Source organism: Prevotella sp. P5-64, assembly GCF_002251285.1.
Taxonomy (GTDB): domain Bacteria; phylum Bacteroidota; class Bacteroidia; order Bacteroidales; family Bacteroidaceae; genus Prevotella.
Genome location: NZ_NPJK01000029.1, coordinates 1 through 57365, shown reverse-complemented (window position 1 = coordinate 57365; position 57365 = coordinate 1). Strand labels below are relative to the sequence as shown.

Below are 57365 nucleotides of genomic sequence, written 5' to 3'. Positions count from 1 at the left end.
GGCGTTGGCTATGTCCTTGACAGCCACATTGTCGGTCATGAGTCCGATGCGCATACGGTCGTTGACGAGTATGTTCATCGCCTGGGCATGCTCGGCGAAACACTCGGCTACGTAGTGCATCTGTCCGCGGAAGTCCAACCCGGCGCGCTTCATGCTCTCAGCGCTCACGGGGGCTGTCACCAGCACGTCGAAGAGGTGGTCGTTATAGTCTACCATCGCCTTGTCGAGCGCCATCAGCGCAGCATGGCCCGCCTCTTCGCTCGGTGTACCCAGCTCGACCTTGATTTCATCGTTGGTCACTGCCACCAGGTTTACCCTGCCGTCCTTGGCTTCACTGGCATGGCTTATCACGGCATAGCCCGTGGGCTCCAGGCCGAGGGCCTTGCGGTGGAAGGCGGCTGCCTTGGGCGACCCATAGATGATGGGGGTGCAGAGCTCGAGCATCTCTGGCTCTGCAAAGGTTCTAAAAATAAGTTCATATCCGATACCGTTGGTATCGCCGTGGGTGATGGCCACACGGATTCGTCTGTTGTCGTTCATATATATAATATTAATATGTGTCTACTCGTGCCTTATCTCTTCTATCTTCTTCGAGGTGCTCAGCAGTCCGCAGGCGGCATAGATGTCCTGTCCGCGGCTGGCACGGATGGTGGTAAATACGCCGTGACCGGTAAGATAGTCTCTGAACGCCTCCATGCGCGAGTCGTCGACTCCCCGCAGGTTGACCTCGGGTATCTGGTGGAAGCGGATAAGGTTGATGCGGCAGTCGAGCCCCTTGAGCAGCGTGATAATCTGCTGGGCATGCTCGATGCTGTCGTTGACTCCGTCGAAGACGATATACTCGAACGAGAGGCGGCGCTGATGGGAGAAGTCGTAGTTGCGCAGCAGCTCAACGACCTCTTCGATGCCCATACCCCGCTCGGCAGGCATCAGCTGGCTGCGCAACTCGTGGGTAGGCGCATGCAGGCTTATCGCCACATGGCAGTCGCTCTCCTCGATGAAGCGCTTCAGCTTGTTGCGCACTCCCACCGAAGACACCGTGATGCGCTTGGGGCTCCAGGCATAACCGTAGTCGGCGGTGAGCACCTGGGTGGCTCTCAGCACATTGTCGAGATTGTCCATCGGTTCGCCCTGGCCCATAAACACGATGTTGGTCAGCGTGTCGTGCTCGGGCAGCGAGTATATCTGGTTGAGTATATCGGTGGCAGTAAGGCTTCCCTCGAAGCCCTGCTTGCCCGTCTGGCAGAACAGACAGTTCATCTTGCATCCCACCTGTGACGACACGCAGAGCGTGGCGCGGTCGTGGTCGGGAATATATACCGTCTCCACAAACTTGCCTTCGGCTGTGGGGAAGAGATACTTGACTGTGCCGTCGACCGAGCGCTGCTCGTCGATGGGCGCACGGGCTCCTATCTCGTAGGCCTCGGCCAGCTTCTGTCTGTTGGCCTTGGATATATCTGTCATCTCGTCTATGCTTTTCACCTGACGCTGATAGAGCCACTTGGCCATCTGTCCGCCGGCAAAAGCAGGCATCCCCAATGCTCGAGCCACTTCCTTGAGCTCCAAGAGGGTCATGCCGAGAAGAGGTGTCTTGGTCATTTCCATATCTGTAATTAATTAATGATGCAAAGTTACTACAAACCAAAGAGAAAACAAAGCAAGCGCGCTGTTTTTTATCGTCGCTGGCGCCAACGTGATGACTTTGGGGCTGGCGCCAGAGGCAAGGGTCTCACTATCTCGTGCGTTTGCCATAGCTGCAGGACACCGCCCCGCTGCCACGACAAAGGGCGTGCCGCAGACAGATGACTCTCTGTCGCCGGCACGCCCTTGACGCTATCGGTAGTGACGAATGGTTATTCGCCGTAGATTTCCTTGAGTTTGTTCAGCAGTTCCTTGCCACGCAGGTCGGAAGCCACAATCTTGCCCTGGGGGTCAACGAGCACATTGCTCGGAATAGAGCTTACGCCATAGACCTCGTTGGCAGCACACTTCCAGCCCTTGAGGTCTGACATCTGAGGCCAAGCCATACCCAACTGCTTGACGCCGTCCTTCCAACGGTCGAGCTTGTCGTCGAACGAAACTCCTACGACATTGAAGCCCTTGCTGGCATGGTAGCGATTGTAAGCCTCTACCACGGTAGGCATCTCGCGGCGGCATGGACCACACCATGATGCCCAGAAGTCTACCAGTACATACTGGCCCTGACCAACCCACTGGCTCAGTTTGACAGTCTTGCCGTCCATATCCTGCATGGTGAGGTCGTGGAAGGTAAGACCGTTACGGCGCTTCTCGAGTCCAGCCAGCTTGCTCTTGGCCTGCATCATAGCGGGATGGTTGAAATAAGCGGTGGCGGGGTCGCAGAACTCCTTGAGATGGTCGTAGTCGAACGAGTAGAAATACTCCAAGCCGATGACGGCAGGCAGCACATTGTCGCGGTTGTCGCGATAGAACTTATAGATTACCTCATTGCTCTCATTGTCAAGACGCTTCAACTCGGCCTCCAACTCCTTCTGGCGTTCGGGAGTGGCCTTGCCAGCCTTCAGTTCTCTATCCATGCTGTACTGCTTGGACATACAGTCATTCATATAAACCCAGAATGCGGCGACACGCTCGTTGAGGGCAGAGCCCTTGTACTCGTTCTTGGTATAGTCGAGTGCGAGCGGAGTGCCATCGTTGATGAAGAACATCAGGTTGCGGTCGTCCTTGGTGAAGACTGCCACAGCGACGATGGCATCCTTGGGCGCCTTGCCGGCGATGGCGAACTTGCCACCTGCGCATACGCTGTCGGTATAAATCGTCTTGCCACGGCCATACTCGCCGGCCATTGCCTTGACGGTGCCCTGGGGCACTACGCCTGAAACCTTGAACTCTACATCCTGTGCCATAGCTGCTACAGTGCATGCAAAAGCAGCCACGAGGGTGATCATGATTTTTCTCATTGTTGTTTTCCTCCTATTGATTAAAACTAAATAAGGTGCGCCCCTCAGCCTACAGGCGAGAGATACACCTTATTGTATATATACATCTTTACTCGGCGCGGTCATCCACGTTGTCGCCCTCGGTGGGAGCGAGCACGGCCTCGAAATCGGTGATGCCGTTGTTGACGAGGATGTCATACCACTGGATGAGCTTGCGGATATCGCTGTCGTGTACACGCTCCTCATCGTAAGAGGGCAGCACCTCGGCAAAATAGGCACGAAGCTCCTTGCTTGTGGCCTTCTTGTAATGGATAGAGCAAGGCTTGCTCTGCTCCTTCTCGCCTACATTCTTGAGCACCTGCCACAGAGGGATATCCTCGGCATCGGTGTACATGGCTATATCGGCCAGACTGGTCACGCGGTCGGTGGCAAAAGCCGGCATACGACGGTGAGCGTCGTCAAGGGTTTCTACTATCAAGTTCATTTTACCACGCGAAACCAGCTTGTAGAGACCTGGCTTGCCTGAAATCGAAAGAATTGTTTCCATTGTTTTCTTTATAATCTGTTTATATTATTATTAATCTGACTGATTTGAATGTCTATATCCTGCACACCGTCGTTGACGATAACATAGTGGCTCAACTCGACCATACGCTGCTGGGGCATCTGCCGGCGTATCCACTCGAGTGCTCTGTCGCGGCTCACATGGTCGCGCGCCATGATGCGCTCCACTCTCAGGGGCTCTGGAGCGGTGACGCATATCACATGGTCGAACGCTATGCGCCTGTCAAATCCGCTGTCGAAGAGTATGGCGCTCTCGAGCCAGTCGTAGCCCGAAGCCATGAAGTCCTCAGCCACTGCGGGATGAACCACATCATTGACCGCCTGCTTGTTGGCCTCGCTCTGGAGCAGAAACTCTGTCAGCACATCCTTGCGGAGCTGTCCCTGGCTATAGACACCGGGGCCCACCAGAGAGATAAGTCCTTCGCGGATAGCTTGAGACTCTGCCATGAGCCTCTTGGCGGCGCTGTCGCAGTCGTAGACGGCGATGCCACGGGCTCTGAGCCGCTGGCACACATAGGACTTGCCGGCTCCTATACCTCCTATGATAGCTATCTTCATTGCTGTTCGATGAGATAGTCAACCTTCTGGCTGACCAGATGGCATCGTGACACATTGTGAGGATAAGCCTTGAGATGGAGCATGCACTTGTCTTGCGGATGGGCCTGCAGCTCGTTGTAGTCGGCCACCACCTTGAACTGATCGGCCTTGACATTGCGGTACATGCTGGCTCCGATGGAAAATCTCACCCTGACCTTGGAGGGGAATGTGCGCAGCACCTTGCCCTCGGGCATATTGACTGCCGTGATGGGCACCTCTATGGTCTGCTCGGTGAGGATATCGGGATAGAGCACTATCTTGACCGTCGCCGGCACTGTCTTGACTCCCTTGACCTGCTTCAACTCCACCACCCGCTCGACGGTATCATTGAAATTGACGATGTTCAGATCGGCCGTGGTGACATACTTGATGCTGTCGAGCATGTCCTTGCGGGCATACACAGTCACCTTTTCGGGCATCACCTTCTTGCCGGCAAGATAGTAAGCCTTCTCGGGCTCAATCTTTCCTACCAGCTTGACCGGAACAAGTTTGGACTCGCCATAATTGAAGAAATACTCGATGCGGTCGGGCTTCACACCAGTGACGCGCGACGAGCCAAACAGCTGGTTGAATGCAGCCTTGATCATGTCGCCCGAGGTGATGACGCCCTTGCCAGCCACCTTGTTGGCCGACGCCTCGAAATTGAAGTTGATGGGTTTCTGCTTGTTGGTCATATAGGCCAAGAGGGAGAATCCCTTGTCCCTTACCGTTACCGTGATAGAGTCTGTGCTCTGCGACGTGATGATTACGTTCTTGGGTATATTGGTAAGGTACACGGGAATCTTGAGTTCTTTCTCATAGCTCTCGTTGAGCGTCATCAGCAGCCAGAATGTGCCGCTGAGCGCGAGAAAGAACAAAAAAATCAAGAACTCCTTGTTGACGAAGCCGAACAAGAAGTTCTTGACATGTGCCATATTACGGTTCAGGTTCGTCATTTATGCCTGGCGCATGGGAGAATTGGCATCGGCGAATACATAGCTCTTATCGACTACGATGTTCACGCCGCGGGCAATCTCTACCTCTACCGTATTCTTCTCCAGATTGATATTCTTTACTGTGCCATAAATGCCACCACCGGTTACCACGTGGTCGCCGGCCTGCAGCGAGTTCTGGAAGTTGCGTATTTCTTTCTGCTTCTTCTGCTGTGGGCGAATCATAAACAGCCACATGATTACAAACATGGCTATCAGCATAATAATCATTCCCATACCGCCTCCGGCGCCTTGGCCCTGGGCAGCTAAGATAAGTGTACTCATATTAGTCTATTCTTATGTTTTGATTGTTGTTACGATTCTTCTATTATTATTTGCCACCGTTGCGATGGGCAGGCTCGATGGGCTTGAGCAGCTTGCCGGTATTGACCAGATGGCGGGCTATGCCGTCGAGCATACCGTTGATGTAGCTGCCGCTCTTGGGTGTACTGTAGAGCTTTGCCAAATCCACAAATTCGTTGATGGTAACGCTGATGGGGATATTGGGGAAAGTCATCATCTCGGCTATGGCTATCTGCATGATGACCACATCCATGTACGCCAGACGCGAGAAATCCCAGTTGTGACTGGCCTCGCTCATATAGCGCTGATAAGTATCGGCATTGAGGATGGTAGCGCGGAACAGCTTGCGTGCAAACTCGCGGTCTTCCTCGTCCTTGTATTCGGGCAGGAGTTCCTGGTTGCCCTTGTTGGCAGGGTCGAAGCGCTTGATGGTCTTCAGCACGAAGGTATCTACTATCTCTTTGTCGTCATTCCAATAGAGACTCTTCTCTTCCAGAATGGCATCGAGCTCGGCATTGTCCTGAATGAGCATCTTATAGAGCTTGCGCCACACTTCACGGTCAGCCTCATAAGAATCGTCATCGCTGTCCATATATTCCTTATATACTTCACTCTGCTCTATCTGATTACACTTGCCGCGGATAAACTCCTTGTCGTTTTCCCAGGTGAGCTTCTTGTCTTCCAGGAAAGCGTTGAGCATCTTGTTCTCCTCGAGTTGGATGGCGAACTTGTTAAAAGCAAATTTGTTGGATGGTTTGTCTGTGCCTTCACGCTCCGCACGAGCTGTGAGAATATCAAATCGACGTCTTTCCTCTCTTGAAATCTCGACGATTAACAGCAACAGATAGTTGTAAAGGTCATAAGCCTTGGAGAGGCTAAACAACAACTCCTTTTCAGCATTCTCCATGTTCTTGTTGCCGTTTTGGTAGTAGGCGTAGGTTAACTGAACTACCTTAGTTCTAATCAATTCTCTGTTTATCATTCTCTAATAATAATTGGTGTTTCTTTTATTTTCGCTACAAAAATAGTCAAAAAACAAATTCTATGCAATAAAAACGCTGAAAATAAATGTTTTTTTAGAAATTCTTTGCATAATCCGAGGAAAAAGGCTACCTTTGCAGCGCTTTTCGCATCTCAGTGTGATGGCGAATTAATTAATAATTTAGAGTAACACATTATGAAAGAGATTAATGTAACAGGTCAGAAGCGTACAGACCTTGGTAAAAAAGCTTCTAAACATCTTCGTAAGCAGGGCATGGTTCCTTGTAATCTTTATGGTGAGGCAAAAGAGGACAACAAGCCTGTAGCTTTAGCATTTGCTGTAGCTATGAGCGACCTCCGCAAGATTGTTTACACTCCCCATGTTTATGTAATCAACCTCATCATCGACGGCGAGTCTCACACCGCAATCCTGAAGGAACTTCAGTTTGACCCCGTGACAGACGCCGTTATGCACATCGACTTCCTGGAGGTTAACGACCAGAAGCCTATCACTATCGGTATTCCTGTTCGCCTCGTAGGTCTGGCTCAGGGTGTTCGCGATGGTGGTCGTATGAACCTCTCTATGCGCAAGCTCAACGTTACCGCTCCTTATCAGCAGATTCCCGAGCACCTCGACGTTGACGTTACCGCTCTCAAGATTGGTAAGAGCATCAAGGTTGGTGAGCTGAGTTTCGAGGGCCTTGAGATTGCCAATGCTAAGGAAGTTATCGTTTGCTCTATTAAGATGACCCGTCAGGCTGCTGCCGCCGCTGCTGCCGCCGCTCAGGCTTAATTGATAGCGAATGGACAAATTTTTGATTTGTGGTCTGGGTAACCCCGGTGCTGAGTATCAGGACACCCGACACAATACAGGTTTTATGGTATTGGACGCTTTTGCTAAGGCGTCCAATATTGTTTTTGAGGATAAGCGTTATGGTTTCGTGGCAGAGACATCGATTAAGGGACGCAAGGTTTTTCTGCTCAAGCCCACCACCTTCATGAACCTCAGCGGCAACGCAGTGCGCTACTGGCTGAACAAGGAGAACATCGACCAGAAGCGGTTGCTCGTCATCTCCGACGACGTCGCCCTGCCCGTAGGCGCCTTCCGTCTGAAGGCCAACGGCAGCAACGGCGGCCACAACGGACTGGGGCATATCCAGCAGCTCATTGGCCAGGACTATCCCCGCTTGCGCATGGGAATCGGCGGAGACTATCCCCGTGGCGCCCAGGTCGATTGGGTACTGGGCCGATTCTCCGATGACGACCTGCTCAAGCTCAAGCCCAGCATCGACATTGCCGTCGACATCATCAAGAGCTTTGTGCTGGCTGGTATCGACATCACCATGAACCAATACAACAAACTGGGAAAGAAATGAAAACCGAGGCACGTATAGACAAGTGGCTGTGGGCTGCGCGCATATACAAGACACGCAGCATAGCCGTCGACGCCATCAAGAACGGACGCGTCACCATCGATGGCATCAATGTCAAGCCGGCACGCATGGTCAAGGCTGGCGATGTGGTGTCGGTGCGCAAACCGCCCATCACCTATTCGTTCAAGATACTCCAGCCCATCGAGCAGCGCGTGGGAGCCAAGCTCATTCCCGAGATTTACGAGAATGTCACCGACCCCAAGCAGTACGAGCTGCTGGAGATGAGCCGCATCAGCGGATTTGTCGACAGAGCGCGCGGAACCGGACGCCCCACCAAGAAAGACCGACGTGCCATGGACGCCTTTGTCGACCCGGCATTGTTGGACTTCGACGATATTGATGACGACGTTGATTGGGGCAACGACGATGAAGCATAATCTTGCCATCTTTGTATCTGGCAGTGGTACCAACTGCGAGAACATCATCCGACATTTCGCCCACCATCCCGAGGTCAACGTGGCGCTGGTGGTGAGCAGCAGTGCCAAGGCCGGAGCTTTGGCGCGTGTAGAGCCTTATAGCATCCCTACCCTCGTGGTCAACAGAGAAGAACTGGCAAGTCCGCAGTTTGTCCGTATGTTGCGGACCGACTATCACGTCACCTTCATTGTCCTCGCCGGATTTCTCTCGCTCATTCCCGAGACGCTCACTACCGCTTACGCCCACCGCATGATTAACATCCATCCTGCCCTTCTGCCCCGTTATGGTGGCAAAGGCATGTATGGACGCCATGTCCACGAGGCTGTGAAGGCTGCCGGAGACACCGAGACCGGCATGACCATCCACTGGGTGAGTGACGAGATAGACGGCGGAGCCATCATCAGCCAGTTTTCCACCCCGCTCCTGCCCACCGACACCGTCGACGACATCGCCCGCAAGGAACACGAGCTCGAGATGCAGCACTTCCCAGCCGAGATAGAGCGCATCCTGGGCACCCTCGACACCTTATTATAATATATATAGGTGATGGCCGACACTCTCGAACTGCTGCTACTCGCCGTAGCCCTCGCCATGGACTGCTTCACGGTCTCCACCGTGTGTGGCGTCATCCTGCGCCGCCGCCAGTGGCGCACCATACTCCTTACCGCTTTCTTCTTCGGCGCTTTCCAGGCGTTTATGCCTTACATCGGATGGCTCGGCACCTCGCTCTTTGCCCGCCAGTTAGAGGCTTACGACCACTGGATAGCCTTCTCACTGTTGCTGTTTCTCGGCGGCAAGATGATACACGAGTCCTTTCTGCCCGAAGAGCGCCAGAGCTTCTGCCCCACATCGCTGCGCACCCAGCTGGTACTGGCGGTAGCCACCAGCATCGACGCCCTTGCCATAGGCATCTCGTTTGCCTGTACCGGCTATCGCTCGTCGGTCGATCTGGCAGAACCTCTGACCATCATCGGACTCGTCTCCGCGCTTTTCTCGGTCATCGGCTATCTGCTCGGCATCCGTTTCGGTTCGACCGTCACGCGGCGCATCAAGCCCGAGCTCTTGGGCGGCCTCATCCTGATAGCCATAGGCGTCAAGGTGCTCATCAGCCATCTCTACGGGCTGTAGGCGGTCATCCCTCATCCACCAACCAAAATGGGCTGCAACTCTACAAGACGTGAGTTGCAGCCCATTTTGGTTGTCGGCCATCAGGTCAGATGCCCATGCCTGGCCCGCGGGGAGGCATACCGCCGGGAGGCGGACCACCATAGCCGCGACCACCCTGCGGACGACCCGGGGGCATATCGCCAGGAGCCATGTCGCCTCGTCTGCGCATACCCTGACGGGCGTTCTTGCCGCCAAACATATTGAAGCGATAGACCACATGGAGCATGGCATAGCTGTTGATGCTGTTATACCATGTATCGCTACGCTGGAAGGCGTCGATGGTACGGCTGAAGTTGCTCTGCTGGTGCAGCAGGTCGTAGAACTGGAGCAGCACGGTGAGGGGCTTGCCCTTGAGGAAGCCCTGCGATACCTGAGCGTTCCATATCAGCTCGTTGGTGTTCATCGAGTTGTCGTTATATCCACGGCGGCTGCTTTCGGAGATATTGGTAGAGAGTGCCGTACCCCAGGGGGTATTGAGGCTGAACGTGGCTCCATAGCTGAACTGCCATGTATCGAGGTTGCTCTGGCTCTGCAACTGGTTGCGGCCGTGCATATAGTTGACCGACCCGTTGAGTTCTATCGAAGCCCATCCCTTACGATAACCCACATTGAGCTGTTCGCGCAGATTGAGCGTGCGGGTGCGGTTTTTCTGCACACCGCTTGTACGGTCCAGGGTGAGGTAGCTCACGTTGTTGGTAAATCTGGCATCGGTGTTGGTATTGGTATACCACGTACCGGTCGAGTCGATAGAGGTGTTGTAGAGCAGTCCTCCGCCGATGCTCCAGTTGCCGTTGATGTTCTCCGGACGGCTAGTGCGCCCGCCAGTCACCTCGTCATAGGTCACCATATTGCTTATTGAGTTGCGCGTAGTCTGAAACGACAGATTGGCATTGACAAACTGCGAACGCTTGGTGATGAAGTTGTTGTAGAAGAGATTGAAGTCATTGGTAAACGAGGGCTTCAGTCCGGGGTTACCCTTCGAGATGTCGAGCGGGTTGCTGTCGTCGGTGATGTCGAGCAGCTGGCTCATGCTGGGCTGGCTCGTGGTGCCGCGATAGCGTATGCGCAACTGGTGCTGGCGATTGAAGCGGTAGCGCAAATCAAATGTAGGAGACAGATTGGTTACCGTGCGCACCGTGTCGACATGCACTCCCTGATAGTCCTGGATATACTTCGAACGCTGGGGCTGCACCATAAATCCGGCGTTGAGCTGATACTTGCTCTTGATGAGCCTGAAGGTCAGGTTCATCTCGTGGATATAGTTGTTGTATTCCGAGTAGCGGCTCAGCGTCTGGTCGAGATAGTCGGGCAGCGTGCCGGGCAGCAGGTTGAGATAGTCGCCCCAACCGCGGTACTCGGGGTTGACGCCGTCAAAGACGCTGCTGCTCAGTCTGCTGAAGTCGTAGGTAGAGCGGTCGCTCTTGCTGTGGTTGTATCTGAAGTTGTAGCGCAGCTGCAGGAAGGCGCCCTTGAAGAGGGGTTCGGTGTAGGTCGCCGACAGCCGGTAGTTGTAGTTGTCGGTGGGCATCAGATTGTAGCGGTGGGTCTGATAGGTCGAGTCCAGACCCTCTGCGGTCTGCTTGAGCCACAGTCGGGTGGCATTGAGCGACATGCTCTCGCTGTCGCTTTCGCCGTAGCCTCCGCCCGCACCGAATGTGATGCTGCGTCCACGCGTGTTGAGCTTGCGGTTCACCTGCAGCATACCGCTCAGGTTCTTGCTGTTGCTGTAGTTTATCGAGTTGCTCTTCTGCGAGTTGACCACGATGCCCTCACGGCTTATCTCTTCCAGTTCGCTGTCGTCAAGCGGACTCTCTGAGTAGAGATAGGGGTCGGCATTAAACGATGCCGAGGTCGAGGTGGTCAGTCCGTCGCTCTTCGACCACGACAATGTGGGCCTGAACATGATGTTGGTCATCGTGTCGGGCTGCCACTCCAGTCTTCCCTGTACATTCCAGCTATCGCTGCGCGAGTAGTTCTGCCGTATACTGTTGGAGAAGGCACCAGTGGTATTGACGAAGTTCTCTGCCGAACTGCGTGTGAAGGCATCGCCGTCATTGTGGCGCCAGAATGCACTCAGGTCTATCTTTATCTTCTTGACTTTCTCGTAGTTATAGTTGAACCCCAGCATCTTGGCGGCGTTCAGACCCTGACGGCCGGCCCCGAAGCGGCCTCTGCCACCACCGGGGAAACCCATATCGTTCACGTTGTTGGCACTGCCAAACATCATGAACCTGTTTTTGTCGTCAAAGTATGCGCCCATGCCTCTCTCGGCATAGCGGCTGTGGTTGCCCAAACCCAGGTCTACATTGGCAAAGGTGCCGCGGTTCATGCCCTTCTTCAGTCCGAAGTCGAGCACGGTGGTCTCTTCGCCGTCGTCGACGCCGGTGATGCGCGCCAGGTCGCTCTTTTCGTCATAGGCCTTGATTTTCTCCACGATAGAGGTGGGCAGATTCTTCATGGCTATCTTGGTGTCGCCAGTCATAAACTCCTTGCCGTCTACCAGTATCTTCTTCACCTCCTTGCCGTTGTGGGTTATCTTGCCGTTTTCGTCGACCTCCACGCCCGGCAGCTGCTTCACCAGTTCCTCGATGGTCGAGCCTTCGGGTGTGCGATAGGCGGCGCTATTATATATAAAGGTGTCTTCCTTGACCGTCACCTTGAGTGCCTGCCCTACCACCTGGGTCTCCTTGAGCACCACGGCGTCGGTCTTCATCTCCATCTTGCCGAGGGCCAGGTTCTTGCCGTCGCTTATCACGATGCGCTTCACGATGGTCTGATAACCTATACTTGATATACGCAGACGGTATTTGCCGTCTTTCTTGATGCGCAGTTTGAATACGCCCTGTTCGTTGCTCAGCGTACCTCCGGCATAGGTGCTGTCGGCATTGAGCAGCTGCACCGAGGCTTGCTCGATGGGCTCCTTGCTCTCGGGGTCAAAGAGTTGGCCCGTGACGAGCCGCTCTTGGGCCATCGTCATCGCCGACGATAGCAGCAGTAGCAGCAGTAGTAGCAGTGTCTTGTTCTTCATTGTTGTTTCGTATGTGTTGCTTTGTTAGTTTTTTGACGCCTCCACGGGCCAAAGGTTTAATCGTGAGCCTCATCATTTTTATGCACACTGTCAGCGGGATGTGCGCAAACGGCGACACTTTTATCTTAAAAACTCTTAATTGTTATCACTGTGTTAGATACTTTCTCCGTAGTTTTGCCTACTTTTGTCCTTGCTATACAAAAAGAGCATTATGTTATGAAACCAACCGATACACTATCCAATAAGCATCAGCAGGTAATCCTTACCACCGACCTTGAGCGCGACCTCACCATGGCGATAGCCGAGTGTGAGCACGACCGCATCTTTGTCATCGCCGACCGCAACACCCATGCCCACTGCATGGGCAGGCTCAGCACCTTCCGCTGTCTGCGCGATGTCATCACCATCACCATCGAGCCCAGCGACACCCACAAGGACCTCACTACCCTCACCGCCGTATGGCAACAGCTTCAGGAGCATGGTGCCACGCGCCACTCGCTGGTCATCTGCCTGGGCGGAGGCGTGGTGACCGACCTCGGCGGCATGGCGGCAGCCACCTTCAAGCGGGGCATCAACTTCATCAATATCCCCACCTCGCTGCTGGGCATGGTCGACGCCTCAGTGGGCGGAAAGACCGGCGTCAACTTCGGCGGACTGAAAAACGAGATTGGCGTCTTTGCCGAGGCACACTTCGTGCTGCTGTGCGCCGACTTCCTTGCCACGCTCGACGACGAGAACCTGCGCTCGGGCTATGCCGAGATGCTCAAGCACGGCCTCATCTCTACCACCGCCCAATGGGCCAGTCTGCTGCAGTTCGACCTCGCCACGCCCGACTATAGCCTTCTGGGCAGGCTCGTTGCCGACTCGGTCAAGGTCAAGGAAGACATCGTGGCCCAAGACCCGCTGGAGCAGGGGCTGCGCAAGGCGCTCAACCTGGGCCATACCGTGGGCCACGCCATAGAGAGCCTGCTGCTGCAGCGCACCCCCATCCTGCATGGCTATGCCGTGGCCTACGGCATCGTGGCCGAGCTCTATCTCAGCGCAACCAGGCTGGGCTTCCCCGCCGACAAGTTGCGCCAGACGCTACATTACATCCGCCAGTATTATGGTACCCCCGCCATCACCTGCGATGACTATCCGCAGCTGCTCGCCCTGATGCACCACGACAAGAAGAACACGGGCACCGACATCAATGTCACCCTGCTCAGCGATGTGGGCGAGATACACATCAACCAGATAGTCGGCGAAGAGGAGATAAGCGAGGCGCTTGACTTCCTGAGAGAGGGCTGAGCCGTCATTGCCGCCGGCATCTCCATGACAAGCCCTCATACCTTATACTTTCATCCCAGGATGAAACGACACTGCAGCCGCACCCACAGGTGCGGCTGTTGTTTTTCCGGCAGTTACGTTGCCGGCCGTCACAGCCCATACTGCATAGCAGCCAGCATATCTCCGCACATCCCTCACGTGCTCCACGCCGTTACTGATGGTCACTGACGGCTCGTATCATTTGATACGTGAGTCCGTATCATACGTCACGTGACCGCGCGTCATACGTTACGAGACCACGTGACTTATGATACGAGCCAGCCCACGCACCTTGCAGACCTCCATCTGCCCTCTCCCGCCTCGCTCTCTGCCGTCACAAGAGAGGGAGGGGAGCCAAATATGCAACCCGGTTGCAAGAAAATGTGCGTATCTTTGCACTATAATCATTACATATATGTTGAAAACAGGTTTATATTACTTATCGCTGCTATCCATGGCAGCATGTATAGCGGCCTGCGGCCATCACGCCCATGCCGACGAAGAAGGAAGTCACGACCACGAGACCGAAGAGGCTGGCCATGAGGGTCACGGCCATGCAGACCAGGACCACGGCGACGAGATAATACTCGAGCCCGAGAAGGCACGCGCTGCCGGCGTGAAGGTCGAGACCATCAAGCCAGGCAACTTCCATGGCGTCATCCACACCAGCGGCAAGGTCATGGCTGCCTCGTGCGACGAGACCACCGTGGTGGCCACCATCAGCGGCCGCGTGGCCCACATGGGTCATGTGAGCGAAGGTCTGAAGGTGGCAGGCGGCACTACCCTCTTCTCCATTACCTCGGCAGGCATGCAAGTGGCCGACGGCGACCCTGTGCAGCGTGCCAAGATAGACTTTGAGCGTGCCGAGCGCGACTACGCCCGTGCCCAGGCGCTGATTAAGGACAAGATTATCAGCGTGAAAGACTTCGCTGTGGCCAAAGCCGAATATGAAGCTGCCAAACTCACCTATACCAGCATGCAGAAGACCCGCAGTGCCGGCGGCGTGGTGGTCGCAGCTCCGCGTGGCGGATATATCAAGCAGTGTCTGGTCAACGGCGGCGACTACGTCGAAGCGGGCCAGCCTCTGGCCATCATCACCCAGAACAAGCATCTCTATCTGCGTGCCGAGGTGCCCGAGCGCCGCTTCAACGAGCTCAACAACATCCGAAGCGCCAAGTTCAGCACCAGCTACAGCAACCGCCTCTACGACATCAGCCAGATGGGCGGACACATCCAGTCGTATGGCCGCTCTGCCGAGGTCAACAACTCTTACATACCCGTAATCTTCGAGTTCAACAATACCGGCGACGTGGTCCAGGGCTCCTATGCCGACATCTACCTCATCACCCATGAGCGCCAACAGGTCATCACGCTGCCCCTGACAGCCATCACCGAGGAACAGGGCTTACACTATATCTATATACAGAAAGACGCCGAAGGCTATCAGAAGCAGGAGGTGACTCTCGGCGAAAGCGACGGCGAGCGCATCGAAATCAAGAGCGGTGTGAAGGCCGGCGACCGCGTGGTGACGCGTGGCGCCATACAGGTCAAGCTGGCCTCGGCTTCCAACGCTATCCCCGCCCACAACCATAACCATTAAGCCCACCTCTATACTGTAACATCATGCTGAACAGGATCATCAAGTTCTCGCTCGAGAACAGAATATTAATACTGGTCTTGGCTGTACTGCTGGTTATCGCCGGCCTCTATTCTACCGCCAAGACCGAGGTCGACGTCTTCCCCGACCTCAACGCTCCTACAGTGGTCATCATGACCGAAGCTGGCGGCATGGCCAGCGAGGAAGTCGAACAGCTGGTGACCTTCCCTATCGAGTCGGCGGTCAACGGCAGCACCGGCGTGCGTCGCGTGCGCTCTCAGTCTACCCACGGCTTCTCTGTCGTCTGGGTAGAGTTTGACTGGGGCACCGACATCTACCTGGCGCGCCAGATCGTGAGCGAGAAGCTCTCTGCCATTGGCGAGCAGATGCCTGCCGGTGTGAGTGCTCCCGTGCTGGGCCCTCAGTCGTCTATCCTGGGCGAAGTGCTCATCGTGAGCCTTACCAGCGACAAGACCTCCATGCAAGACCTGCGCACCTACGCCGACTGGGTCATCCGCCCACGGCTGCTCTCTACCGGTGGCGTGGCCCAGGTGAGCGTCCACGGTGGCGACATCAAAGAGTACCAGATACTCATCAACCCCGGCAAGATGAAGCACTTCGGCGTAAGCCTCGCCGACGTGATGGCCTGCACCCGCGGCATGAACACCAATACCAACGGCGGCGTGTGCTACAAGTACGGCAACGAGTACATCATACGCGGCATCACCTCGACCAACGATATCGACAAGCTCGAGGCCAGTGCGGTGAAGAAGAGCGGTGAGAGCGTCATCACCCTTGCCGATGTGGCCGACATACGCGTGGGCAGCCAGTCGCCCAAGCTGGGCGTGGCCAGCGAACGGGCTCACCCCGCCGTGCTGCTTACCGTGACCAAGCAGCCCAACACCAGTACGCTCGACCTAACGGCCCATCTGGACCATGCGCTCGACGACCTCAAAGGCAATCTGCCCGCCGACGTGCATATCTCTACCAACATCTTCCGCCAGGCCGACTTCATCAGCAGCAGCATCGACAATGTGAAGAAGTCACTCATCGAGGGAGCCATCTTTGTGGTCATCATCCTGATGATATTCCTTGCCAATGTGCGCACCACCATCATCTCGCTGGTCACCATCCCCCTGTCGTTTCTCGTGGCGATGATAGTGCTCAACGCCCTCGGCATAAGCATCAACACCATGACTCTGGGCGGTCTGGCGATAGCCATCGGGTCGCTGGTCGACGACGCCATAGTCGATGTGGAGAATGTCTACAAGCACATCAGGCTGAACCGGCAGTTGCCCGAGGCCGAGCGCGTGCCCATGATCCGGCTGGTCTATGAGGCCTCGCGCAAGGTGCGTATGCCCATCCTCAACTCTACCCTCATCATCATCGTGAGCTTTGCGCCGCTGTTCTTCCTCAGTGGCATGGAGGGCCGCATGCTCATCCCGCTGGGCATCGCCTTTGTGACGGCGCTCATGGCGTCGACGCTGGTGGCGCTCACGCTTACGCCCGTGCTCTGCAGCTATCTGCTCGGCAAGAGCAATGGCGAGATGGGCAAGGAGGCCTTTGTGGCAGTATGGCTCAAGGGGTATTACCAGCGGGCGCTGACATGGGTATTGGGCCACACCCGATGGGTGATAGGCTCTACCGCCGTGCTGCTGGTGGCGGCTCTTGCCACATTCTTCTCTTTAGGCAGCAGCTTCCTGCCCAAGTTCAATGAGGGCTCGTTTACCATCAACATATCTTCGCTCCCGGGCATCTCGCTCGAAGAGAGCGACTCCATAGGCGCACGGGCGGAGAGGCTCCTGCTGCAGGTGCCCGAGATAACCACCGTGGCACGCAAGACAGGCCGCGCCGAGCTCGACGAGCATGCGCTGGGCGTCAACGTGAGCGAGATAGAAGCTCCGTTCAAGCTCAAAGACCGCGGGCACGAAGAGGTGCAGAACGACGTGAGGCAGCGCCTGTCGGTGCTGGCGGGCGCCAACATCGAGATAGGTCAGCCCATATCCCACCGCATCGACGCCATGCTGTCGGGCACGCAGGCAAGCATAGCCATCAAGCTCTTTGGCAGCGACCTGAACAAGATGTACACCATAGGCAACCAGATCAAGAAGGCCTGCAAGGACATCGACGGCATCACCGACCTCAACGTGGAACAGCAGATAGAGCGTCCGGAACTCAAGATAGTGCCACGGCGCGAACTGCTGGCACGCAACGGCATCACGCTGCCCGAGTTCAACGAGTTTCTGGCTGTCAATCTGGCGGGCGAGACCGTATCGCAGGTGTACGAGGCGGGCAGAGCGTTCAACCTGGTGGTCAAGGCCGCCAACTACAACGAAATAAGCGACCTGATCATCGACACGCAGGACGGACGCAAGGTGCCTTTGTCCGATGTGGCCGACATCATATCGAGCGCCGGCCCCAACACCATCAACCGCGAGAACACCCAGCGCAAGATAGTCATCTCTGCCAACACCACCGGCAGGGCACTGAGCGACGTGGTGGCCGACATCAAGACTGCGGTAGACAACAATATCCAGTTGCCCGAGGGCTATCATATAGAGTATGGTGGACAGTTTGAGAGCCAGGAGCATGCTTCACGGGTGCTCTATCTCACCTGCACGATAGCCATCGCCATCATCTTCCTGCTGCTGTTCATGCAGTTCCGCAGCACGATGGAGGCCGGTGTGATACTGCTCAATCTGCCACTGGCGCTCATCGGCGGCATCTTTGCCATCGTCTTCACCACCGGCGAGGTGAGCATTCCCGCCATCATCGGCTTCATCTCGCTCTTCGGCATCGCCACGCGCAACGGCATGCTGCTCATCACCGAGTACAAGCGGCTGCGCACCGAAGAGGGCAAGACCGTGAAGGAAGCCATCATCGAAGGCTCACTCTCACGACTCAACCCCATACTCATGACAGCCCTCACCTCGGCGCTGGCTCTGGTGCCGCTGGCACTCGGCGGCGACCTGCCCGGCAACGAGATACAGTCGCCCATGGCCAAGGTGATACTGGGCGGACTCATCAGTTCGACATTACTCAACGCATTTATCATACCTATCATTTATGAAAAGATATCTCATCGCAATTAGCGCCATGCTCGCTACGCTGACGGCAGCAGCCACCGGCACAGACAGCATCGGCGACATACTCAGGCAGATAGCCGCCAACAACCTGACGCTCAAGGCACAGGCACACAAAAGCGAGGCCGACGTGCTGGACATCAAGGCCGACAACGCGCTGGGCGGCCCATCGGTCGAATACAGTCCTTTCTTCAAAAAGGGATATTCGGGCGTGGTCGAGAGCGAGCTCGTGGTCAGCCAGGAAATCAAGTTTCCTACCAAGTACAAGGATTGCAGCCGGCTCGCAGGCATGCAGAGGAACGCCGGCCAGCAGCAGCTGCTCAAGCAGAGAAGGGACATGCTGCTCGAGGCCGAGCTGATTTGCCTGGACATCATACGCCTCAACCAGACGCTCAGTATGCTCAACCAGCGTCTCACGGGCAGTGAGCAACTGCGCAGTATGTACGAGCAGCGTATGGAGGTGGGCGACGCCAACATCCTGGAACTCAACAAGGTGAAACTCGATGTCATGGAGGTGAAAGCCCTGGTGACCGAAGCGCGCAACGAGCGCATACTGCTGCTCCAGCAGCTCCAGCAGCTCAACGGTGGACAGGCCATAGAGGTCAACATGACCACCATGCCCGAGTTTGCAGCCATCACAGACTACAAATCGTTTGAAGCGCTGGCGCTGGCCAACGACGCCGACATCAAGACAGCCGAAGCCTCGCTCAAGACAGCCGAGATGGACATGAAGATACAGAAGAGCGAGTGGCTGCCCAACCTCACGGTGGGCTACCGCAGGAACACCGAGGAGGGAGAGCCTGTCAACGGAATGATGGTGGGCATGAGCTTCCCGCTCTACAGCAACAGCAAGAAAATCAAGGCTGCCCGTGAGCGCAAGCAGAGTGCCGAGATACAGGTGATGCAGTCGCGCCAGGAAGCCGAGGCCTCTATCAGGTCGCGCTACCAGCAGCTCAAGGGGCTGCAGCAGGTGCTCGACCACAGCGACGTCAAGATGATGAACGAGAGTATCGCCCTCTTTGCCAAAGCGCTGAAGCAGGGAGAAATCACCGCGCTGGTCTACTACGAGGAAATCAACAATATCTATCAGAAACTGCAACGCCACATCGACCTGCACTGCCAGAGCACCAAACTCCTGGCCGAACTGCACAAGAACGAGTTGTAACACGCCAGACACCACTATCGCCACAGCGGCTGCCGTCATCTGTAGAGTAGAGACGGCAGCCGCTGTTTGGTTTACTGGGGTGCAGGGGCCAATGATACAGGTCAATAAGACACCATGAAAACGAAGAAAGACACCGCGCCAGCACCGATGTGTGGACAAAAGATGATACCTTTGCAGTCGTTTTTAAGGACACTTACATTATTACCGTTTTAGCAACAACACTTATGCAAGTATTTACGTACAAACCCAAACTGGTTTCTACCCTGAAACACTATAACCGTAGTAAATTTATGCAAGACCTCATGGCCGGCATCATCGTGGGCATCGTAGCCCTGCCGTTGGCCATCGCCTTTGGCATCGCTTCGGGCGTAACGCCCGAGAAGGGCATCATCACCGCCATCGTGGCAGGCTTCATGGTGTCGGTATTCGGCGGAAGCCGCGTGCAGATAGGCGGACCTACAGGTGCTTTCATTATCATCATCTACGGCATCATACAGCAATACGGCATACAGGGACTCACCATCGCTACACTCATGGCAGGCGTGTTCCTGATACTCTTCGGTGTGTTGCGTCTGGGTACAATCATCAAGTATATACCCTATCCTATCGTGGTGGGATTTACGAGCGGTATCGCCGTAACCATCTTTACCACACAGATCAAGGACTTGTTGGGGCTGACTATGGCGACGGTGCCCTCGGACTTCACCGAGAAGTGGATAGCCTACTTCCACGACATCAGCACGATAGACTGGTGGACGGCGATGGTGGGCATAGTGAGCATCGTGATTATCACGCTCACGCCCCGATTCAGCAAGAAGATTCCCGGCTCGCTGGTGGCTATCATCGTGATGACCCTGGCGACTCTGATACTCAAGCAGTTTTATGGCGTGACAAGCATAGAGACCATAGGCGACCGCTTCTCCATCAACAGCGAACTGCCCAACGCCACCGTGCCCGCCCTATCGTGGGATATCATCAAGAGCCTGGTGTCGCCGGCGCTTACCATTGCCATCCTCGGCGCCATAGAGAGCCTGCTCTCTGCCACGGTGGCCGACGGTGTGATAGGCCATCACCATGACTCCAATACCGAGCTCATCGGACAGGGTCTGGCCAACCTCGCCTCGCCCCTCTTCGGCGGCATCCCTGCCACCGGAGCCATAGCCCGCACCATGACCAATATCAACAACGGCGGCCGCACCCCTGTAGCCGGTATCATCCATGCGGTGGTGTTGCTGCTCATCTTCCTCTTCCTCATGCCGCTGGCGCAGTATATCCCCATGGCGTGTCTGGCAGGCGTGCTGGTGGTGGTGTCGTACGGCATGAGCGGCTGGCGTTCGTTTGCCATGCTGATGAAGAACCCCAAGAGCGATGTCAGCGTGCTGCTTATCACCTTTATCCTGACCATACTCTTCGACCTGACCATAGCCATCGAGGTGGGCCTCATCATCGCCTGTCTGCTCTTCATGAAGCGTATGGCTGAGACCAGCGATGTCAAGGTAATCATGGACGAGATAGACCTGACCGACGAGACCGACGTGAGACTGGAGAACAACGAGCACCTCACCATCCCCACCGGCGTGGAGGTGTACGAAATCAACGGCCCCTACTTCTTCGGTGCCGGCAACAAGTTTGAGGAAATCATGGCCAACTTCGGCGACCGCCCCAAGGTGCGCATCATCCGTATGCGTAAGGTGCCGTTTGTCGACTCTACCGGCATACACAACCTTACCAATCTGTGTATGATGAGCCGCAAGGAGGGCATACAGATTGTGCTGTCGGGAGTGACTCCCAAGGTAGAACAGGTGCTCGAGCACGCAGGCTTCTACCAGATTGTGGGCAAAGAGAACATCTGCAGCCACATCAACCTGGCTCTGGAGCGTGCCAAGGAAATCATAAGATAAACCGCCATCGCCCCCTGCTGGCGGGCGACCCACGCGCGTATATATAATAAGGTAAGGACTTGGAGTGTGACTGCTCCAAGTCCTTACCTTAATTATATATATAGACACCAGAAGGCTGCCGCAGGATAAAGGACTAAGGCTTCAGCCACTCGTCCTTGTACTGCTTGGGCGTCTTGTTCATGCTCTTTCTGAATACCATGATGAAGTAGGCGGTATCGCTGTAGCCGCACGCCTCTGCCACCTGAGCCACCGTCATGTCGGCGGTCTGCAGGAGTTCGCAAGCCTTCCGGATGCGGCGCGAGGTGATATATGCCGCCGAGGTGAGACCCGTATGTTGCTTGACCTTACGCGTGAAGGTGGCACGGGTGACCCCGAAGCGAGCCGCCAGATCGGCGAGGTCTATGTCGCCTTCGCCGATACGGCTGTCTACATACTGCTGCACCTCGTCGATGAAGTCGGGAGTGCGGTCGGTGGTCTCTGCTTGCCCGTCGGCATCGTTGACAACCGGCACGGAGCCAGCATACTTGTCGCGCAGCATACGCCGCTGCCGGAGCAGTAGACTTACGCGCATCAGGAGTTCGTCGGCACGGAACGGCTTGAGCAGATAGGCGTCGGCACCAGCCTGAAAACCCTTCATGCGACCACGCACCGAAGAGTCTGACGACACCATGACGATGGGGATATGACAGGTGGCAGCCTGCGCACGCACACCCTCGCAGAGCTGATAGCCATCCATGACGGGCAACACGCCGTCGGTGATAATCAGGTCGGGCGCAGCAATTCTGATTTTATGCAGACCGTCTTCACCATTGGAGGCAAAGAACACCTTGTAATGGTCTTTCAGCTGGTCGGCAACGTAGCGGGCCACCTGTGCCGACTCTTCGACGATGAGTATGCGTGGCTTGTTGTCAGCTTCGGCTTCGACGACAGGGGGCATGTCGGCATCGGCAGGAGATAGAGCGGCAGGAGTGTGGAGGGTCTTCTGCTCGGTGAGGCGAGGATAGTCGTGGTCGCCATGACGCAGGGGGATGGTGATGATGAACTGGGCATACTCGCCCAGCTTGCTCTTCAACTTGATATCGCCACCCATAGCTCGTATGGCAGCCTGCACCGCCTGGATATTCAGCCCCACATGCATATAGATTTCAGAGGTATTCTTGCTGTCATAGGGCTTGAGCAGGTCTTTGACTACCTCGGGCGACATACCCTGGCCGCGGTCTTTGAGTTCGAGCCTGAGCATGCGCCTCTCGATAGACATGCTGATATAGAGGTCGGACTGGTTGTAGGCATGGTGCAACATATCAGTCAGCAGATTGCCAAGAATCTTGTCGACATAATCGGGCACGAAGTCGGCCTCTATCTTGTTGCGCTTGGAGGTCACCACAAGACGTATCTGGCGCTTCGCGGCCTCATGGCGATAGGCTTCGACCAGCATGCGTACATATCCCACGATGTCGTCGTGACACCACTGTGCCTCGTCGACGGGTCTGATGCTGATATTGGTGATATCCACCACACTGTCTACCAGATGGAGCAGACGACGAGAGGCTGCCTGAAGCTGCGACACCTCGTCGCGTATCTGCTGGTTGTCGGTCTGCGACTCTATGGAGTTGCCCGCCGACTGGATGATGGTCACCGGTGTGCGCAGTTCGTGCGAGATATTGGCGAAGAAGCGCACACGGGCGTCGCGGAACTCCCTGTAGGCGGCAAGCGTGCGGGTGCGGATGCGCAGGAGGTAATAGGAGAACGCCAAGAGGACTATCATACCTACCATGATGAGCGTAAACACGAGCCATCCACTCTCCTGCTGCTTGCGCATACGGTCCATATCCTTGCGCACATAGTTGAGCTTGCGCGTATTGTCGGCCATGAGCTCGTCTATCTGCACATTCTGGATATCACCCAGTTTCTCCAGGTTCATCACCGTGTCGTTCCAGTTCTTGTAGTCGACATAGGCAGCGAGGGCTTTGGCTGTATTGCCCGACTTGCGATAAATCTGATAATAGAGCAGGGCTATCTGAGAGCGGTCGCCAGGCGAGTTGATTTCGTCGGCGGTCATCTTGGCCTCCTGCAGATACTCGATGGCGGTGGCGGTCATCTGTCGCTTGATGTAGACACGCGCAAGGCTTATGCAGGACCGCAGGCGGAGATAGCGGTCGGAGTGGGCCATCAGGGTAATATAAGCCTTGTCGTACTCGGCAGTGGCCTTGGCATAGTCGCCCCTATCCTCGTAGAGGCCGCCATACTCGATACGAATGAGCGCCATACCCACCTCGTCGTTAATGAGCTGTTTCTGCTCCATGGATTTCTGGAAATAGAACTGGGCAGAGTCGAGGTTGTTCTGGGCTCTGAACACTCTGCCTATATCAGAATAGTTGAGCGCCATACCAAAAGCGCTGCCCAACTTGATTTCGCCGGCAAGCGAGCGCCTGAAGTAGTCGAGGGCTGCCTTGTAGTTGCGGATGGTATAATAGATTTTTCCCAGACCGTTGAGTATCTTCAGCTGACTCTTGAAGGCCGCGGCAGTGGTGTCGCTCCACTGCTGGCAGTAGCCCAGACCAAGAGTCATGCTGCTGGTGGCAAGGTACATGGCACCCAGACGGCGGTAGTTGGTACCCAGTTCGTTGAGGGTATTGACGATTTCCATCGTGTCGCAGATACTATCGGCTACAGCCAGGCCCTGCTTGTGGGCAAGGATGGCGCGACCGAACTGGTTGTCTACACGATATGCCCTACCCAACCGCCGCAGCACGATAGACTCGCCCATACGGTTGCCCGACTGGCGGTAGACTTGGAGCCAATGCTTCAGGTCGGTGGTGTCGGCCACCGCGTTCAACTTGCGTTCTATCTGTTTGTACTCAGGGGTATTGTATATAGGTACCGTCTTCTTGTCGCTACAGCCAGCAAGAAGCAGCAGTCCCAGAACCACCGAGAGGTAATAGATGGGAAGATATGGATGCTTGATGGGTCTCATACTTTGCCGTGTTCTGTTCTCATTAATGCTAAGATGCCACAAAATTAATGAAAACCAAGAACAAGGCAAAGCAAAAGAAATATTATTTTAGGTTTTGGCCGTCTATTGGGGGCTTTATCGGCGGTTTATATCGACTCTGACGCCCATGCTGAGACCAAACTCGAAGGGCTTGTCGCTGTAGATGGTGCTGACGCCGCTGCCATTGTCGAAGTGGTAGGACACGCCGGGCTCGATATAGAGGCTCACGGCGCGGGTGGCACGATACTCGGCGCCGGCAGACAGCTGTACAGACAGCTGGGGACGGCTCATCTTGACATCTTCGTTGCGCTGCTGACCGGTATAGCTCACCGTGCGACGGCCCTTGACCAGTTTCTCTACCTCGCCGCCAGCGGTGAGATAGACATTGACATGGCGGTTGCCCCATACATTGTAGCCCACAGCCACAGGCACGCCGATGAAGTGGAGATGCTGGTCGATGTCCTCGCCGCCCATCTCTATCTCTGACGAGTGATAGCTGTAGTTGACGCCGGTCTGCACGCTCCAACGGTCGTCGAGCGAGTAGCGCAGAGAGAGGCCTCCCTTGACGGGCAGCTTGTGATGGGTGCGGCCACCGCTCCTGCCCATAGGAAGCATGGGCACACGGCTGGGGTGGATCATATCGCCGCTGCCATAGACGTCATTGTCCGCTAAAAAGCCACTGCCGGCAGGCAGTTCGGAAGGGATGACAGAGTTGCCAGACTGGGCGCCGCGCACGTAGGCGCCAATCGACATGGGATGGGAGCGGCGGGTGGATGGATAATGTATCACTCTGCGCTCGGTCTTTCTGACGGTAGAGCCCGACGGGGAGACAGGCTTCGAGGTGGCAGCAGGCTTGGTGGCAGTCTGGCTGTCGGCATCGGTCGGGCGCGGCTCCATCACCTCACATTCGGGCTCGGGCTCTATATTATATATAGGTGTAGAGACGGCGGGCGTAGTATTGTCGGCGAGCATCACCTCCCTGACGGCGGTGGGGCTGAGGGTTGCCTTCCATCGGCGCACGGCAGAGACCAGTGAACTGGGATCGCCAGCAGTCTGGACGTCGGTGGCAGTGGCTACGGCAGAGGGCTGCACCGCATGGGTGGTGGGCAATGAGGCTGTCGGCGCCATCTCGGGAGCCGAGGGGGTAAGCACAAATACGGCTACGACAACGGCTGCTGCCACCGCTGCCAGAGCTGCTATACGCTGGGTCCACAGAGGCACTACAGGGGCTTTGCGCGAGGTGGCTTCCAGGGGCTTCAGCCCGCGGCGCTGCATCTCGGCCACGATGTCATCATACAGTCCCTCAGGAACATCAGCCTCATAATGCTCCATCTTCTGCTGTATGCGATTAATCCATTTGTCGTTGGTTGTCATATCTGTCTTTTATAGTCTTTTATCATTTGTGCGAGCATTGTGCGTGCCCGCTTGTACTGCGACGCCGAGGTGTCGGGCTTGATGCCGAGCGCTGCGGCTATCTCCTTGTGGCTCTTGCCCTCGATGGCATAGAGGTTGAAGACGGTGCGATAGCCTACGGGCAGTCGTCTTATCATGTCCAGGATTTCGCCCTCGCTGAGTCCGGCGACATCGGGTTCGTCGGTGGTGTCATCGGCTATGTTCTCGACCTCGCCCATCATGGTTGTCGACGCTTGGGCACGCAGAAACATCAGCGCCTGGTTGATGGTGATGCGCGCCATCCATGCCTGGAGCGAGCCCCGACCCTGATAGGTGAAGGAAGAGATATGGGTATAAATCTGGATGAGCGACTCCTGCAGCACATCTTTCTGGTCGTCGGCGTCGGTGATGTATCGGGCGCAGATACCGGCAAGCACGCCTGCATAGGAGTCGTACAGACGACGCATGGCCGAGGCATCGCCCCGGCCAAACAGTTGTATTATCTGTTGTTCGATATCTGCTTGATACAATCGCATAGGATAGCACGTCGCCCGTGGGGCCACACCCGCTACGGGGCATGGCCTCGGGACTCAAAACACTGTTATTTGCGGGTACAATACTTGAACTGCGCCTTCTTTTCGCCAGTGAACGACTGCCACTTGACGGTGAGCAGCACGGTCTTGCCTTCGGTGTCGGGCAGCTGGTTGAGACGGAAAGCTATCAGTCCGTCGGCAGGATAGCCAGAGACATCGCCGTGGGCATTGTGACGAATTTCCACCGTGTAGGGTTCGTTGCACTTCACGAGGTTGAGCTCGTGGGGCTTGTTGCTGCCAAAGAGGGTGCGGAAGCGCAGGGTGAAATATCCGTCTTCGACCACCGTGGCCCAGCTGTTGACTACCTCTATCGGGTCTTTGCCGTAAGTCTGGTCGTCGTCAGCGCTGTGGAGCACCATAGGTTTGGTGCGTATGGTGTCAATCCAGTTGACATAGACCGAGCGTGAATTGTGTCCGGTGGATTTCTGATCTTCCTTGAAGTTGACGAGGGCTCTCACCTCCTTGCCGCCATAAGGGGCTGTCTTGATATTGGTAGGTACGAGCGTGGTGGCATCGTCGAGCTGCATATAGAAGGCACCTGTCTCGGCATTGGTCTTCAGTGTGACCAGTGCATTGGGGAAGTAGGTGCTTCCGTTATCATCGTCATCGTTGCAGGACTGCAGGGTGAAAGAAGAGACTGCCAACACGAGGCAGAGGGTAAGGAATTTCAATTTGTTCATATCTGTCTTTTGCTTTTTGTTTCGTCTATTAAATGCAGCCGCAGCCATTTCCTTGCACGTATTTACCTTTTTTAACCATTAGGAATGGCTTCCCTGCACCACGGTCATCACGCCAAGGAGCGCGGAAACGCACGCGCTGAAGCGGGAGCAGACGGGCTGCATCGCGATAACTGCCACAAAAATAATACAAACCACGCGGAGAAAGAAATAAATTCTCCGTTTTCTTGTCGGTTGCCATCGTTTTCGTGTCGGCTGCCATCGTTTTCTTGTCAGCTGCCATCGTTTTCTTAATCAGTTGTCATCGTTTACTTGACAGCAGCTATTGTTATCGTGCGTCCACAACCACCGGCGGCATCAGAGCGAAGGGACAGTCCGACGGCCATCGGGCGCATCGGGCAAGGGCGGCACGCATTTTCGACAGTGATGGCATAGAAGTTAATTTCGGGGTTTGAAACCGTCATTGCAAACCCTGCAATCAGCGTTTCTGAACTTGAAACCATCATTTCAAACCCCAAAATCAGGTTTAAGGAGGTCGGCGGAAGTTTGGGGGATATATATAAATAAGGTGGGGATGTATTTGCTTCGGTTTGCACTATTTACGGCTCCCGCCGTGAAGGTAGGCGGCACCTCAAGAATAAAAATAAACGAGTTTATTTTGTATTCTCTTCGGTTTGCACTACCTTTGGATAAGGTAGGCTGCGTCTCAACAATGCAAAATGAAAAAACATTGGTTTTTTCTTTGCATTGTCTTCGACTTGCACTACCTTTGCAGATATGGAAATAAATCTTCTTACTACGGCGGAAGCCGAAAAGCTGAACGAGCTTATTGACAACGCCCAACAGATAGTAGTGACTTGCCACAAGTCGCCCGACGGCGACGCTATGGGTGCAAGCCTGGCGTGGACAGACTATCTCTCTGCCCAGCGTGATAAAAAAGTGACAATGGTAGTGCCCGACGCCTATCCCGACTTTCTGCATTGGCTGCCGGGAACAGAACGCGTGGTGCGCTATGACAAGCATAAGGACCAGGTGGCTGAAATCATGACTCACGCCGACCTGATATTCTGCATCGACTTCAATGCTATGTCGCGCGTAGACGAAATGACAACGGTGCTCACCGAAGCCACAGGCCACAAGGTGATGATGGACCATCACCTGAACCCCGAAAAGGAGGGCATGGAGCTGATGGTGTCGCATCCCGAGCTGAGCAGCGCCTCTGAGGTGGTGTTCCGCGTGGTATGGCAGTTGGGTGGTTTTGACATGATGACCCGCCGCTGCGCCACACAGATTTACTGCGGCATGATGACCGACACGGGAGGGTTTACCTACAACTCCACCCGTCCGGAGATATATTATATAATAGGTCAGCTGCTCACCAAGGGCATCGACAAAGACCGCATCTACCGCAATGTGTACAACAACTACAGTTGCTGGGCCATGAGGCTGAGGGGATATATCATCTCGCAGAAGTTCAATTACTTTGAAGACTATCATGCCTCTTACTTCACCATCACCCGCAGCGATATGGCGCGCTTTCACTTCATCAAGGGCGACGCCGAAGGGCTGGTCAACGAGCCGCTGCGCATCAAGGGCATGAAGCTCTCTATCTCGCTGCGCGAAGACGACCGCCACGACAATCTGATATGGGTGAGTCTGCGCTCGGTCGATGACTTCCCCTGCAACGAGATGGCTGCCAGACACTTCAACGGCGGCGGACACCTCAACGCCAGCGGCGGCAAGCTCTGCTGCACGATGGACGAGGCAGAGAAGGCTGTGAGAGAAGCCATCATAGACTTCTCCGACAAGCTGAAATAAACTTAATTCGAGATAAAATGAAAACAAGAAAATGGCTCATGATAGCCGCCATGGGACTGATGCTGACTGCCTGTCAGGAGAAGAAGCAGCCCTACAACATCATCGTAAAGAAGGAGCAGGCACCCAAGCCTACCAAGACTCTGGCCATAGGCGACTATGTGCAGAAGTATCACGTAGAGTGGCTGGGCAAGGACTATACGATAACGGTAGCGGCAAAGGCTGACTCGACGCTGGACAAGGTGAGCGACGGCACACGCAAATACTACGACAACCGCATCGCGCTCACCATCGACCGCGAAGACGGCACACAGTTTCTGCACCGCGAGTTTACCAAAAACGATTTTTCCGCCCATGTCGATGCCGGCTACCTGGACAACAGTGCGCTGGTGGGTATCGTGTACGACAAAATCGATGGCGACAACCTCACCTTTGCTGTCAGCGTGGGCTCGCCCGACAAATCGAGCGACGACTACGTGCCCCTGCTCATCAAGATAGGACGCACGGGCAGTGTCTCCGTGAGCAAAGACACACGCCTGGACACCAGCTCGGCTGACGAAGCGGCAGATGAAGTATTCTAACCCTAAAAAACATAATCATGAAGAATGTAATCACAGCGCTCCTGCTCTGCATCTCGATAGAAGCATCGGCACAGACCATGGGCAATCCTATGCCCAACGTTTCGGCGGAAGAAAATCCGCTGCAGACCATCAACAACACGCCCGGCCTCTGCGCCATCTTCCGCACATGGGGTTTCATAGGCGACAGCCTGTGTAGCGGCGAGATGGAGAGTCGCGACGAGAATGGCAAGCTGGGTCATCACGACATGTACGAATACTCGTGGGGCCAGTTCCTGTGCCGTGCCTGTGGCGCCGAGGGCGAGAACTTCAGCCGCGGAGGTCAGACCGCCAAGGGATGGATAGCCGACGACACCAAGCGCGGATGGGCATACTGCAAGATGAACCCCAAGCAGGCTTACATCGTGGCTATGGGTGTAAACGACTATACACGCCGCAAGCGCAACAACCTGAAGTGTGGCAGTCTGGACACCGACGTAGACCTCAAGGACTACAACAACAATGCCCCGACCTATGCCGGCTATATGGCTGGCATCATACAGCGACTGCAAAGCATACAGCCCAAGGCAAAGATATTTGTGGTGACACGCCCGCAGACCGACAAGGGCAACAACGCCTATGACGAGTTCAACGAGGTGGTGCGCGGGCTGGCACGTATGTTCAGCAACGTATATGTCATCGACCTCTTCAAGCACGCCCCACTCTATGACGCCGATTTCCAGGACCGTTATTACGTAGGAGGCCACCTCAATGCGATGGGCTACGAGTACACGGCACGTGTATTCATGACCTACATAGACTGGATTATCCGCAACAACTATAAAGAATTCAAGGAAGTGGCCTTCATTGGTACCAAACTCCACTATACGCCTGATAATGAGTTGAAAAAGAAGAAATAGCATCATCCCGGGCATGCCAAAGATACCCATAAATGACCCATGGGGATAAAAAACATGCCCAAAAATTTGCAAGACTCAGAAAAAAGCACTACCTTTGCACTCGCAAATGAGAAATATCGCGGAGTGGAGCAGTTGGTAGCTCGCCAGGCTCATAACCTGGAGGTCGCATGTTCGAGTCCTGCCTCCGCAACTACAACGTCCGAAAAGCAAATAACCAAGGCTTTTCGGACGTTTTTCGTATATACACCCGTACAGGGGTCGGACAGTAAGGCCCAGATATATATCGGGTGAGCCATAATATAGCAACAGTTCTATTATCGGTCATCCCGAAACATCCCGAAACAAAAAGGCGCTATCCGTACTGCCTCTTTCGCGCTGTGGAGAGCGCTGTGGGCCATGCGGATAGCGCAGATGTTGACGGCTTGATGGCTGCGGTAGCAGGCAAGCCGATGATGGGTTCTTTAGAACAGGTGTGAGGGATAAACGCCCTCGTCAATGAGGCTCTGGATGCGGGCTACCACACTATCGCGGTCGGCAGCATAGGTCACGCCAAACCACTTGCTGGTGGTATCGAGCACCTTGACGGTAGCGGTCTTCTCGTTGATGAGCTTGTTGACCATCAATGGGATGAAGAACTCTGCCTTCAGGTTTTCCATATTCTTCTTGTCGCTGAGGAACTCCTTGAAGTAAGCCTCGCTATAGTCGAAGTAATCGGGAGTGAAACCCCACATATTCATACTTACGGGCGTGTTGTCCTCGACAGCTACCCACTGGCCCTGCTCGTCCTTGTAGCATACGGGGCCATTGACGCGCATAATCTCGGTGCGCTCAACCACGGTGGTAAGGTGACCAGCCTCGTCCTTAGAGCAGATACCGCGAGCCACGGTACCGTTCTCGCTCAGCGTATTGCCTACACGGAAGCCCACCATAGCATAATCGTTCTTGGCGCCCTCGGGCAGCTCTGACAGGAACTTGCCAATCACCATGAAGGCATCACGGTTGTAGAAGTCGTCGCAGTTGATGACGCAGAAAGGCTCCTTGATGATATCCTTGGCCATGAGCACGGCGTGGTTGGTACCCCAAGGCTTCTGACGGCCTTCGGGCACGCTGAAGCCCTCGGGCAGCGCGTCGATAGACTGGAAGCATATCTCGGCGGGGATATGTCCCTCATATTTGGAAAGAACCTTATCGCGGAAATCCTGCTCAAAGTCCTTACGGATTACGAAGACGATTTTGCCAAAACCAGCCTGGATGGCGTCGTAGATAGAGTAGTCCATAATGGTCTCACCATTGGGACCCAGACCGTCGAGCTGCTTGAGCCCACCGTAGCGGCTTCCCATACCAGCCGCAAGAAGTAACAATGTAGGTTTCATATTATATAATAATGTGTTAAGTTATAGTCACCATGCAAAAGTAATCAAAAAAAATCGGAATACACAGCACCTTTACTGATAATTTATGCCATCGTCCTATTTTTGTCTGTAATGTCCGAAATCTTGCCAACCACCACGCTGCGGCTTGCATCGATTTCGGTCATCACGGCGATTACGACAAAGACAGGCGGCGCCTCAACCATGCAAATTGAAAAAACATTCGCTGTATTGTCTTCGGCTTGCACTACTCTATGGCTCACCATGAAGGTAGGCGGCGCCTCAACAATACAAATTGAAAAAACATTCGTTTTTCCTTTGTATTGTCTTCGGCTTGCACTACCTTTGCAATATGATTGACATAAACGAGATAAAGGACAAGCGGATAGCCGTGCTGCTCTCGGGCGGCGTCGACAGTTCGGTGGTGGTATACGAGCTGGCCCGCATGGGGCTCAAGCCCGACTGCTTCTACATCAAGATAGGGCCAGAGGAACAGGAGGAATGGGACTGCACCTCTGAGGAAGACCTGGAGATGGCCACGGCTGTGGCCGGAAGGTTCGGATGCCGCCTGCAGGTGATAGACTGCCACCGCGAATACTGGGACCAGGTGACGCGATACACCATGGAGAAAGTCAAGGCGGGCTATACGCCCAACCCCGACGTGATGTGCAACAGGCTCATCAAGTTTGGCGCCTTCGACGAGAAGATGGGGCACAACTACGACCTGATTGCCACCGGCCACTACGCCCAGACGGAAATCATAGACGGACGCAAATGGCTCTGCACCAGCCCCGACCCGGTCAAAGACCAGACCGACTTTCTTGCCCAAATCTACGACTGGCAGCTGCGCAAGGCGCTCTTCCCCATAGGTCACTATGAGAAAGACGAGGTACGCCAGATAGCCGAACGCGAGCATCTGATCAACGCCCGACGTCGCGACAGCCAGGGTATCTGCTTCCTGGGGCAGATAGACTACAACGAATATATACGCCGATACCTGGGTGAGAACCCCGGAGACGTGATAGAATGGGAAACCGGCAAGCGCATTGGCGGCCATCGTGGACTCTGGTTCCACACCATCGGCCAGCGCAAGGGCCTCGGGCTGGGCGGCGGTCCCTGGTTTGTCATCAAGAAGGATGTGGAAAAGAATATCCTGTACGTCAGTCACGGTTACGACCCTGAGACTGCGTACAAGCAAGAATTCAAGATACATGATTTTCATTTCCTCACAGTCGGTTTCGACAAAGATGAAACCGACGTGACGTTCAAGATTCGCCATACTCCCGACTACCATCACGCCACCATCCGACAATGTGGGGATGGCTGTTATATGGTCTATTCGGCTGAGAAGATACATGGCGTGGCGCCGGGTCAGTTCTGCGTCATCTACGACCACGAGCACCACCGCTGTTATGGTTCAGGAGAGATTACTTTGTAGTAGTCTCTTCTTTTTTTTCACCCTTGTCTTTCACCGTGGCTTCATAGGCGCGCTTCACGGGGTCCTTCTCGTCCATCTTCTGCAGAGCCTGCTTGACTTTGCGCGTACGTCGGCGACGGGACCGGCCTTTGAAGTCAAAGATTTTCACGAGATCAAAATCGACCACACTCGTCTTGGGATTGAGCAGCTGGCGTTCCTTTGGGTCGGTGACACCCCACTGCTCCACATTCTCACGCAGACGCTTGGACAAGTCCTCGCCCACCACCTCGACTTCGCCCAGGGTGCGGGTGCGGGGAATCAGACCGATAGAGTCGCCCACTTCCTTGAAGCCCATCGAGTGGGTGAGATACTTGGGATGACTCACCGTGATGGTATCAAACTTCTCGGGCAGAACGAGTTGGCCCGTATAGGGCGTGGTGTAGGTTCTGGACTTGTCGACCCTTACCCTCACCTGACGGATGGGCACCCGGGTCTCCAGGTCATAAATCACCACTTTCTTCTGGGCGTAGGCCGACACGGAGAACAGGCATAGCAGCGAAAAGAGTACACGATAGTTCATGACAAGTATCTTACTATTGAGTTTGTAATTCTGCAAAAGGCGGCCCATGCGGAACTCGCACTGCCGCCTTTTAGGTATGTATCAGGCTCTATTCGAGTCCCATTTCCTTCATCGCCTTTGCCGCTGCTTTGCCTACAGCCTCGTGGGCCTTCTGTCCAGCCTCATTGGCTTTCTCATTGATTTTGGCGTTGGCTTTGGCAGCAGCCTCGTTGACCTTGGCTTTGGCGTCAGACTTGGCAGCCTCGACAGCCTCTTTGGCTTTGGCATCTACCTTCTTGGCAGCCTCTTCGGCAGCATTCTGCGCGGCTTCGGGCATACTTGTTACGCTGTTTACCAGATTGCTCACCTCACTGTCTTCGCCAGCGATGGCAGTAATCTGTGCCGCATGCTCCTTCAGATATGTCTGGGCCTTGGCCATATATACCTTGGCTTCTTCGAGCTTGCCCGCCTTGACCAGCTGGGCATATTTCTCCTTGATGGCAGCGAGGGTCTTCATCAGCGCATTGGGGTCCTTGCTCTTGAGCTGGGCATCGAGCATACTTACTACATCATCGTCTACAGGGGCAGCCACCTCTATGGTTTCGCCTTCGGCAGGGGCTTTCTGCTTGTTGCCGCAACTTGCCAAGGCGGTCATGGCGAGGATGCCGGCAAAGAAAAACAATTTCTTCATATTCTTATCTTTATTGTTTATAGACCTGAGTCTCTTGTCTGCAAAGATAGTATATTGCAGCTTTAGCCCAATGGGTTATTAAGATGATTTAACCCACTACCCTACCAATTTATAATTAATTTGGCAAGGCGCAGCAGTTTATCCCCTTTTGGCCGGGCCATACGCCATCAGCTGCTGCCAGTCATCGGCCAGCCTGCGGATGCTGGGCAGAATGACATTGGCGCCCTCGCGGGCCAAGGCCTCATCGGGCAGCGGACCGCTATTGACGCCGATGGTGAATATCTGGGCTGCCACGCCTGCTCTTACGCCCATCGGCGCATTCTCTACCACTATACCCTCCCAGGGTTTCATGTTGCCTGCCAGTTCCAGACCTTTCAGATAGGGGTCGGGGGCGGGCTTTCCGTGGCTCACATTGTATGCCGACACGATGTGCTGTTCGTCGACAAAGTCTCCGAAGTCGTTGACAAGGCGCTGGATGAGGGGTTTCTGTCCGCTCCCGGTAACCACACAGATGGTCAGTCCAGCCTCACGTATCTGCTTCATCAGGTCTACGACGCCATCGAATATCCCGGCTTCGGGCATCTGGTGAAACAGACGCGCCTTTTCGTCGTAGATGGCTTGGGCCTCAGCCTCGGTGAGTTTCTTTCCCGTCTGGCGCTCGGCATAGATGCGTATGGTGTCGACACCCTTCATGCCCTCGGTGGCATAGGAGTCTTCGGCGGTGAAGTGGAGCCCATTGGCGCTCATAGCCTGCTGCCATGCCACGGCATGATTGGGCATGGAGTTGTAGAGCACGCCATCCATATCGAAGAGCACGCAGCGAAATCCCTTCCACTCGTCCTTGCTGGCGAGCTGATGGCCATCGACCATACGGTCCAGGTATCTGTTAATCTCTCTCTCGTACATTATTATAATAATAAAGGGAGGAAGTTACTCCCCCCTTGTTATTGTATCAAGCCCAGAGGCGTTGCGATTACTTCTCGTTCTGCAGACGCTCCTGGATAGCCTTGCTCTCAGCCTCATAGCCAGGCTTGTTGAGCAGGGCAAACATATTCTTCTTGTAAGCCTCAACACCGGGCTGGTTGAACGGATTGACACCAAGGATGTTGCCGCTGATACCACAACCTATCTCAAAGAAGTAGATAAGCTGACCGATGTAATACTCGTTGAGCACGGGCACGCTGATGCGGATATTGGGTACGCCGCCATCCACGTGGGCGAGACGTGTACCGAGTTCAGCCATCTTGTTGACCTCATCCACACGCTTTCCGGCGAGGAAGTTGAGACCGTCGAGGTTCTCATCGTCATGAGGGAAGTCGAGTTCGCGGTTGGGAGTCTCTACCGAGATGACCGTCTCGTAGATAGAGCGCTCGCCATCCTGAATCCACTGGCCCATAGAGTGCAGGTCGGTGGTGAAGTCGCAAGATGCGGGGAAGATACCCTTGCCATCCTTGCCTTCGCTCTCACCGTAGAGCTGCTTCCACCACTCAGCGATGAAGTGGAGCTTGGGCTGGTAGTTGACCATAATCTCAATCTTCTTGCCACCCTCATTGTAGAGAGCGTTGCGCACGGCAGCATACTGTGCAGCGATATTCTCGCCGAAAGGCACATTCACGCCAGTAGCCTTCTCCATATCAGTAGCACCAGCCACGAGAGCCTTGATGTCGAAACCAGCACAGGCTATAGGCAGCAGACCCACGGGAGTGAGCACAGAGAAGCGGCCACCCACGTTGTCGGGAATGATGAAGCTCTTGTAGCCTTCCTTGTCGGCACAGGTGCGTGCGGCACCGCGCTTGGCATCGGTAACAGCCACTATCACCTCACGAGCCACGTCCTTGCCCATCTGGGCCTCACACTGCTTCTTGAGCAGACGGAAAGTGAGGGCGGTCTCGGTGGTGGTACCCGACTTGGAGATATTGATGACGCCGAAGCGCTTGCCCTTCAGATAGTCGGTGAGCTCAGCCAGATAGTCCTCGCTGATGTTGTTGCCGGCAAAGAGAATCTGCGGGTTCTTCTTGTCCTGAATGAGCCAGGCAAACGAGTTGCTAAGGGCTTCGATGACAGCGCGCGCGCCGAGGTAGCTGCCGCCGATACCGGCTACCACTACTACCTCACACTTCTCTCTGAGGGTGTTGGCAACAGCCTGGACTTCATCGAGGAAATCAGGAGTAATACTTGATGGCAAGTGAAGCCATCCTAAGAAGTCGTTGCCGGGGCAAGTATTGTTCTCCAATGCCTCGAGAGCGGCTTTAGCTTTGGGTTCATACGCCTCTACCGCGCCCTCACCAAGGAAGGAAGCGGCTTTGGTAAAGTCTAAAGAAATACTTTTCATTTTAGTCTATCTAAAACTGTCTGTTAATAATTTGATTTCAATCTGGGGATTGATGCGTTCGTAGAGAATGTTGTACACCGCGTCGAGGATAGGCATATTGACATGCATGTGGCGGTTGATTTCCTTCATGCACTTCGTACCGAAGTATCCCTCGGCTATCATCTCCATCTCTATCTGTGCGCTCTTCACGCTGTAGCCCTTGCCAATCATCGAACCGAAGGTGCGGTTGCGCGAGAAGTTGGAGTAGCCCGTGACCAGCAGGTCACCCAGGTAGACGCTGTCATAGACATTGCGCTCTATGGGATTGACGGCGGTCATGAACCGGTTCATCTCCTGCACGGCGTTGGATATGAGTACCGCCTGGAAGTTGTCGCCATACTTCAGGCCCGAGCAGATGCCCGCGGCGATGGCATAGACGTTTTTCAGCACCGACGAATACTCTATGCCAAGCACATCCGACGCCACCTTGGTCTTGATAAACTCCGACGAGAGTACCTCGGTAAAGGCCTGGGCCTTTTCCTGGTCGGCACATCCCACAGTGAGATAAGAGAGGCGTTGCAGCGCCACTTCTTCGGCGTGCGACGGACCGCCGATGACGGCAAGATTGTCGTAAGGCACGTCGTAGACCCTATGGAAGTATTCAGAGCACACCAGGTTCTCATCGGGCACGATACCCTTGATGGCGGTAATGATAAACTTGTCCTTGATACGGGTCTTGAGTTTCTTCAGATGACTCTTGAGATAGGGCGAGGGAGTGACAAACACGAGCGTGTCGTAAGCCTCAACTATCTTGTTGATGTCTGAAGAGAAGAAGATTTCGTCCACATCGAAGTGCACACTTGTGAGATAGGCGGGGTTGTGACCCAGTCTTCTGAAGTCTTCGATGCGGTCGTCGCGGCGCATGTACCACCCCAGGTGGTGGGTGTGGTCTATCACTATCTTGGCGATAGCTGTAGCCCACGAGCCTCCACCGATGATGGCTGTTTTTCCTACGCTAAACATAAATCTTGTTTTGGGGTTATTTTATGCTGTTCTCAGGCCTGTGCGCTGTCTATCCACTGCTGGATAGCATCGACACCGGGCTTTTCAAACTCGAGCTTGTACTTCTTGTGTATCTCGCCCAACTTCTGCTGCAGTCCCTGAGCCTTCTGGTCCTTGATGTCGCTGATGAGGTTGAAGCCTGCCTTGCGCAGCACATACACCTCGTCCTCAGGCACACCAATGGCAGCCCACTCCTTGATGCTGCTCTGAGGTATCTTGGCCTCGGGCTTCATCTGGGGGAAGAGCATAACTTCCTGGATGTACTCCTTGCCGGTCATGAGCATCACCAGACGGTCGATGCCGATACCGATACCACTTGTGGGGGGCATGCCGTACTGCAGCGCACGCAGGAAGTCCTGGTCGATGACCATTGCCTCGTCGTCGCCCTTGTCGGCCAGTCTCATCTGCTCCTTGAAGCGCTCTTCCTGGTCGATGGGGTCATTGAGCTCAGAGTAGGCATTGGCCAGCTCCTTACCGTTGACCATCAGCTCGAAGCGCTCGGTCAGTCCGGGTTTGCTGCGGTGCATCTTGGTGAGCGGGCTCATCTCTACGGGATAGTCGATGATGAAGGTAGGCTGGATGTAGGTACCCTCGCAGTACTCGCCGAAGATTTCGTCGATGAGCTTGCCCTTGCCGAAGCTCGCGTCGATGCCTTCCATCTTGAGTTCGTCTACAGCTATGTGGCGTATCTCGTCCTCGCTCTTGCCGTAGAGGTCATATCCGGTCTTCTCCTTGATGGCATCGAGGATGGGCAGACGACGGAAGGGAGCCTTGAAGCTGATAGTCTTGTCGCCCATCTGCACTTCGGGCTTGCCGTTGACAGCCACACAGATGGTCTCGAGCAGCTGCTCGGTGAAGGACATCATCCAGTTATAGTCCTTGTACTGCACATAGAGCTCCATGCAGGTAAACTCAGGGTTGTGGAAGCGATCCATACCCTCGTTGCGGAAGTTCTTGCCTATCTCGTAGACGCCTTCAAATCCGCCCACGATGAGTCGCTTCAGATAGAGCTCGGTGGCGATACGCATGTACATATCTATATTGAGCGCATTGAAGTGGGTGATAAACGGACGGGCGCTGGCACCGCCGGCAATGCTCTGCAGCGTGGGGGTCTCTACCTCAGTATAGCCAGCCTCGTCGAAGAAGCGGCGCATGGTGCGCAGCACGGTGGCACGCTTGAGGAAGGTATCCTTCACACCGTCGTTGACCACGAGGTCTACATAGCGCTGACGATAGCGCAGCTCGGGGTCCTCAAACTTGTCGTAAGCCACACCGTCCTTATACTTCACGATAGGCAGAGGCTTGAGGCTCTTGCTCAGCAGCGTCAGCTCTTTGGCGTGAACGCTGATTTCGCCGGTCTGGGTACGGAAGACGAAACCCTTGATACCGATGAAGTCACCAATATCCATCAGTTTCTTGAACACCTTGTTGTACAAGTCTTTGTCGTCGCCAGGGCACACGTCATCACGGGTGATATACACCTGGATACGACCCTTGGAGTCTTGCAGCTCGGCAAAACTGGCCTTACCCATCACGCGGCGGCCCATCAGACGGCCGGCGATAACTACCTCGCGCTCTTCGCCATCTACAAAGTTGTCGCGGATATCGGTCGAATAAGCATTTACGGGAAATTCGTCTGCGGGATAGGGATTGATACCCATCTGTCGCAACTCTTCAAGACACTGGCGGCGTACAATCTCTTGTTCGCTAAGTTCTAATACGTTCATATATATTGTTTTTATTTACTTTCCATTCATACTGGCATGCGCCTTTGCCCCGCCCGCCTCTGCAGTAACGGGACATACGCACATTATCATCTGCAAAAGTACTCAAAAAAAACGAAATTGCATTGGTTTTTACCTTTTAATTACATCGCGAGCGCATATATTTATATAATGTGCAGGCATTCGTATTGCCTGTACGTATCGTTGTACTCTGCAGTCAGGACATGGAAAACGGAAAAAACAGTAAAAAAGAGAAAAATGAATAAAATGACGGTTACCCATTTTACTTTTCCCACTTCTCGGGGTTATATATATGAACGGCGTTCATACAACGGACCCAATTTCAACCTCAAACGACAACGAATATGAGACATTACAAAACAACCATCGTATCGATGACAGCACTAATGGCCATGCTGCTATGCTTGCCGGCTTCGGGCCATCGCCGCCCAGGCTGCCATCATCGCCTGTGGACTCCGAGACCCATGGTCGTAGTACGCACGGTGCCGACAACGGCCACCCGTGTGAGCAACCACCTCACCCAGAACCAGCGTCTGCACATGGCCCTGGCCTATCTGCAGAACAACAGATACCTCACCATCAAGCACTACGCCCGTATGACGGGACTCAGCAAGCAGATGGCCGAAGCCGAGCTCGACTCCTTCTGCTCCAGAGCCAACGGCATGCTGAAATGCCAGACCGCAGGTAGCAAAAAGGTATATAGCAAGATATAATCACCCAAACCTCACAACGAGAGAAGACGACCATGTCCATCGACGACACTTACATAGTAAAGCAGCTGAAGGCAGACACTGCCAAGGGGTTCGCCCTGCTGGTAAAGCGCTACACCGAGCCTATCTACTGGCACATACGCCGCATGGTGGTGAGCCACGACGATGCCCAGGACGCCATGCAGGAGACCTTCATACGCATCTACCGCTCAGTGGGAAACTACGATGAAATCCGCTCGCTGTCGGCGTGGATATACAAGATTGCCACCCACGAGGCGCTGCGCATCATCGGCCAACGGAAGCAGGATGAGGTTTCGGCCGACGACAGGATGGCGCTGCTCGACGAGCGCGCAGCCGACAGCTATATCGACTACAGCGACGCCGAAGCCGTCAGACTGCAACGTGCCATCCTCGCGTTGCCCGACAAGCAGCAGCTGGCCTTCAACCTGCGCTACTACGATAACATGAGTTTTGCCGAGATTGCCGACGTGACAGACTCCACGCCCGCCTCGGCCAAGACCAACTATCACATCGCCAAGGAGAAAATCATCAGATATATGAACAATCATGACTAAAGATATGGAACATCAATTCGATTTCGACAACATTGGCAAACGCATGCCTTACAGCGTGCCCGAAGGTTTCTTCGACGACATGGAACGCCAGATACTTGCCCGCAACCTATCACAATCGCGCCCCAGGCGCCACCGCTCAATGACCCTGCGCCGCTCGATAGCCGGTCTGCTGGCAGCTGCAGCCGTGACGGGCATAGTAGTGATGATAGGCGGCAGATGGTCTACCCTATCCACGACAGACTATGCCCATGTGGAGCAGGCGTTCGACAATCTGAGCAACGACGACCAGACCTACATCCTCTCGGTGTATCAGGAAGACATATTTATCAACGAATAAAAAACATAACAAGATGAAGACCATTATGAAGTTATGGCTCGTAGCAGCCTTGATGCTGATGGGCACAACCACTATCAGCGCACAGAACAACCAGCGCCAGCGTCTGACGCGCGAAGAACTGGCCGACAAGCAGGCACGGCACATCGCCCAGACCATGGCTTTCGACGAAGCCACCACCAAGCAGTTTGTCGAGACCTATACTGCCTGCCAGAAAGAAATCTGGGCTTTGGGCACTCGCATGAAGGGCGCTCGCAAACAGGCCAACGCACAGCAGCAGACCGAAGCCGAGGCCAAACAGGACATCGCCCGGCAGTTTGAGCGTAGCGAAAAGCTGCTGCAGATTCGCCAGAAGTATTATGCCGAATACAGCAAGTTTCTCACCCAAAACCAGATCAAGCGTGTCTACGTTCTCGAACGACGGATGATGAAGCGTCTGGCCAACCATCGCCCGGCGCGCAAGCCCGGGCAGAGACAGGCATTACAGATGCGATGACCGCGAGACCACAGCCCGACATACCGGGCGCAGATGTCTGCCCATAGGATTATATTTATATACGTGTGTATCGACCGAGATTGTCCCGAATTTACGGGCGGTCTCGGTTTCTTTATTTATATTCCTGGCAGTCATGGCTTTCAGAACCGTGCCAACCACCTTTGGCGGCTCGTATCGTATGTTACGTGGACACGTATCGTAAGGCACGAGCCCACGTAACAAATGATACGAGCCTTCGTGCCTTACGTTACGAGCCGCCAGATGAGGTTACGGCGGATGCGATGACGACCATAATGACGCCAAGCCACCCTCCCACGCTTCCCTCTGGGCCTTGCGATGCAGCAGTGACGACCACCGTCATCGGGAGGGCAGTAGGCACGGTCGGAAAAATAATTGAAAAAAAGTTGGAAAAATGCTTGGAAGTTATCACGCAAGTCGCTATCTTTGCAATATCAAATTAATATCACTTTCTAAACAGCTATAATTATGAAGAATCAAGAGTTTGACTTCAAGGGATTTACCCTGAATGGTTTCGTGATGTTGTTTGCCATTGTGGCTGCACTGGTAATTTCCGGCCTGCTGCTCGGCTTCGGCATCGAGTATGAGAATGCGTTCAAGATTGTCACTGGCTGCGTACTGCTGCTGGCTGCCATCGTCGCCATGTGCGGCTTCATCATGATAGAGCCCAACGAGGCCCGCGTGATGCTGTTCTTCGGCAAGTACCACGGCACCTTCAAGAAGGTGGGATACTCGTGGGTGAACCCCTTCTACAGTGTAAAGAAGCTGTCGCTGCGCGCCCGCAACATCGACGCCGAACCCATCAAGGTCAATGACAAGCAGGGCAACCCCGTGATGATTGGCATGGTGCTGGTGTGGAAACTCAAAGACACCTACAAGGCCATGTTTGAAATCGACGCCCAGACCATGGCGAGCAACGCTGCCTCGGTAGGTGTCAACGTAAACAGCATGATGCGCGCCTTCGAGAATTTTGTCAAGATACAGGGCGACGCCGCCCTCCGACAGATGGCCGGACAGTATGCCTATGACAATACCGACAACAAGGACGAACTGACACTGCGCAGCGGTGGCGACGAAATCAACGAGGTGCTCAAGAGCGAGCTGGAAGAGCGGCTCACCATGGCTGGCATCGAGGTGGTAGAGGCCCGCATCAACTATCTGGCCTATGCACCCGAAATCGCTGCCGTGATGCTGCGCCGCCAGCAGGCCGACGCCATCATCGCCGCCCGCGAGAAGATAGTGGAAGGTGCGGTGAGCATGGTCAAGATGGCGCTCGACAAACTGGCAGAAGGCGGCGTGATAGAGCTCGACGACGACAAGAAGGCTGCCATGATTAGCAACCTGATGGTAGTGCTCTGCGGCGACGATACGGCGCAGCCAGTAGTCAACACAGGCACGCTCAACATGTAATAGGCAGACATGGCAAAAGAGAAAACCAAACCCTTTGTACTGCGACTCGACAGCGCCACGATGGCGGCTGTCGAGAAGTGGGCTGCCGACGAGTTTCGCAGCACCAACGGACAACTGCAATGGATTGTCAACGAGGCGCTGCGCAAGGCCAGGAGGCTGCCCAAGCACAAGAACGGGGGCAACGGTGAACTATCGAATACTACCAACGATGAAAAGAACGACAACATCTGACGGCCCGTTCTTCACGGTCAACCGCACCCTGACAGGCACTCTCTCAGAGGCTGCCACCATCGTCATGCTGGTTGTGGCATGGGGTCTCATCCTGACGGCACTGGTCTGCCCCGCTTCGCTCAGCACCGGCCCCGAGACATGGCTCGACACCAGCCTCTCCTTCCGCGACAGGGCTGGCGCCGTAACCTTCGGCGGCATAGACACCTATCTGGCGCTTTATGCCCTGTGGGCAGCCTATCACCCGCTCTCACGCATAGAGATGCCCATGACCATCACGGCGGCAGAGCAGCTGCGGGTGATGGTCACCTACACCCGCGCGATGGGCGTATGCCTGGCGGCAGCAATGGTGAGCGGCGTGCTGGCAGCCTTCTACATCCCCTGCAGACCAGCCGCCGAGACGGCTATCATCATCTGTCTGGCTGCCATGGCCACCAATGCGGCAGCAGCCGTAGTCTGCGTGTACAGACGGCGCGACCGCAGCAAGACCACCCGACTGAGAATACTCAACTTCAGACCCAAGATATAAACCATACATATATGCAGACACTAAGCAACGACATTCTCTCTGTCACCATCGCCGAGCGTGGTGCAGAGATGCAGAGCATACGCGACGCGCAGGGACACGAGTATCTGTGGCAGGCCGACCCTAAATACTGGGCCAAGCACTCGCCCACCCTCTTCCCCATCGTCTGTGGACTCTGGAACGACACCTATCATCTCGACGGCAAGGAGTATCACATGCTGCGCCATGGATTTGCCAGCAAGAGCGACTTCACTCTCGTAGCCAAAACCGACCACCGCGTCACCTTTGCCCTCACCGAGAGCGAAGAGACACTCAAGGTCTATCCCTTCCACTTCAATCTGAGCGTGACCTACCGGCTCGACGGCAACACCATCCACGTGATCTGGCACGTGGAGAACACCGACCGCCGCGAACTGCTGTTCTCTATCGGTGGCCATCCCGCATTCAACGTGCCCGGAATGAAAGACGGTGACCCGCTGGACGGCTATCTGCGCTTCGACAACCCCGATGCCGAGCGTCTCTATGGCAACACCCACGGCTGCATCACCCCTGGTCATCATCCGCTGGAGATGGATGGCAACGTGTGGCACTTCACCTGCGCCGACTTCGACGACGACGCTCTCATCTTCGACGAGTCGCAGTTGCACGAGGTGGCTCTGCTCGACCGCGAGCGCCGTCCGGTGGTGACCGTAGGCTTCCGCTCGCCGGCAGTAGGCATCTGGAGCCCCACCGCCAAGAACGCGCCCTTCGTGTGCATAGAGCCCTGGTACGGCATACACGACTGGGCTGAGTTTACGGGCGACCTGAGCGAGAAATACCTCATCAACCGCCTGCAGCCCGGTGCCAGCTTCATGAGCGAATACACCATCCGCATCGGATAACACAACCACACAAACAGCAAAAGCCGCAATAGCCATCCCTGCACAAGCAGGAGCTATTGCGGCTTTCTATTGTCTGCCGGTAGAAGCAATGTCAGAGCGAAAGGGCCAAACGGAGGCCTACGTTGGAAGCCCTCTTGTCGGGCGCTATACCAAAGCGGGCTGAGATACGACAGTTGATAGGCTCATCGCCAAAGCTGCCGCCACGCATCACACGCTCGCTGCCTGCAGCCGGTCCAACAGGACACACCTGCTCCTCGGCAGAGTAGTCGCCCATATAGTCGCTGCACAGTTCATTGACGCTGCCACTCATGTCATACAGCCCCAACTCGTTGGGCTTTCGGCTTGCCCAGGCTGGCCAAGAGCCATGGTAGAAACTGCCCACCTCGCCGAGATTGTTGCTGCCGCTGTAACGGTAACCTTTGGCATACTTGCCGCCACGAGCGGCATACTCCCACTCGGCCTCGGTGGGCAGTCGGAACTGCTTGCCGGTAATCGCATTGAGCTTCTGGATGAACTCCTGACAATCATTCCAGCTGACACTCTCAACAGGACAATACGCGGACTTGGTAGAAGACGGATTGGTGCCCATTACTGCCTGCCAGAGTTCCTGCGTCACTTCAAAGACGCCTATGGCAAAACTTTCAACATATACCTTATGCACGGGCTTCTCTTCTGCCAGACTAAAGCCGACCGTATCCATCTCTGCCGTGGCGCCCATGTCGAAAGAGCCTCCCTCTATATAGCGCATAGTAAAATTCACGTCACCGACAAAGAACATCTCCGAGTCTTTGGTAATCTTCTTGGCTACAAAGGCAGGCTTGTCCTGAGTCTCGGTCGCCGTCTCTCCGGATGGCCATGCCTGGGAAATGGCTACAACGATGCCACCCACAACGAGGACTGCCGCCAAGACAGCGGCTGCCACCATCATCGTCTTCCGGCTGACCACGGGGCGTGCGGGAGACTTGGGCTGGGGAGCGGGAATTTTCTTCTTGAGAGTGGTATCGCCGTCGCCCGAACCCGACGCCTCATGCGAGGTATCGGTACGGGGCTTGGGGTTGGCTGCCTGCCCGGCCACGCCATCAAACTCGGCCAGGAACTCGGCAACGGTCTTGGGGCGGTCGCGCCGGCGACCCTCCATGGCATGGGTGATGGCGGTGATGACCTGAGGGGTGACTCCACGAGACTTCAGCGGCTCGAGGGGAAGACCGTCCTCATTGACAGACGAAGCACTGGGCGGCGTCTGTCCGGTGAGCAGTTTATAGTATGTAGCTCCGAGGGCATAGACATCGGTCTCGGGCGAGAACTCGCCCACTCCGCCCTGCATATACTGCTCCAGCGGAGCATAGCCCTCACTGATACCCACTGGGGTGCTGCTGGTCTGGTGGCCCGTGGCAGAGTCGTACTGCTTGGCGAGACCGAAGTCGATGAGCACGACCTCGTCTTTATCGGTGAGCATGATGTTGGCTGGCTTGACGTCGAGATGGGTCATGCGCTGGGTATGAATATAGGTCAGGGCGTCGGCCACCTGACGGATATAGCGCGTGGCCTCGGACTCAGAGAGGGCTCCCTGGCGCCCAACCCTATCGGACAGCGAACCACCGGCGACATACTCCATCACATAGTAGGCTGTGCCGTTTTCCTCAAACACATCGATGATGCGCACGATGTGTGGGTGGTTGAGCCGGGCTATGCTGCGGGCTTCCTTGAGAAACTTCTGGCGATAGCGGTCTACCGTCTCGCGGTTGCCCTCGGTGCCAAGGGTCACGCCACGACTGTCACTGGCGCGACAACAGGCTTCGCGCATGAAGAACTCCTTGATAGCCACCGTACGTTCCAGCCCGCCCTGAATGGCGAGGTAAGTAATGCCGAAGCCACCCTGACCCAGCACTTTCTCTATGCGGTATTTGCCACCCTGAAGATTGTCGCCAGGGTGCAGCGTGAATGTCATATCCATATAGGTAAACTGTTTATTGCCTTGCAAATGTAATAATAATTGACGAAAACGGCTTGCAATCTGCCTGTTTTTTATCTTCTTCGCGAAAAAAACTATCCCGACGGAGGCAAATGATAGAATGATGTGCTATATTTGCATGACAAAAACCATGTAAGCAATGAAAGACTTTGCAGCAATAGATTTTGAGACAGCCAACTCGGAGCCCACAAGCGTATGCTCGGTGGGCGTGGTCATCGTGCGCGACGGCGTGGTGGCAGACACCTTCTACTCGCTCATCAAGCCTGTGCCTGAGTACTACGACTTCTGGTGCAGCCAGGTGCACGGGCTCACGGAGAGCGACACGCGCAGGGCTCCCGTTTTCCCTGAGGTCTGGGCAGAGATAGCGCCACGCTTGGAGGGGCTCACGCTGGTGGCGCACAACAAGGCGTTTGACGAGAACTGTCTGAAGGCGGTCTTCCGCTGCTATGGGATGAACTATCCCGACTACCCCTTCTGCTGCACGCTCGTCAAGTCGCGACGCGTATGGCCCACAGGGCGTCACAACCTCGATGTCATAGCCGAGAGGTGTGGCTACAACCTGTCGCGCCATCACCATGCACTGGCCGACGCCGAAGCCTGTGCTGCCATCGCCATCAAGCTCTTCGGCGACGGCGACGACCCTTACTATATGGAAGCGGCAGATATAGTCTATGCCCGTATGCGCCAACTGGACAGCCCCATCAAGGCTGCCGACCTGGCCCAGCTCATGGGCGAAGAGCGCAAGACGATAGATGCCGCGCTGCGACGGCTGAAGGCCGAGGGAAGAGTGGCGTCGCCCAAGCGTGGATATTATCAGGCTGAATGAAGGGTGCTGGACGCGCAGGACGCACATCATCAGAACGGGGAGAAAAACACTGTCCGCAATGCCAAAGGTATCGGCACTGCGGACAGTATGGAATGGCTGTCGTGACAGACAGCGGTCTTATCAGATAAATGTGAACTCAATAGCCCGAGCGATACTTGCCCTCGTCCTTGTCTTCAAGCATGGAGAGATAGGACTGGTAGCGCGACGCGGCTATATAGTGATTTTCTACCGCATCAAGCACAGCACAACCGGGTTCGTGGGTGTGGGTGCAGTTGGAGAACCTGCAATCCTTGGAGAAGCGGAAGATTTCCTTGAAGTAGCTGGATATTTCTTCGGGCTCCATATCGAAGGTGCCAAAGCCGCGTATGCCGGGCGTGTCGATGATATATCCGCCATCGGCCAGCTGCAACATCTCGCTGAAGGTGGTGGTGTGCATGCCGGCGTCGTGGGCATCGGAAATCTCGGCGGTACGCAACTGAGCGCCAGGCACGAGAGTATTGATAAGCGTGGATTTGCCTACACCGCTGTTGCCGCTGAGCACGGTCACCTTGCCCTGAAGCAGGTCGACGAGCGGAGCCACTCCTTCGCCTGTGGCAGCCGAAATCTGGCGGCACTCATATCCCACCGTCTCATAGAGGCTCACCATCATCGCCTGATAGTGCAACTCTTCGGGAGAGAGCAGGTCGGTCTTGTTGAAGACCAGTACCACCGGCACACTGTAAGCCTCAGCTGAGGCAAGAAAGCGGTCGATGAAGGTGGTGGAGGTCTGCGGATGGCTCACGGTGACGATAAGGAACGCCTGGTCGACATTGGCGGCAATGATGTGGCTCTGCTTGGAGAGGTTCTGCGACTTGCGCACGATGTAGTTGCGTCGGTCTTCGATGGCGGTGATGAATGCCGTTCCCTCCTGATTGAGCGCTATCTCGACCCTGTCGCCCACAGCCACAGGATTGGTGCTGCGTATGCCCTTGAGACGGAAATTGCCCTTAATCTTGCTTTCGACCGTCTCGCCATTGTCGGTGCGCACGGTGTACCAGCTGCCGGTGTTCTTGATGACGAGTCCCTTCACTATACGGTCATTATCTCTTTCTGCTTGGCATCGAGCAGTTCGTCTATCTTCTTGATATACTTGTCGTGAACCTTCTGCAAATCGTTCTCAGCGTCCTTCTCAAGGTCTTCAGACAGACCGTCCTTGATGGCCTTCTTGAGTTTGTCCTTGATTTCTCCACGCACGTTGCGCACCTCTACCTTGGCGCGTTCACCTATCTTGTTGCACTGCTTTACCAACTCTTGACGGCGCTCGCCTGTGGGCTGTGGAAGATTGAGGCGAACCACCTCGCCATTGTTCTCGGGAGTGATGCCTACATCGCTGTCCATGATACCCTTCTCGATATCCTTGATGGCCTTCTTGTCCCAGGGACGGATGGCTATGGTACGGGCGTCGGGCACGGTGACGGTAGCTACCTGGTTGAGGGGAACCATAGAGCCATAAGAGTTAACTCTCACTCCATCGAGGAGAGCCACATTGGCTCTGCCGGCACGGATGCGTACCAACTGCTCTTCGAGATACATCGCTGCCATCTCCATACGCTCTTCGGCGTCGCTTAAAGTCTGCTTTACGTCTATCATAATCTTAGTGTTTTTGTTCTTTACGACAAATTTAGGTATTTCCGCCTAATTACGCAATATTTTTACCAACAAATTTGCTGACAGGCAACAAAAAAGGGCCACACCCCTACTCGTCTGCAAGTAGGAGGTGTGGCCCTTCGGTCTCTTTCTATATATTGCTACTCGGTGTAGAGATAACGCTTGATACTCTTCTTGGGAGTCTTCTCAAACTCCTCTTCCTGGATGCGGACAGCCGAAAGACGGGCGTAGGCGGGCATCACTGCATTGAAGTCCTGGCGGTTCTGCTCCATGATGCTCTCGATGTCTGATGGCTTGAGACCCATAACCTTGGCCTCATCATAGTCGGGATGGAGAAGGCCAATCAGCTTGTCGCCCTTCTGGATGACTACGCTCTCGGCGACAAGTGGCATCGAAGAGAGCTTGTCTTCGAGCTCCTCGGGATAGATGTTCTGTCCGTTGGAACCGAGCAGCATGTTCTTGGAGCGACCCTTGATGAACACGTTGCCCTCGGCATCCATCGTACCGAGGTCGCCGGTGTGGAACCAGCCGTCCTCGTCGATAGCGGCGCGGGTGGCATCCTCGTTCTTGTAGTAGCCCAGAAGCACATTAGGGCCCTTGGTCAGTATCTCGCCAGGCACATTCTCAGGGTCGGGGCTCACAATGCGCACCTCCTGGTGGAGGGCTGCACGACCACAACTGCCCTTGGCGAAAGACGCATAGTCGGAGTAGCAGATGATGGGTCCGCACTCGGTAGCGCCATAGCCCACCGTGTAGCGGAAGCCGATACGGTTGAGGAAGTTCTCTACCTCCTGGTTGAAGGCGGCTCCGCCGATGATAATCTCATAGAAGTTGCCTCCAAAGGCAGCGGTAACCTGCTCGCAAATCTTCTCGTTGACCTTCTTGTTAATGACGGGCATATTGAGCAGCAGTCGCATCTTGTTGGTCTGCAGCTTGGGGAACACCTTCTTGCGGATAATCTTCTCGATGATGAGCGGCACGGCAATAATGATGCGTGGACGCACGTCGGCAAAGGCCTGGGCGATGATGGCGGGGCTGGGAATACGGGTGAGATAATAGACATGGCAGCCAGAGAGGAACTCGAAGAGGAACTCAAAGGCCATACCATACATATGGGCCATGGGCAGGATGCTTATCACCTTGTCGCCCACTGCAATGTGCTTGCCGATTACCGTACGGGCAAAGTCGGCATTGCTCCAAAGCGAACGGTAAGGCAGCATCACTCCCTTGGAGAAGCCTGTAGTGCCACTGGTGTAGTTGATAAGCGCCAGTTCTTCAGGACTCTGCTCCTTGTAATAAGACACATGTTCCTTGCGGAAGTACTTGGGATACTTGTGACCGAACATCTCGTTGAGATGCTCACGTGCATAGGTCAACTTGTCGGTACGCGAGAGCACCAGCGAATAGTCGGGGAGATAGACAATGCCCTCAAGAGCGGGCATCTTGGTGCCATCTATCTGGGTGGCGACGACATCGCCCACGAAGAGCAGCTTGGCATCGCTGTGATTGACAATGTTGTATATCTGGTCTGGGGTAAACTCGTGCAGGATGGGTACGGCTACAGCACCATAGGTGAGCGTGGCCAGGAAGGCACAGGCCCAGGCCGAACTGTTGCGGCCACAGAGGGCTATCTTGTCACCCTTCTGCACACCGCTATTCTCAAATAGGATGTGCAGTTTCTCTATCTTGCGCGCCACGTCATGATACTGCAGCGTTATTCCCTTGTAATCGGTCAGTGCATCACTGTCCCAATGGTCGATGATGCTCTTCTCAATGAGAGCATTGAAGCTTGGAATTTCCATCATAATGCTTCTTATTAATTGGTTATATAGATTGTTGGTATTTATATCTCTTGATACTCTTCTTGGGTGTCTTCTCAAACTCGGTAGCATGGAGCTGTATGGCAGCAATCTTGCAGAAATGGGGCAGCTTGCTGTTGAGCTCGATGCGGTTCTGCTCCATGACGCCGCGCAGGTCGGCATCGTCGAAGCCCATGCTCTTGACCTCCTCGACATCGGGGTGGACCAAAGCCACGAGCTGGTCGCCACGCTGCACCACAAGGCTCTCGCCGACGAGGGCCATAGAGTTGAGCTTGTCTTCTATCTCTTCGGGATAGACATTCTGGCCGTTGGCTCCGAGCAGCATGTTCTTGATGCGGCCGCGGATGAAGACATGGCCGTCGGCACTCTTGGTGGCGAGGTCGCCGGTATGGAACCATCCGTCGGCGTCGATGACAGCGCGGGTGGCTTCCTCGTTCTTATAATAGCCGAGCATCACGTTCAAGCCGCGGGTAATGATTTCTCCGGGCACATGCTCGGGGTCTTCGCTGGCGATGCGCACCTCCATGTGGGTGGCAGGGGTGCCGCAAGAGCCGGGCACGAAGTCGTCCCAGTTGCTCATGGTAATCATCGGGGCGGTCTCGGTGGTGCCATAGCCCACAGTGATGGGGAACCCGATGCTGACAAAAAACTCTTCGACCTCACGGCTAAGACTGGCGCCACCAACCATAACCTGGTAGAGGTTGCCGCCGAACACCTCGCGCACACGCTCGCAGATACGCTCCTTGACCTTGTCGCGCAGGAGGGGCATATTCATGAGCAGGCGCACCATGCTGGTCTGGAATTCGGGGAAGATCTTCTTGCGCACAATCTTCTCGACCACAAGGGGAACCGAGCAGATGAGGCGCGGACGTATCTCGGCCAAAGCCTCGGCCACGAGCGTGGGAGTGGGCATGCGGGTAAGGAAGAAGATATGGCTGCCCAAACAGAACTGGAAGAGCACATCGTCCATGAGTCCATACATATGGGCCATGGGCAGGATGCACACGCAGTTGCTGCCACGGGGGATATGCTTGCCCATCATACCATTGAGAAAGTCGAAGTTGCTCCACAGCGCACGATAAGGCAGCACCACGCCCTTGGAGAAGCCGGTGGTACCGCTGGTATAGTTGATGAGCGCCACGTCTTCGGCATCGCCGTGGTGATAGGCCACATGCTCGCGACGGAAGAACTTGGGGAACTTGCTGCCAAACATCTCGTTGAGATGCTCACGTGCATAGGTGAGCTGCTCGGAACGCGAGAGCGTGAGCGAGAAGTCGGGCAGATAGAACACGCCTTCCAATGCGGGCATCTGCGAAGCGTCTATCTGCGTAGCCACCACGTCGCCCACAAAGAGCAGTCTGGCTTCGCTATGATTGACGATGTTGTAAATCTGGTCGGGAGTAAATTCATTCTGTATAGGAACGGCTACAGCGCCATAGGCAAGTGTAGCCAAAAACGCCACAGCCCAATTGGAACTGTTGCGACCACACAGGGCTATTTTGTCGCCCTTCTCTATACCGCTATTGGCAAAGAGAATGTGCAGTTTTTCGATTTTGCGGGCTACATCGTGGTACTGTAAAGTGGTTCCTTTATAGTCTGTGAGGGCGTCTCTATCCCAGTTCTCCACGACAGCCTTTTCAATATATTCAATAAAGCTCGGTGTCAAATCCATTGCACATAAGAGTAATTTATGTGCAAAGATACTATCTTATTTGCACACTGCAAAACATATTGTGCAGTATTTTACACAAATCACGATAATTTGTACTTTTCTCTACCTTATTACGGGTGGATTGGTGGCTATTTCGGGCACGCTACTCGTAACGCATGCTCTTGGCGGGATGGATGTGGGAGACAAAGTAGCTGGGGGCGATGAGCACGAAGACGCTCACCACGAGGGTTACCACATTGAGGGCGATGATGATGGGAACATTGATTTCGACGGGAGCCGTCTCGACATAATAGGTCGTGGGGTCGAGCTTGACCACGCCGGTATAGCGCTGCAGCAGAAGCAGCCCCAGGGCGATGGCGTCGCCCAACAGCAGTCCGCGACCGATGATGAACACGGCAAACCAAAGGAACATGTGGCGGATGGTCTTGTTGCGCGCACCGAGGGCTTTGAGCACGCCTATCATGGTGGTGCGCTCCAATATTATAATAAGGAGGCCCGACACCATGGTGACTCCTGCCACCGCCAGCATCAGCGCGAGGATAATCCAGACATTGAGGTCGAGCAGATTGAGCCACTGGAAAATCTGCGGATTAATCTCCTGGATGGTCTTGGAGGAATAGGTAGCTCCATAGCTGTCCATGGAGCGGTTGATGCGGTCGATGAAGAGCGACTCGGTATCATCGATGCGACTGAAATCGGCGACGGTGACCTCGGCACCCGATGCCTGGTCGGACTCCCAGCCGTTGAGCTTCACGGCGGTATAAAGGTCTATGAAGCAGGTGGTGCGGTCGTATTGGGTAAGATTGGTCTGATAGATGCCCTGGATGGTAAACCGGCGGGCGCGCACCCCTTGCTGGTCGATGAAATAGGCAAAAATCTTGTCGCCACACTTGACCTGAAGCATATCGGCCATCTTGCGCGAGACGAGGATATGGTTGCTGCTCTTCTGGTCGGAGAAGCGGGGGATGGTGCCTTCCACGAGGTTCTTGTGGAGGAAGGTGGTATCGTAGTCGGGACCTACGCCCTTGAACATGACGCCCAGGAAGTCCTTGTCGGTCTTGAGTATGCCCTGCTTCATGGCATAGCGCTGCACGTGGGCCACTCCGGGGATGTCGCGGATGACGCGCACCATGGAGTCGTTCATCTGGATGGGATACTGTTCCTGGTTCTGCAGCGTCATGAAGTCGGCCACCTGGATGTGGGAGCCGAATCCGATGACCTTGTCCTGGATGGTATGCTTGAAGCCGAAGACTACACTCACGGAGATAATCATGACCGCCAGACCAATGGCCACACCGGCTATGGCTATACGCACGGCAGGCTTGGAGACCTTCTGTCTGTCGCCGGTATAGCTGTATATCTTGCGGGCTATGTAGAGTGGGAAATTCATGGGCGTAAGTGTGGCGCGTGGGGTTATTCGTCGCTGTCGTCGCGACCGGGATAGAGTTCAAGGGCCTTGCGCAGCACCACGAGGGCACGCTCCAGGTCGTCCTTTTTCAGCACGTAGGCGATACGCACCTGGTTGCGGCCGGCACCGGGGGTGGTATAGAAGCCTTGGGCAGGAGCCATCATCACGGTCTCACCCTCGTAGCTGAACTCTTCGAGGCACCAGCGGCAGAACTTCTCGCTGTCGTCGACAGGGAGCTTGGCCACAGTGTAGAAGGCACCCATAGGGATGGGCGAATAGACGCCGGGGATGCGGTTGAGGCCGTCGATGAGACACTTGCGGCGCTCCACATACTCGTCGTAGACATCGCGGTAATACTCCTCGGGAGCATCGAGCGACGCCTCGGCCACAATCTGTCCGATAAGGGGTGGAGAGAGGCGGGCCTGACAGAACTTCATCACCGCGCGACGCACCTCGGCGTTCTTGGTGACCAGGGCTCCGATGCGTATTCCGCACTCGCTGTAGCGCTTGGACACTGAGTCGATGAGGATAGTGTTCTGCTCGATGCCCTCGAGGTGCATGGCGCTGATGTAGGGCGAACCGGTGTAGATGTACTCACGATAGACCTCGTCGGAGAAGAGGTAGAGGTCGTACTTCTTGACCAGGTCGCGTATCTGGTGCATCTCGCGGCGGGTATAGAGATAACCTGTGGGGTTGTTGGGATTGCAGATGAGTATGGCGCGGGTGCGCTCGTTGATGAGTTCCTCGAACCGCTCGACACGGGGCAGTGCAAATCCTTCCTCTATGGTGGTGGCGATGGTGCGGATGGTGGCACCTGCCGACACAGCAAAGGCCATATAGTTGGCATAGGCGGGCTCGGGGATGATAATCTCGTCGCCGGGATTGAGGGTACTCATAAAGGCAAAGAGCACGGCCTCAGAACCGCCGGAGGTAATGATGATATCGTCGGCAGTAACCTCGATGTCATACTTGTGATAATACTCTGTAAGTTTCTGTCGATAGCTGAGATAACCCTGCGAAGGAGAATACTCGAGCACCTGACGGTGAACATTCTTGAGGGCATCAAGTCCACACTGAGGGGTGGGCAGGTCGGGCTGACCGATATTGAGGTGATAAACTTTGGTGCCACGGGCCTTGGCTGCAGCTGCCAACGGTGCCAACTTACGGATTGGCGATTCGGGCATTTCAAGTCCGCGAATAGAAATTTCTGGCATAACTCTAATTGCTAATACGGATGCAAAGTTACTTATTTTTTTGTAATAGCCTTACATCCTGTCACAAAAAACTTACAGACGCAGCCATTATCCACCACCAAACGGCCACACTCATCTTCTTCTCCAAGGGGCAGCCACCTGCCCATCGTAGTTCTTAGCATAGGTACTATCGTTGCTATCCGCGGGCTTTATGGTTAACTGTGTGTCATACCATCCGTTGTATATCTTGATGGCATGCACCAGTTGCCCTGCTTCGGTGTAAGTGTCCTGCCGCCCCGTGAAGTGGCGATAAAGGAAGGCGGTGCGGTTGGCTTTATGAAATTCTCTGGTGGGTTCTTGCTCCACAAACCACAGCCGTGGCCGAGCACTGTCTCGGGTTATCAAGGAGAGGGCAAAGAGCCGACGGGGAGCGAAATAGAGGCTATCGGCTGTGGCCATAGAGTCGCGCAAAGTGCGCACGATGGGTATAAGCAACCATGTCGTGTCTTTCGTCTGCCGATACATAGCCTGCCGAACTTTCATATCCTTGCTCGAAAAATTGCGCTCGGTGAGAAAATCCATCTGCTGCTCGTGAGCTTGCACATAAGCCATCACCCGAGCAAGTATCTGGGCTGAGGGCATAGTCTGCAAGTCCGATTGTCCAATCGCCCCTTCACGCTCATAGCAACTGCTAACCAGCAGAGACGTGGTGGCAAGCAACAGGTACATCCAAAGAATTATACGTCGCATAGTATTTTTTATCATATATGGTTTATTGGACTCTAAGATGCGTATATAACTACCATCCTCTCCTTCGGTCTATTGTAGATACCCAAATTTCTTCTATTACATAATTGCATAGCAACTTTGCGCGAGTGTCAACGGTGACATTGTATGGCAGCGGCGAGAAAAAGTTTGTATAGACAGACTGTATAAGGAGGCTTAAACTTTACCAGCACATTGACAGCCTGTACCAGACAACTGTCTTATCGACTGCGCCTGCGATCAACGACAAACACCCATATATCGTCTATAACAAAATTAGCCAAATATTTGGCCCGACCATCAACAGTCATATTTTCTGGGAGTTTATAAAACAGCCTATCTGCATTGACCTTAAATGGCGGCTTAAAATACATTCTGATATGAGCAGCTGGTGTCCTAACCGTATCGGGCGACACACCACTAAGATCCATACACGCCACATACGCACCACACACATAGCGCACACCATGGGGATCCACGAAAGGAGATGTATCTTTAATATTAAGAAGTTTTGGTGTGATATCGCGCCTTATTATCTGCCTGAACTCATCGAAGGTGCGCCCCACGAAATAATCTGCCTGCTTGTCAAAATTGAGTTTCAGATACTCTATCGTGTCTCCCACCTCCTTTAAGGGGTAATAATGAAAACTCTGCGCCCTCGCTATAATTGCGGCAAAGGAAACAACAGTTAACAGAATAATTCTTTTCATAATCATGGACAATATTTTATAGTTATATATTGATATGATACATAGTATGCCGAACCTTCATGTCCTTGCTTAAAAAATTGCGCCCGGTGAGAAAATCTATCTGCTGCTCGTGAGCTTGCACATAAGCCTTCACCCGAGCGAGTATCTGGTCTGAGGGCATAGTCTGCAAGTCTGCATGACTCCGCATCCCTTCACTTTCATGGCAACTGGTAGCCAACAGGACGATGGCTAACTCAAATACGCTTTTCAGAGATATTAATGCCTTCATACAGTGGTATTATGCTTGGTGGCCATAAAGTTACAAATATTTTTTACCAATGCAATATTTTTTCAACTTTTTTTGCGATGGCACATCTAAGTCCACGCTGAGGGGTGGGCAGGTCGGGCTGGCCGATATTGAGGTGATAAACTTTGGTGCCACGGGCCTTGGCAGCAGCAGCCAACTGTGCCAATTTACCGATTGGCGATTCGGGCATTTCAAGTCTGCGAATAGAAAAAGAGGGCATAATACTAATAACCTGAGTTCGGGATAAGCGACAGTCGTTTTTCTTGCTATGCCAGATTTCCGACAGGTGCATATTACATTTGCCCTCCAAACAATATGGATGGCAAAATGCAGAATTGTAAAGTCCAAATGAAG

54 protein-coding genes, 1 tRNA gene and 2 pseudogenes (1 of these 57 running past the window's edge) are annotated in these 57365 nt (G+C 54.7%); 24 read left to right on the top strand and 33 right to left on the bottom strand.

Annotated elements, in window-relative coordinates; genetic code table 11:
* The 8 genes from CIK87_RS04730 to nusB form a co-directional block, all read right to left on the bottom strand.
* Nucleotides 1-540, bottom strand: partial view of a PdxA family protein gene (locus CIK87_RS04730; protein ID WP_094385936.1) — the 5' portion only. The gene continues 564 nt to the left of window position 1, outside the view; the window shows 540 of its 1104 coding nt (coding positions 1-540); its start codon is at nucleotides 538-540; its stop codon lies off the left edge, out of view.
* A 21-nt stretch (nucleotides 541-561) separates the two neighbouring features.
* Nucleotides 562-1605 (bottom strand): 23S rRNA (adenine(2503)-C(2))-methyltransferase RlmN, encoded by a 1044-nt coding sequence (gene rlmN, locus CIK87_RS04725; protein ID WP_094385933.1) that lies wholly within the window; start codon nucleotides 1603-1605, stop codon nucleotides 562-564.
* A 248-nt stretch (nucleotides 1606-1853) separates the two neighbouring features.
* Nucleotides 1854-2939, bottom strand: a complete 1086-nt coding sequence (locus tag CIK87_RS04720) for a TlpA disulfide reductase family protein (protein WP_254046125.1) — start codon at nucleotides 2937-2939, stop codon at nucleotides 1854-1856.
* Between the two features lie 88 nt (nucleotides 2940-3027).
* Entirely contained in the window at nucleotides 3028-3465 is a 438-nt protein-coding gene (locus CIK87_RS04715; RefSeq protein WP_022310795.1) for a DUF5606 domain-containing protein, read from the bottom strand.
* 8 nt (nucleotides 3466-3473) lie between these two features.
* On the bottom strand, nucleotides 3474-4040 hold the full coding sequence (coaE, locus tag CIK87_RS04710; RefSeq protein ID WP_094385931.1) for a dephospho-CoA kinase: 567 nt from the start codon (nucleotides 4038-4040) through the stop codon (nucleotides 3474-3476).
* On the bottom strand, nucleotides 4037-5014 hold the full coding sequence (locus tag CIK87_RS04705; RefSeq protein ID WP_022310797.1) for a YbbR-like domain-containing protein: 978 nt from the start codon (nucleotides 5012-5014) through the stop codon (nucleotides 4037-4039). Before CIK87_RS04705 ends, coaE begins: the two co-directional genes overlap by 4 nt.
* Nucleotides 5015-5335, bottom strand: a complete 321-nt coding sequence (gene yajC / locus CIK87_RS04700; protein WP_022310798.1) for a preprotein translocase subunit YajC — start codon at nucleotides 5333-5335, stop codon at nucleotides 5015-5017.
* A 46-nt stretch (nucleotides 5336-5381) separates the two neighbouring features.
* Nucleotides 5382-6335 (bottom strand): transcription antitermination factor NusB, encoded by a 954-nt coding sequence (gene nusB / locus CIK87_RS04695; RefSeq protein WP_094385929.1) that lies wholly within the window; start codon nucleotides 6333-6335, stop codon nucleotides 5382-5384.
* A 195-nt stretch (nucleotides 6336-6530) separates the two neighbouring features.
* Here nusB and CIK87_RS04690 point away from each other — a divergent pair, with 195 nt between their 5' ends.
* From CIK87_RS04690 to CIK87_RS04670, 5 genes are read left to right on the top strand one after another with little or no spacing between them, the layout of a single operon-like run.
* Nucleotides 6531-7127, top strand: a complete 597-nt coding sequence (locus CIK87_RS04690) for a 50S ribosomal protein L25/general stress protein Ctc (protein ID WP_094385926.1) — start codon at nucleotides 6531-6533, stop codon at nucleotides 7125-7127.
* Nucleotides 7128-7137: 10 nt separating this feature from the next.
* Entirely contained in the window at nucleotides 7138-7710 is a 573-nt protein-coding gene (gene pth / locus CIK87_RS04685; RefSeq protein ID WP_022310801.1) for an aminoacyl-tRNA hydrolase, read from the top strand.
* Nucleotides 7707-8144, top strand: a complete 438-nt coding sequence (locus CIK87_RS04680) for an RNA-binding S4 domain-containing protein (RefSeq protein WP_094385924.1) — start codon at nucleotides 7707-7709, stop codon at nucleotides 8142-8144. The genes pth and CIK87_RS04680 overlap by 4 nt, the downstream gene beginning before the upstream one ends.
* Nucleotides 8134-8718, top strand: coding sequence for a formyltransferase family protein (locus CIK87_RS04675; protein ID WP_094385922.1), 585 nt, complete (start codon nucleotides 8134-8136; stop codon nucleotides 8716-8718). The genes CIK87_RS04680 and CIK87_RS04675 overlap by 11 nt, the downstream gene beginning before the upstream one ends.
* A gap of 12 nt (nucleotides 8719-8730) precedes the next feature.
* A complete protein-coding gene (locus tag CIK87_RS04670; protein ID WP_022310804.1) occupies nucleotides 8731-9312 on the top strand; it encodes a manganese efflux pump MntP family protein in 582 nt (193 codons plus the stop codon).
* Between the two features lie 85 nt (nucleotides 9313-9397).
* Here the strand turns inward: CIK87_RS04670 and CIK87_RS04665 are convergent, their stop codons facing one another.
* Nucleotides 9398-12379, bottom strand: a complete 2982-nt coding sequence (locus tag CIK87_RS04665) for a TonB-dependent receptor (protein WP_094385920.1) — start codon at nucleotides 12377-12379, stop codon at nucleotides 9398-9400.
* 216 nt (nucleotides 12380-12595) lie between these two features.
* Between CIK87_RS04665 and aroB the strand changes: the two genes are divergently transcribed.
* From aroB to CIK87_RS04640, 5 genes are all read left to right on the top strand, one after another.
* A complete protein-coding gene (gene aroB / locus CIK87_RS04660) occupies nucleotides 12596-13669 on the top strand; it encodes a 3-dehydroquinate synthase (RefSeq protein ID WP_094385918.1) in 1074 nt (357 codons plus the stop codon).
* A 472-nt stretch (nucleotides 13670-14141) separates the two neighbouring features.
* Nucleotides 14142-15287: an efflux RND transporter periplasmic adaptor subunit gene (locus CIK87_RS04655; RefSeq protein ID WP_094385916.1), complete on the top strand. Its 1146-nt coding sequence runs from the start codon at nucleotides 14142-14144 to the stop codon at nucleotides 15285-15287.
* A gap of 23 nt (nucleotides 15288-15310) precedes the next feature.
* Nucleotides 15311-18376, top strand: coding sequence for an efflux RND transporter permease subunit (locus CIK87_RS04650; protein ID WP_094385914.1), 3066 nt, complete (start codon nucleotides 15311-15313; stop codon nucleotides 18374-18376).
* Nucleotides 18351-19532: a TolC family protein gene (locus CIK87_RS04645; RefSeq protein ID WP_094385912.1), complete on the top strand. Its 1182-nt coding sequence runs from the start codon at nucleotides 18351-18353 to the stop codon at nucleotides 19530-19532. Before CIK87_RS04650 ends, CIK87_RS04645 begins: the two co-directional genes overlap by 26 nt.
* 224 nt (nucleotides 19533-19756) lie before the next feature.
* Entirely contained in the window at nucleotides 19757-21433 is a 1677-nt protein-coding gene (locus CIK87_RS04640; RefSeq protein ID WP_094385910.1) for a SulP family inorganic anion transporter, read from the top strand.
* A 133-nt stretch (nucleotides 21434-21566) separates the two neighbouring features.
* On the opposite strand, the gene CIK87_RS04635 is transcribed toward CIK87_RS04640, so the two are convergent.
* The 6 genes from CIK87_RS04635 to CIK87_RS13935 all read right to left on the bottom strand — a co-directional run bounded on the left by CIK87_RS04635 (nucleotide 21567) and on the right by CIK87_RS13935 (nucleotide 27683).
* Nucleotides 21567-24407, bottom strand: a complete 2841-nt coding sequence (locus CIK87_RS04635; RefSeq protein ID WP_094385908.1) for a helix-turn-helix domain-containing protein — start codon at nucleotides 24405-24407, stop codon at nucleotides 21567-21569.
* 114 nt (nucleotides 24408-24521) lie between these two features.
* Entirely contained in the window at nucleotides 24522-25799 is a 1278-nt protein-coding gene (locus CIK87_RS04630) for a porin family protein (RefSeq protein WP_094385906.1), read from the bottom strand.
* Complete coding sequence (locus CIK87_RS04625; RefSeq protein WP_094385904.1) at nucleotides 25796-26353, bottom strand: RNA polymerase sigma factor; 558 nt, start codon at nucleotides 26351-26353, stop codon at nucleotides 25796-25798. Before CIK87_RS04625 ends, CIK87_RS04630 begins: the two co-directional genes overlap by 4 nt.
* A 65-nt stretch (nucleotides 26354-26418) precedes the next feature.
* Complete coding sequence (locus CIK87_RS04620) at nucleotides 26419-27090, bottom strand: NigD-like protein (protein WP_022310814.1); 672 nt, start codon at nucleotides 27088-27090, stop codon at nucleotides 26419-26421.
* A gap of 28 nt (nucleotides 27091-27118) precedes the next feature.
* Nucleotides 27119-27370: a hypothetical protein gene (locus CIK87_RS04615; protein WP_094385902.1), complete on the bottom strand. Its 252-nt coding sequence runs from the start codon at nucleotides 27368-27370 to the stop codon at nucleotides 27119-27121.
* A 25-nt stretch (nucleotides 27371-27395) separates the two neighbouring features.
* A complete protein-coding gene (locus CIK87_RS13935) occupies nucleotides 27396-27683 on the bottom strand; it encodes a hypothetical protein (protein WP_144008112.1) in 288 nt (95 codons plus the stop codon).
* 181 nt (nucleotides 27684-27864) lie between these two features.
* Between CIK87_RS13935 and CIK87_RS04610 the strand changes: the two genes are divergently transcribed.
* From CIK87_RS04610 to CIK87_RS04595, 4 genes are all read left to right on the top strand, one after another.
* A complete protein-coding gene (locus tag CIK87_RS04610; RefSeq protein WP_094385900.1) occupies nucleotides 27865-28905 on the top strand; it encodes a bifunctional oligoribonuclease/PAP phosphatase NrnA in 1041 nt (346 codons plus the stop codon).
* Between the two features lie 17 nt (nucleotides 28906-28922).
* The gene (locus CIK87_RS04605; RefSeq protein WP_094385898.1) at nucleotides 28923-29483 is read left to right on the top strand and encodes a DUF4738 domain-containing protein; all 561 of its coding nucleotides are present in this window, start codon (nucleotides 28923-28925) and stop codon (nucleotides 29481-29483) included.
* Nucleotides 29484-29500: 17 nt separating this feature from the next.
* Complete coding sequence (locus CIK87_RS04600) at nucleotides 29501-30379, top strand: SGNH/GDSL hydrolase family protein (protein WP_094385896.1); 879 nt, start codon at nucleotides 29501-29503, stop codon at nucleotides 30377-30379.
* A gap of 117 nt (nucleotides 30380-30496) precedes the next feature.
* Nucleotides 30497-30569 (top strand) — tRNA-Met (locus CIK87_RS04595).
* A 271-nt stretch (nucleotides 30570-30840) separates the two neighbouring features.
* On the opposite strand, the gene CIK87_RS04590 is transcribed toward CIK87_RS04595, so the two are convergent.
* Entirely contained in the window at nucleotides 30841-31752 is a 912-nt protein-coding gene (locus tag CIK87_RS04590; RefSeq protein ID WP_094385894.1) for a nucleotidyltransferase, read from the bottom strand.
* Between the two features lie 83 nt (nucleotides 31753-31835).
* Nucleotides 31836-31997 carry a hypothetical protein gene (locus CIK87_RS14310; protein ID WP_158214750.1) on the bottom strand — a complete coding sequence of 54 codons (162 nt, stop codon included), beginning with the start codon at nucleotides 31995-31997 and terminating at the stop codon, nucleotides 31836-31838.
* Nucleotides 31998-32101: 104 nt separating this feature from the next.
* Here CIK87_RS14310 and mnmA point away from each other — a divergent pair, with 104 nt between their 5' ends.
* Nucleotides 32102-33187 (top strand): tRNA 2-thiouridine(34) synthase MnmA, encoded by a 1086-nt coding sequence (mnmA, locus tag CIK87_RS04580; protein ID WP_371327106.1) that lies wholly within the window; start codon nucleotides 32102-32104, stop codon nucleotides 33185-33187.
* Here mnmA and CIK87_RS04575 read toward each other — a convergent pair.
* The 6 genes from CIK87_RS04575 to lysS all read right to left on the bottom strand — a co-directional run bounded on the left by CIK87_RS04575 (nucleotide 33177) and on the right by lysS (nucleotide 39516).
* Nucleotides 33177-33746, bottom strand: a complete 570-nt coding sequence (locus CIK87_RS04575; RefSeq protein ID WP_094385889.1) for a hypothetical protein — start codon at nucleotides 33744-33746, stop codon at nucleotides 33177-33179. The two genes, mnmA and CIK87_RS04575, sit on opposite strands and share 11 nt — an antisense overlap.
* Before the next feature lie 88 nt (nucleotides 33747-33834).
* Nucleotides 33835-34416, bottom strand: a complete 582-nt coding sequence (locus tag CIK87_RS04570; protein ID WP_144008111.1) for a hypothetical protein — start codon at nucleotides 34414-34416, stop codon at nucleotides 33835-33837.
* A 138-nt stretch (nucleotides 34417-34554) separates the two neighbouring features.
* Nucleotides 34555-35322 carry an HAD family phosphatase gene (locus CIK87_RS04565; protein WP_094385885.1) on the bottom strand — a complete coding sequence of 256 codons (768 nt, stop codon included), beginning with the start codon at nucleotides 35320-35322 and terminating at the stop codon, nucleotides 34555-34557.
* A gap of 67 nt (nucleotides 35323-35389) precedes the next feature.
* Nucleotides 35390-36748: a glucose-6-phosphate isomerase gene (locus CIK87_RS04560; protein WP_022310825.1), complete on the bottom strand. Its 1359-nt coding sequence runs from the start codon at nucleotides 36746-36748 to the stop codon at nucleotides 35390-35392.
* Nucleotides 36749-36754: 6 nt separating this feature from the next.
* Nucleotides 36755-37750: an NAD(P)H-dependent glycerol-3-phosphate dehydrogenase gene (locus CIK87_RS04555; protein ID WP_022310826.1), complete on the bottom strand. Its 996-nt coding sequence runs from the start codon at nucleotides 37748-37750 to the stop codon at nucleotides 36755-36757.
* A gap of 32 nt (nucleotides 37751-37782) precedes the next feature.
* Nucleotides 37783-39516, bottom strand: coding sequence for a lysine--tRNA ligase (gene lysS / locus CIK87_RS04550; RefSeq protein WP_022310827.1), 1734 nt, complete (start codon nucleotides 39514-39516; stop codon nucleotides 37783-37785).
* 362 nt (nucleotides 39517-39878) lie between these two features.
* Here lysS and CIK87_RS04545 point away from each other — a divergent pair, with 362 nt between their 5' ends.
* From CIK87_RS04545 to CIK87_RS04505, 8 genes are all read left to right on the top strand, one after another.
* Nucleotides 39879-40247: a hypothetical protein gene (locus CIK87_RS04545; RefSeq protein ID WP_144007758.1), complete on the top strand. Its 369-nt coding sequence runs from the start codon at nucleotides 39879-39881 to the stop codon at nucleotides 40245-40247.
* 32 nt (nucleotides 40248-40279) lie between these two features.
* Nucleotides 40280-40819, top strand: a complete 540-nt coding sequence (locus CIK87_RS04540) for an RNA polymerase sigma factor (protein WP_094385880.1) — start codon at nucleotides 40280-40282, stop codon at nucleotides 40817-40819.
* Nucleotides 40820-40823: 4 nt separating this feature from the next.
* A complete protein-coding gene (locus CIK87_RS04535; protein WP_094385878.1) occupies nucleotides 40824-41156 on the top strand; it encodes a hypothetical protein in 333 nt (110 codons plus the stop codon).
* Between the two features lie 13 nt (nucleotides 41157-41169).
* Nucleotides 41170-41649 carry a hypothetical protein gene (locus CIK87_RS04530; RefSeq protein ID WP_094385876.1) on the top strand — a complete coding sequence of 160 codons (480 nt, stop codon included), beginning with the start codon at nucleotides 41170-41172 and terminating at the stop codon, nucleotides 41647-41649.
* A 486-nt stretch (nucleotides 41650-42135) separates the two neighbouring features.
* Nucleotides 42136-43077, top strand: coding sequence for an SPFH domain-containing protein (locus CIK87_RS04520; protein WP_094385872.1), 942 nt, complete (start codon nucleotides 42136-42138; stop codon nucleotides 43075-43077).
* A 9-nt stretch (nucleotides 43078-43086) separates the two neighbouring features.
* Entirely contained in the window at nucleotides 43087-43308 is a 222-nt protein-coding gene (locus tag CIK87_RS04515) for a DNA-binding protein (RefSeq protein ID WP_094385870.1), read from the top strand.
* Nucleotides 43286-43834, top strand: a complete 549-nt coding sequence (locus CIK87_RS04510; RefSeq protein ID WP_094385868.1) for a hypothetical protein — start codon at nucleotides 43286-43288, stop codon at nucleotides 43832-43834. Before CIK87_RS04515 ends, CIK87_RS04510 begins: the two co-directional genes overlap by 23 nt.
* An 11-nt stretch (nucleotides 43835-43845) precedes the next feature.
* A complete protein-coding gene (locus tag CIK87_RS04505) occupies nucleotides 43846-44712 on the top strand; it encodes an aldose 1-epimerase family protein (RefSeq protein WP_094385867.1) in 867 nt (288 codons plus the stop codon).
* Nucleotides 44713-44803: 91 nt separating this feature from the next.
* Here CIK87_RS04505 and CIK87_RS04500 read toward each other — a convergent pair whose 3' ends face one another.
* A complete protein-coding gene (locus CIK87_RS04500; protein ID WP_094385865.1) occupies nucleotides 44804-46666 on the bottom strand; it encodes a bifunctional serine/threonine-protein kinase/formylglycine-generating enzyme family protein in 1863 nt (620 codons plus the stop codon).
* Between the two features lie 157 nt (nucleotides 46667-46823).
* Here CIK87_RS04500 and CIK87_RS04495 point away from each other — a divergent pair.
* Nucleotides 46824-47306, top strand: a pseudogene (locus CIK87_RS04495) (3'-5' exonuclease); the annotation flags it as partial.
* A gap of 340 nt (nucleotides 47307-47646) precedes the next feature.
* Here the strand turns inward: CIK87_RS04495 and rsgA are convergent.
* The 9 genes and pseudogenes from rsgA to CIK87_RS13930 form a co-directional block, all read right to left on the bottom strand.
* Nucleotides 47647-48579 (bottom strand): ribosome small subunit-dependent GTPase A, encoded by a 933-nt coding sequence (gene rsgA, locus CIK87_RS04490; protein WP_094385861.1) that lies wholly within the window; start codon nucleotides 48577-48579, stop codon nucleotides 47647-47649.
* Complete coding sequence (gene frr / locus CIK87_RS04485; protein ID WP_022310837.1) at nucleotides 48579-49139, bottom strand: ribosome recycling factor; 561 nt, start codon at nucleotides 49137-49139, stop codon at nucleotides 48579-48581. Before frr ends, rsgA begins: the two co-directional genes overlap by 1 nt.
* A gap of 158 nt (nucleotides 49140-49297) precedes the next feature.
* Complete coding sequence (locus tag CIK87_RS04480) at nucleotides 49298-50962, bottom strand: AMP-binding protein (protein WP_094385859.1); 1665 nt, start codon at nucleotides 50960-50962, stop codon at nucleotides 49298-49300.
* 19 nt (nucleotides 50963-50981) lie between these two features.
* Complete coding sequence (locus CIK87_RS04475) at nucleotides 50982-52649, bottom strand: AMP-binding protein (RefSeq protein WP_094385857.1); 1668 nt, start codon at nucleotides 52647-52649, stop codon at nucleotides 50982-50984.
* A 142-nt stretch (nucleotides 52650-52791) separates the two neighbouring features.
* A complete protein-coding gene (locus CIK87_RS04470; RefSeq protein ID WP_022310840.1) occupies nucleotides 52792-54039 on the bottom strand; it encodes an ABC transporter permease in 1248 nt (415 codons plus the stop codon).
* Nucleotides 54040-54062: 23 nt separating this feature from the next.
* Nucleotides 54063-55271 (bottom strand): pyridoxal phosphate-dependent aminotransferase, encoded by a 1209-nt coding sequence (locus tag CIK87_RS04465; protein WP_094385855.1) that lies wholly within the window; start codon nucleotides 55269-55271, stop codon nucleotides 54063-54065.
* Between the two features lie 111 nt (nucleotides 55272-55382).
* Complete coding sequence (locus CIK87_RS04460) at nucleotides 55383-56000, bottom strand: hypothetical protein (RefSeq protein WP_144008110.1); 618 nt, start codon at nucleotides 55998-56000, stop codon at nucleotides 55383-55385.
* A 236-nt stretch (nucleotides 56001-56236) separates the two neighbouring features.
* On the bottom strand, nucleotides 56237-56725 hold the full coding sequence (locus CIK87_RS04455; protein ID WP_144008109.1) for a hypothetical protein: 489 nt from the start codon (nucleotides 56723-56725) through the stop codon (nucleotides 56237-56239).
* 356 nt (nucleotides 56726-57081) lie between these two features.
* Nucleotides 57082-57231 (bottom strand): annotated as a pseudogene (locus CIK87_RS13930) (pyridoxal phosphate-dependent aminotransferase); the annotation flags it as partial.
* Nucleotides 57232-57365: the final 134 nt, after the last annotated feature.

What these genes read in the sequence shown, in the direction of transcription:
- CIK87_RS04675 (WP_094385922.1), top strand. Translation starts at nt 8,134, where the DNA reads ATGAAGCATAATCTTGCCATCTTTGTATCTGGCAGTGGTACCAACTGC.
- CIK87_RS04720 (WP_254046125.1), bottom strand. Translation starts at nt 2,939, where the DNA reads ATGAGAAAAATCATGATCACCCTCGTGGCTGCTTTTGCATGCACTGTA.
- CIK87_RS04515 (WP_094385870.1), top strand. Translation starts at nt 43,087, where the DNA reads ATGGCAAAAGAGAAAACCAAACCCTTTGTACTGCGACTCGACAGCGCC.
- coaE (WP_094385931.1), bottom strand. Translation starts at nt 4,040, where the DNA reads ATGAAGATAGCTATCATAGGAGGTATAGGAGCCGGCAAGTCCTATGTG.
- aroB (WP_094385918.1), top strand. Translation starts at nt 12,596, where the DNA reads ATGAAACCAACCGATACACTATCCAATAAGCATCAGCAGGTAATCCTT.
- CIK87_RS04630 (WP_094385906.1), bottom strand. Translation starts at nt 25,799, where the DNA reads ATGACAACCAACGACAAATGGATTAATCGCATACAGCAGAAGATGGAG.
- CIK87_RS04470 (WP_022310840.1), bottom strand. Translation starts at nt 54,039, where the DNA reads ATGAATTTCCCACTCTACATAGCCCGCAAGATATACAGCTATACCGGC.
- CIK87_RS04600 (WP_094385896.1), top strand. Translation starts at nt 29,501, where the DNA reads ATGAAGAATGTAATCACAGCGCTCCTGCTCTGCATCTCGATAGAAGCA.
- CIK87_RS04645 (WP_094385912.1), top strand. Translation starts at nt 18,351, where the DNA reads ATGAAAAGATATCTCATCGCAATTAGCGCCATGCTCGCTACGCTGACG.
- frr (WP_022310837.1), bottom strand. Translation starts at nt 49,139, where the DNA reads ATGATAGACGTAAAGCAGACTTTAAGCGACGCCGAAGAGCGTATGGAG.
- CIK87_RS04635 (WP_094385908.1), bottom strand. Translation starts at nt 24,407, where the DNA reads ATGAGACCCATCAAGCATCCATATCTTCCCATCTATTACCTCTCGGTG.
- CIK87_RS04615 (WP_094385902.1), bottom strand. Translation starts at nt 27,370, where the DNA reads ATGGCAGCTGACAAGAAAACGATGGCAGCCGACACGAAAACGATGGCA.
- CIK87_RS04715 (WP_022310795.1), bottom strand. Translation starts at nt 3,465, where the DNA reads ATGGAAACAATTCTTTCGATTTCAGGCAAGCCAGGTCTCTACAAGCTG.
- CIK87_RS04555 (WP_022310826.1), bottom strand. Translation starts at nt 37,750, where the DNA reads ATGTTTAGCGTAGGAAAAACAGCCATCATCGGTGGAGGCTCGTGGGCT.
- CIK87_RS04565 (WP_094385885.1), bottom strand. Translation starts at nt 35,322, where the DNA reads ATGTACGAGAGAGAGATTAACAGATACCTGGACCGTATGGTCGATGGC.
- CIK87_RS04500 (WP_094385865.1), bottom strand. Translation starts at nt 46,666, where the DNA reads ATGGATATGACATTCACGCTGCACCCTGGCGACAATCTTCAGGGTGGC.
- CIK87_RS04455 (WP_144008109.1), bottom strand. Translation starts at nt 56,725, where the DNA reads ATGAAAAGAATTATTCTGTTAACTGTTGTTTCCTTTGCCGCAATTATA.
- CIK87_RS04510 (WP_094385868.1), top strand. Translation starts at nt 43,286, where the DNA reads ATGAAAAGAACGACAACATCTGACGGCCCGTTCTTCACGGTCAACCGC.
- CIK87_RS04505 (WP_094385867.1), top strand. Translation starts at nt 43,846, where the DNA reads ATGCAGACACTAAGCAACGACATTCTCTCTGTCACCATCGCCGAGCGT.
- CIK87_RS04605 (WP_094385898.1), top strand. Translation starts at nt 28,923, where the DNA reads ATGAAAACAAGAAAATGGCTCATGATAGCCGCCATGGGACTGATGCTG.
- CIK87_RS04665 (WP_094385920.1), bottom strand. Translation starts at nt 12,379, where the DNA reads ATGAAGAACAAGACACTGCTACTACTGCTGCTACTGCTGCTATCGTCG.
- CIK87_RS04650 (WP_094385914.1), top strand. Translation starts at nt 15,311, where the DNA reads ATGCTGAACAGGATCATCAAGTTCTCGCTCGAGAACAGAATATTAATA.
- CIK87_RS04535 (WP_094385878.1), top strand. Translation starts at nt 40,824, where the DNA reads ATGGAACATCAATTCGATTTCGACAACATTGGCAAACGCATGCCTTAC.
- CIK87_RS04465 (WP_094385855.1), bottom strand. Translation starts at nt 55,271, where the DNA reads ATGCCAGAAATTTCTATTCGCGGACTTGAAATGCCCGAATCGCCAATC.
- CIK87_RS04705 (WP_022310797.1), bottom strand. Translation starts at nt 5,014, where the DNA reads ATGACGAACCTGAACCGTAATATGGCACATGTCAAGAACTTCTTGTTC.
- CIK87_RS04520 (WP_094385872.1), top strand. Translation starts at nt 42,136, where the DNA reads ATGAAGAATCAAGAGTTTGACTTCAAGGGATTTACCCTGAATGGTTTC.
- CIK87_RS04670 (WP_022310804.1), top strand. Translation starts at nt 8,731, where the DNA reads ATGGCCGACACTCTCGAACTGCTGCTACTCGCCGTAGCCCTCGCCATG.
- CIK87_RS04625 (WP_094385904.1), bottom strand. Translation starts at nt 26,353, where the DNA reads ATGCGATTGTATCAAGCAGATATCGAACAACAGATAATACAACTGTTT.
- CIK87_RS04590 (WP_094385894.1), bottom strand. Translation starts at nt 31,752, where the DNA reads ATGAAACCTACATTGTTACTTCTTGCGGCTGGTATGGGAAGCCGCTAC.
- CIK87_RS04475 (WP_094385857.1), bottom strand. Translation starts at nt 52,649, where the DNA reads ATGGATTTGACACCGAGCTTTATTGAATATATTGAAAAGGCTGTCGTG.
- CIK87_RS04640 (WP_094385910.1), top strand. Translation starts at nt 19,757, where the DNA reads ATGCAAGTATTTACGTACAAACCCAAACTGGTTTCTACCCTGAAACAC.
- CIK87_RS04540 (WP_094385880.1), top strand. Translation starts at nt 40,280, where the DNA reads ATGTCCATCGACGACACTTACATAGTAAAGCAGCTGAAGGCAGACACT.
- CIK87_RS04680 (WP_094385924.1), top strand. Translation starts at nt 7,707, where the DNA reads ATGAAAACCGAGGCACGTATAGACAAGTGGCTGTGGGCTGCGCGCATA.
- CIK87_RS04575 (WP_094385889.1), bottom strand. Translation starts at nt 33,746, where the DNA reads ATGAACTATCGTGTACTCTTTTCGCTGCTATGCCTGTTCTCCGTGTCG.
- mnmA (WP_371327106.1), top strand. Translation starts at nt 32,102, where the DNA reads ATGATTGACATAAACGAGATAAAGGACAAGCGGATAGCCGTGCTGCTC.
- rlmN (WP_094385933.1), bottom strand. Translation starts at nt 1,605, where the DNA reads ATGGAAATGACCAAGACACCTCTTCTCGGCATGACCCTCTTGGAGCTC.
- CIK87_RS04545 (WP_144007758.1), top strand. Translation starts at nt 39,879, where the DNA reads ATGAGACATTACAAAACAACCATCGTATCGATGACAGCACTAATGGCC.
- CIK87_RS04610 (WP_094385900.1), top strand. Translation starts at nt 27,865, where the DNA reads ATGGAAATAAATCTTCTTACTACGGCGGAAGCCGAAAAGCTGAACGAG.
- CIK87_RS04690 (WP_094385926.1), top strand. Translation starts at nt 6,531, where the DNA reads ATGAAAGAGATTAATGTAACAGGTCAGAAGCGTACAGACCTTGGTAAA.
- CIK87_RS04460 (WP_144008110.1), bottom strand. Translation starts at nt 56,000, where the DNA reads ATGCGACGTATAATTCTTTGGATGTACCTGTTGCTTGCCACCACGTCT.
- yajC (WP_022310798.1), bottom strand. Translation starts at nt 5,335, where the DNA reads ATGAGTACACTTATCTTAGCTGCCCAGGGCCAAGGCGCCGGAGGCGGT.
- lysS (WP_022310827.1), bottom strand. Translation starts at nt 39,516, where the DNA reads ATGAACGTATTAGAACTTAGCGAACAAGAGATTGTACGCCGCCAGTGT.
- CIK87_RS04570 (WP_144008111.1), bottom strand. Translation starts at nt 34,416, where the DNA reads ATGAAGAAATTGTTTTTCTTTGCCGGCATCCTCGCCATGACCGCCTTG.
- CIK87_RS04560 (WP_022310825.1), bottom strand. Translation starts at nt 36,748, where the DNA reads ATGAAAAGTATTTCTTTAGACTTTACCAAAGCCGCTTCCTTCCTTGGT.
- CIK87_RS04530 (WP_094385876.1), top strand. Translation starts at nt 41,170, where the DNA reads ATGAAGACCATTATGAAGTTATGGCTCGTAGCAGCCTTGATGCTGATG.
- pth (WP_022310801.1), top strand. Translation starts at nt 7,138, where the DNA reads ATGGACAAATTTTTGATTTGTGGTCTGGGTAACCCCGGTGCTGAGTAT.
- nusB (WP_094385929.1), bottom strand. Translation starts at nt 6,335, where the DNA reads ATGATAAACAGAGAATTGATTAGAACTAAGGTAGTTCAGTTAACCTAC.
- CIK87_RS04655 (WP_094385916.1), top strand. Translation starts at nt 14,142, where the DNA reads ATGGCAGCATGTATAGCGGCCTGCGGCCATCACGCCCATGCCGACGAA.
- CIK87_RS04480 (WP_094385859.1), bottom strand. Translation starts at nt 50,962, where the DNA reads ATGATGGAAATTCCAAGCTTCAATGCTCTCATTGAGAAGAGCATCATC.
- CIK87_RS04620 (WP_022310814.1), bottom strand. Translation starts at nt 27,090, where the DNA reads ATGAACAAATTGAAATTCCTTACCCTCTGCCTCGTGTTGGCAGTCTCT.